Origin of the sequence: Roseisalinus antarcticus, from assembly GCF_900172355.1 — a bacterium.
In the GTDB taxonomy this organism is placed as follows: domain Bacteria; phylum Pseudomonadota; class Alphaproteobacteria; order Rhodobacterales; family Rhodobacteraceae; genus Oceanicola; species Oceanicola antarcticus_A.
This window is the reverse complement of sequence record NZ_FWFZ01000008.1, coordinates 53,793-108,820: the sequence shown is the minus strand read 5'-3', so window position 1 is coordinate 108,820 and position 55,028 is coordinate 53,793. Positions and strand designations below refer to the sequence as shown.

54 protein-coding genes and 1 pseudogene (2 of these 55 cut by a window edge) are annotated in these 55,028 nt (G+C 68.4%); 27 read left to right on the top strand and 28 right to left on the bottom strand.

What is annotated here, in order from left to right:
- Together ROA7023_RS09885 and ROA7023_RS09880 are read right to left on the bottom strand one after the other, a co-directional pair.
- Positions 1–382: the 5' portion of an ABC transporter ATP-binding protein gene (locus ROA7023_RS09885; protein ID WP_085878849.1), read on the bottom strand. 296 nt of this gene lie to the left of the window's left edge; 382 of the gene's 678 nt are visible here — the first part of the coding sequence; the start codon lies at positions 380–382; its stop codon lies off the left edge, out of view.
- Positions 375–1,700 (bottom strand): ABC transporter permease, encoded by a 1,326-nt coding sequence (locus ROA7023_RS09880; protein ID WP_085878848.1) that lies wholly within the window; start codon positions 1,698–1,700, stop codon positions 375–377. Before ROA7023_RS09880 ends, ROA7023_RS09885 begins: the two co-directional genes overlap by 8 nt.
- A 201-nt stretch (positions 1,701–1,901) precedes the next feature.
- Here ROA7023_RS09880 and ROA7023_RS09875 point away from each other — a divergent pair, with 201 nt between their 5' ends.
- Positions 1,902–3,509: an ABC transporter substrate-binding protein gene (locus ROA7023_RS09875; protein WP_085878965.1), complete on the top strand. Its 1,608-nt coding sequence runs from the start codon at positions 1,902–1,904 to the stop codon at positions 3,507–3,509.
- Positions 3,510–3,853: 344 nt separating this feature from the next.
- On the opposite strand, the gene ROA7023_RS09870 is transcribed toward ROA7023_RS09875, so the two are convergent.
- Entirely contained in the window at positions 3,854–4,858 is a 1,005-nt protein-coding gene (locus tag ROA7023_RS09870) for an alpha/beta fold hydrolase (RefSeq protein ID WP_085878847.1), read from the bottom strand.
- An 87-nt stretch (positions 4,859–4,945) separates the two neighbouring features.
- Between ROA7023_RS09870 and ROA7023_RS09865 the strand changes: the two genes are divergently transcribed.
- The gene (locus ROA7023_RS09865; protein ID WP_085878964.1) at positions 4,946–5,659 is read left to right on the top strand and encodes a helix-turn-helix transcriptional regulator; all 714 of its coding nucleotides are present in this window, start codon (positions 4,946–4,948) and stop codon (positions 5,657–5,659) included.
- A gap of 76 nt (positions 5,660–5,735) precedes the next feature.
- Here the strand turns inward: ROA7023_RS09865 and ROA7023_RS09860 are convergent, their stop codons facing one another.
- The 4 genes from ROA7023_RS09860 to ROA7023_RS09845 form a co-directional block, all read right to left on the bottom strand.
- Positions 5,736–6,455 carry a ThuA domain-containing protein gene (locus ROA7023_RS09860; protein ID WP_085878846.1) on the bottom strand — a complete coding sequence of 240 codons (720 nt, stop codon included), beginning with the start codon at positions 6,453–6,455 and terminating at the stop codon, positions 5,736–5,738.
- Positions 6,456–6,525: 70 nt separating this feature from the next.
- Positions 6,526–7,179 (bottom strand): DUF2937 family protein, encoded by a 654-nt coding sequence (locus ROA7023_RS09855; protein WP_085878845.1) that lies wholly within the window; start codon positions 7,177–7,179, stop codon positions 6,526–6,528.
- Between the two features lie 185 nt (positions 7,180–7,364).
- Entirely contained in the window at positions 7,365–8,720 is a 1,356-nt protein-coding gene (gene proS, locus ROA7023_RS09850; protein WP_085878844.1) for a proline--tRNA ligase, read from the bottom strand.
- Between the two features lie 374 nt (positions 8,721–9,094).
- Complete coding sequence (locus tag ROA7023_RS09845; protein ID WP_234992126.1) at positions 9,095–9,952, bottom strand: helix-turn-helix transcriptional regulator; 858 nt, start codon at positions 9,950–9,952, stop codon at positions 9,095–9,097.
- An 85-nt stretch (positions 9,953–10,037) separates the two neighbouring features.
- Here ROA7023_RS09845 and ROA7023_RS09840 point away from each other — a divergent pair, with 85 nt between their 5' ends.
- From ROA7023_RS09840 to ROA7023_RS09820, 5 genes are all read left to right on the top strand, one after another.
- Positions 10,038–11,279, top strand: coding sequence for an AI-2E family transporter (locus ROA7023_RS09840; RefSeq protein WP_085878843.1), 1,242 nt, complete (start codon positions 10,038–10,040; stop codon positions 11,277–11,279).
- 1 nt (position 11,280) lies between these two features.
- Positions 11,281–11,952, top strand: a complete 672-nt coding sequence (locus tag ROA7023_RS09835; RefSeq protein ID WP_085878842.1) for a P-loop NTPase family protein — start codon at positions 11,281–11,283, stop codon at positions 11,950–11,952.
- Positions 11,953–11,982: 30 nt separating this feature from the next.
- Complete coding sequence (locus ROA7023_RS09830) at positions 11,983–14,169, top strand: RNA degradosome polyphosphate kinase (protein ID WP_085878841.1); 2,187 nt, start codon at positions 11,983–11,985, stop codon at positions 14,167–14,169.
- A gap of 245 nt (positions 14,170–14,414) precedes the next feature.
- On the top strand, positions 14,415–15,977 hold the full coding sequence (locus tag ROA7023_RS09825) for a Ppx/GppA family phosphatase (RefSeq protein WP_085878840.1): 1,563 nt from the start codon (positions 14,415–14,417) through the stop codon (positions 15,975–15,977).
- A gap of 85 nt (positions 15,978–16,062) precedes the next feature.
- A complete protein-coding gene (locus ROA7023_RS09820; RefSeq protein ID WP_159458475.1) occupies positions 16,063–16,734 on the top strand; it encodes a substrate-binding domain-containing protein in 672 nt (223 codons plus the stop codon).
- Here ROA7023_RS09820 and ROA7023_RS09815 read toward each other — a convergent pair.
- The 6 genes from ROA7023_RS09815 to scpA all read right to left on the bottom strand — a co-directional run bounded on the left by ROA7023_RS09815 (position 16,731) and on the right by scpA (position 22,275).
- On the bottom strand, positions 16,731–17,132 hold the full coding sequence (locus tag ROA7023_RS09815) for a hypothetical protein (protein ID WP_234992124.1): 402 nt from the start codon (positions 17,130–17,132) through the stop codon (positions 16,731–16,733). The genes ROA7023_RS09820 and ROA7023_RS09815 overlap by 4 nt on opposite strands.
- Before the next feature lie 25 nt (positions 17,133–17,157).
- A complete protein-coding gene (locus ROA7023_RS09810) occupies positions 17,158–18,174 on the bottom strand; it encodes an endonuclease/exonuclease/phosphatase family protein (protein WP_085878837.1) in 1,017 nt (338 codons plus the stop codon).
- Positions 18,171–18,854: a molecular chaperone DjiA gene (locus ROA7023_RS09805; protein ID WP_085878836.1), complete on the bottom strand. Its 684-nt coding sequence runs from the start codon at positions 18,852–18,854 to the stop codon at positions 18,171–18,173. Before ROA7023_RS09805 ends, ROA7023_RS09810 begins: the two co-directional genes overlap by 4 nt.
- A 31-nt stretch (positions 18,855–18,885) precedes the next feature.
- Positions 18,886–19,356, bottom strand: a complete 471-nt coding sequence (locus tag ROA7023_RS09800) for a GNAT family N-acetyltransferase (protein WP_085878835.1) — start codon at positions 19,354–19,356, stop codon at positions 18,886–18,888.
- On the bottom strand, positions 19,353–19,955 hold the full coding sequence (locus ROA7023_RS09795) for a VOC family protein (RefSeq protein WP_085878834.1): 603 nt from the start codon (positions 19,953–19,955) through the stop codon (positions 19,353–19,355). Before ROA7023_RS09795 ends, ROA7023_RS09800 begins: the two co-directional genes overlap by 4 nt.
- Positions 19,956–20,139: 184 nt before the next feature.
- Complete coding sequence (gene scpA, locus ROA7023_RS09790; protein WP_085878833.1) at positions 20,140–22,275, bottom strand: methylmalonyl-CoA mutase; 2,136 nt, start codon at positions 22,273–22,275, stop codon at positions 20,140–20,142.
- 442 nt (positions 22,276–22,717) lie between these two features.
- Here scpA and ROA7023_RS09785 point away from each other — a divergent pair, with 442 nt between their 5' ends.
- The gene (locus tag ROA7023_RS09785) at positions 22,718–23,224 is read left to right on the top strand and encodes a DUF4174 domain-containing protein (RefSeq protein WP_085878832.1); all 507 of its coding nucleotides are present in this window, start codon (positions 22,718–22,720) and stop codon (positions 23,222–23,224) included.
- 76 nt (positions 23,225–23,300) lie between these two features.
- On the opposite strand, the gene ROA7023_RS09780 is transcribed toward ROA7023_RS09785, so the two are convergent.
- The 8 genes from ROA7023_RS09780 to ROA7023_RS09745 all read right to left on the bottom strand — a co-directional run bounded on the left by ROA7023_RS09780 (position 23,301) and on the right by ROA7023_RS09745 (position 29,687).
- Entirely contained in the window at positions 23,301–23,798 is a 498-nt protein-coding gene (locus ROA7023_RS09780) for a hypothetical protein (protein ID WP_085878831.1), read from the bottom strand.
- A 107-nt stretch (positions 23,799–23,905) separates the two neighbouring features.
- A complete protein-coding gene (locus tag ROA7023_RS09775) occupies positions 23,906–25,906 on the bottom strand; it encodes an acetyl-CoA carboxylase biotin carboxylase subunit (protein ID WP_085878830.1) in 2,001 nt (666 codons plus the stop codon).
- Between the two features lie 99 nt (positions 25,907–26,005).
- The gene (locus tag ROA7023_RS09770) at positions 26,006–26,227 is read right to left on the bottom strand and encodes a hypothetical protein (RefSeq protein ID WP_085878829.1); all 222 of its coding nucleotides are present in this window, start codon (positions 26,225–26,227) and stop codon (positions 26,006–26,008) included.
- A gap of 307 nt (positions 26,228–26,534) precedes the next feature.
- Positions 26,535–26,894, bottom strand: coding sequence for a hypothetical protein (locus ROA7023_RS09765; protein ID WP_143535509.1), 360 nt, complete (start codon positions 26,892–26,894; stop codon positions 26,535–26,537).
- Entirely contained in the window at positions 26,894–27,304 is a 411-nt protein-coding gene (locus ROA7023_RS09760) for a DUF6497 family protein (protein WP_085878828.1), read from the bottom strand. The genes ROA7023_RS09765 and ROA7023_RS09760 overlap by 1 nt, the downstream gene beginning before the upstream one ends.
- Positions 27,301–27,708 carry a RidA family protein gene (locus tag ROA7023_RS09755; protein ID WP_234992123.1) on the bottom strand — a complete coding sequence of 136 codons (408 nt, stop codon included), beginning with the start codon at positions 27,706–27,708 and terminating at the stop codon, positions 27,301–27,303. Before ROA7023_RS09755 ends, ROA7023_RS09760 begins: the two co-directional genes overlap by 4 nt.
- Positions 27,705–28,073 carry a hypothetical protein gene (locus ROA7023_RS09750; RefSeq protein WP_085878827.1) on the bottom strand — a complete coding sequence of 123 codons (369 nt, stop codon included), beginning with the start codon at positions 28,071–28,073 and terminating at the stop codon, positions 27,705–27,707. The genes ROA7023_RS09755 and ROA7023_RS09750 overlap by 4 nt, the downstream gene beginning before the upstream one ends.
- An 81-nt stretch (positions 28,074–28,154) precedes the next feature.
- Positions 28,155–29,687, bottom strand: a complete 1,533-nt coding sequence (locus tag ROA7023_RS09745; RefSeq protein ID WP_085878826.1) for an acyl-CoA carboxylase subunit beta — start codon at positions 29,685–29,687, stop codon at positions 28,155–28,157.
- A 190-nt stretch (positions 29,688–29,877) separates the two neighbouring features.
- Here ROA7023_RS09745 and ROA7023_RS09740 point away from each other — a divergent pair, with 190 nt between their 5' ends.
- The 3 genes from ROA7023_RS09740 to ROA7023_RS09730 all read left to right on the top strand — a co-directional run bounded on the left by ROA7023_RS09740 (position 29,878) and on the right by ROA7023_RS09730 (position 33,095).
- Entirely contained in the window at positions 29,878–31,101 is a 1,224-nt protein-coding gene (locus tag ROA7023_RS09740) for a multidrug effflux MFS transporter (protein WP_085878825.1), read from the top strand.
- Positions 31,102–31,177: 76 nt separating this feature from the next.
- Positions 31,178–32,581, top strand: a complete 1,404-nt coding sequence (locus ROA7023_RS09735; protein ID WP_085878824.1) for a helix-turn-helix domain-containing protein — start codon at positions 31,178–31,180, stop codon at positions 32,579–32,581.
- A gap of 61 nt (positions 32,582–32,642) precedes the next feature.
- Complete coding sequence (locus ROA7023_RS09730; protein WP_085878823.1) at positions 32,643–33,095, top strand: SRPBCC family protein; 453 nt, start codon at positions 32,643–32,645, stop codon at positions 33,093–33,095.
- A gap of 67 nt (positions 33,096–33,162) precedes the next feature.
- Here the strand turns inward: ROA7023_RS09730 and ROA7023_RS09725 are convergent, their stop codons facing one another.
- The 3 genes and pseudogenes from ROA7023_RS09725 to ROA7023_RS09715 all read right to left on the bottom strand — a co-directional run bounded on the left by ROA7023_RS09725 (position 33,163) and on the right by ROA7023_RS09715 (position 35,097).
- On the bottom strand, positions 33,163–33,402 hold the full coding sequence (locus ROA7023_RS09725) for an HP1242/YdcH family protein (protein WP_085878822.1): 240 nt from the start codon (positions 33,400–33,402) through the stop codon (positions 33,163–33,165).
- Between the two features lie 73 nt (positions 33,403–33,475).
- Positions 33,476–34,372, bottom strand: a pseudogene (locus ROA7023_RS09720) (DMT family transporter).
- Complete coding sequence (locus ROA7023_RS09715) at positions 34,369–35,097, bottom strand: glutamine amidotransferase (protein WP_085878821.1); 729 nt, start codon at positions 35,095–35,097, stop codon at positions 34,369–34,371. Before ROA7023_RS09715 ends, ROA7023_RS09720 begins: the two are co-directional and overlap by 4 nt.
- Before the next feature lie 248 nt (positions 35,098–35,345).
- Here ROA7023_RS09715 and ROA7023_RS09710 point away from each other — a divergent pair, with 248 nt between their 5' ends.
- Positions 35,346–36,095 (top strand): YebC/PmpR family DNA-binding transcriptional regulator, encoded by a 750-nt coding sequence (locus tag ROA7023_RS09710; RefSeq protein ID WP_085878820.1) that lies wholly within the window; start codon positions 35,346–35,348, stop codon positions 36,093–36,095.
- A gap of 96 nt (positions 36,096–36,191) precedes the next feature.
- On the opposite strand, the gene ROA7023_RS09705 is transcribed toward ROA7023_RS09710, so the two are convergent.
- Positions 36,192–37,145, bottom strand: a complete 954-nt coding sequence (locus ROA7023_RS09705) for a zinc ABC transporter substrate-binding protein (protein ID WP_234992121.1) — start codon at positions 37,143–37,145, stop codon at positions 36,192–36,194.
- 216 nt (positions 37,146–37,361) lie between these two features.
- Between ROA7023_RS09705 and ROA7023_RS09700 the strand changes: the two genes are divergently transcribed.
- The 12 genes from ROA7023_RS09700 to ribD all read left to right on the top strand — a co-directional run bounded on the left by ROA7023_RS09700 (position 37,362) and on the right by ribD (position 50,119).
- The gene (locus ROA7023_RS09700) at positions 37,362–37,940 is read left to right on the top strand and encodes a Fur family transcriptional regulator (protein WP_234992119.1); all 579 of its coding nucleotides are present in this window, start codon (positions 37,362–37,364) and stop codon (positions 37,938–37,940) included.
- Positions 37,937–38,788: an ATP-binding cassette domain-containing protein gene (locus ROA7023_RS09695; protein WP_085878818.1), complete on the top strand. Its 852-nt coding sequence runs from the start codon at positions 37,937–37,939 to the stop codon at positions 38,786–38,788. Before ROA7023_RS09700 ends, ROA7023_RS09695 begins: the two co-directional genes overlap by 4 nt.
- Positions 38,785–39,585, top strand: a complete 801-nt coding sequence (locus ROA7023_RS09690; RefSeq protein WP_085878817.1) for a metal ABC transporter permease — start codon at positions 38,785–38,787, stop codon at positions 39,583–39,585. The genes ROA7023_RS09695 and ROA7023_RS09690 overlap by 4 nt, the downstream gene beginning before the upstream one ends.
- A 211-nt stretch (positions 39,586–39,796) precedes the next feature.
- On the top strand, positions 39,797–40,612 hold the full coding sequence (locus ROA7023_RS09685) for a TIGR00282 family metallophosphoesterase (RefSeq protein WP_085878957.1): 816 nt from the start codon (positions 39,797–39,799) through the stop codon (positions 40,610–40,612).
- Positions 40,609–41,550, top strand: coding sequence for a DMT family transporter (locus ROA7023_RS09680; protein ID WP_085878816.1), 942 nt, complete (start codon positions 40,609–40,611; stop codon positions 41,548–41,550). Before ROA7023_RS09685 ends, ROA7023_RS09680 begins: the two co-directional genes overlap by 4 nt.
- Positions 41,550–43,331 carry an SLC13 family permease gene (locus ROA7023_RS09675; RefSeq protein WP_085878815.1) on the top strand — a complete coding sequence of 594 codons (1,782 nt, stop codon included), beginning with the start codon at positions 41,550–41,552 and terminating at the stop codon, positions 43,329–43,331. Before ROA7023_RS09680 ends, ROA7023_RS09675 begins: the two co-directional genes overlap by 1 nt.
- 99 nt (positions 43,332–43,430) lie before the next feature.
- Positions 43,431–45,365 (top strand): DNA primase, encoded by a 1,935-nt coding sequence (gene dnaG / locus ROA7023_RS09670; protein WP_085878814.1) that lies wholly within the window; start codon positions 43,431–43,433, stop codon positions 45,363–45,365.
- Positions 45,366–45,479: 114 nt separating this feature from the next.
- Entirely contained in the window at positions 45,480–47,462 is a 1,983-nt protein-coding gene (gene rpoD / locus ROA7023_RS09665) for an RNA polymerase sigma factor RpoD (RefSeq protein WP_085878813.1), read from the top strand.
- A gap of 193 nt (positions 47,463–47,655) precedes the next feature.
- Positions 47,656–47,931, top strand: coding sequence for a hypothetical protein (locus ROA7023_RS09660; RefSeq protein WP_085878812.1), 276 nt, complete (start codon positions 47,656–47,658; stop codon positions 47,929–47,931).
- 86 nt (positions 47,932–48,017) lie between these two features.
- Positions 48,018–48,431, top strand: coding sequence for a secondary thiamine-phosphate synthase enzyme YjbQ (locus tag ROA7023_RS09655; protein ID WP_085878811.1), 414 nt, complete (start codon positions 48,018–48,020; stop codon positions 48,429–48,431).
- 132 nt (positions 48,432–48,563) lie between these two features.
- A complete protein-coding gene (nrdR, locus tag ROA7023_RS09650) occupies positions 48,564–49,031 on the top strand; it encodes a transcriptional regulator NrdR (RefSeq protein WP_085878810.1) in 468 nt (155 codons plus the stop codon).
- 23 nt (positions 49,032–49,054) lie between these two features.
- Positions 49,055–50,119: a bifunctional diaminohydroxyphosphoribosylaminopyrimidine deaminase/5-amino-6-(5-phosphoribosylamino)uracil reductase RibD gene (gene ribD, locus ROA7023_RS09645; protein ID WP_085878955.1), complete on the top strand. Its 1,065-nt coding sequence runs from the start codon at positions 49,055–49,057 to the stop codon at positions 50,117–50,119.
- An 88-nt stretch (positions 50,120–50,207) separates the two neighbouring features.
- On the opposite strand, the gene ROA7023_RS09640 is transcribed toward ribD, so the two are convergent.
- Positions 50,208–50,945 (bottom strand): Bax inhibitor-1/YccA family protein, encoded by a 738-nt coding sequence (locus tag ROA7023_RS09640; protein ID WP_085878809.1) that lies wholly within the window; start codon positions 50,943–50,945, stop codon positions 50,208–50,210.
- 202 nt (positions 50,946–51,147) lie between these two features.
- The gene (locus ROA7023_RS09635) at positions 51,148–51,372 is read right to left on the bottom strand and encodes a DUF1127 domain-containing protein (RefSeq protein ID WP_085878808.1); all 225 of its coding nucleotides are present in this window, start codon (positions 51,370–51,372) and stop codon (positions 51,148–51,150) included.
- Positions 51,373–51,621: 249 nt separating this feature from the next.
- Here ROA7023_RS09635 and ROA7023_RS09630 point away from each other — a divergent pair, with 249 nt between their 5' ends.
- From ROA7023_RS09630 to ROA7023_RS09620, 3 genes are all read left to right on the top strand, one after another.
- Positions 51,622–52,476, top strand: coding sequence for a LysR family transcriptional regulator (locus tag ROA7023_RS09630; protein ID WP_085878807.1), 855 nt, complete (start codon positions 51,622–51,624; stop codon positions 52,474–52,476).
- An 81-nt stretch (positions 52,477–52,557) separates the two neighbouring features.
- A complete protein-coding gene (locus ROA7023_RS09625) occupies positions 52,558–53,673 on the top strand; it encodes a pyridoxal phosphate-dependent aminotransferase (protein ID WP_085878806.1) in 1,116 nt (371 codons plus the stop codon).
- Positions 53,674–53,832: 159 nt separating this feature from the next.
- Positions 53,833–54,048 (top strand): hypothetical protein, encoded by a 216-nt coding sequence (locus tag ROA7023_RS09620; protein WP_085878805.1) that lies wholly within the window; start codon positions 53,833–53,835, stop codon positions 54,046–54,048.
- Between the two features lie 4 nt (positions 54,049–54,052).
- Here ROA7023_RS09620 and ROA7023_RS09615 read toward each other — a convergent pair whose 3' ends face one another.
- Positions 54,053–55,028, bottom strand: the 3' portion of a protein-coding gene (locus ROA7023_RS09615; RefSeq protein WP_085878804.1) for a pyridoxal-phosphate-dependent aminotransferase family protein. 230 nt of this gene lie beyond the right edge of the window; only the last 976 of its 1,206 coding nucleotides appear in the window; the start codon falls outside the window, past its right edge — the gene reads right to left on this strand; it ends in the stop codon at positions 54,053–54,055.

Sequence of the window (55,028 nt, the reverse complement as noted above, 5' to 3'; positions counted from 1 at the left end):
CCCGGGCGCGGTCGCGGGCAGCGGCCCGGGACACGCCGTTCGCCAACTGCGGCAGCACGATGTTTTCCTCGGCCGTGAATTCCGGCAGCAGGTGGTGGAACTGGTAGATGAACCCGACCTCGCGCCTGCGCGCCGCCGTGCGACGCTTGTCCGACAAGGCGGTCATGTCGGTCTCGCCCAGCCAGACGCGGCCCGCGTCGGGCGTATCGAGCAGGCCCGCGATATGCAGAAGCGTGGATTTGCCCGCGCCCGAGGGCGCCACGAGGGCCACCACCTCGCCCGCGCCGACCCGCAGGTCGACGCCCTGAAGCACGGTCACCTCGTTGGGCTTGGCGTGGTTGTAGCCTTTGGTGACCCCCTCCAGCCGCAGCTCGTCACTCATAGCGCAGCGCCTCCACCGGGTTCATCCGCGCGGCGCGGCGGGCGGGAAAGATCGTGACGACCCAGGACAGGAACAGCGACAGCGACACCGCCGACAGCACATCGTCCCATTCCAGCTTGGCCGGCAGCGCGTAGATCCCGCGGATCGACGGGTCCCACACGCCGCCGCCCGAGACGTAGTTCACCAGGCTGAAGATCTGGTCCACGTAGATCGCGAAGAGGCACCCCAGCAGCACCCCCAGCAGCGTGCCCACCGTGCCGATGCCGGCCCCGCAGATGAAGAACACCCGCAGCACAGACCCCTGGCTCAACCCCATGGTGCGCAGGATGCCGATGTCGCGGCCCTTGTTCTTGACCAGCATGATCAGCCCCGAGATGATGTTCATCGAGGCGATCAGCACCAGGATCGACAGGATCACGAACATCACGTTGTCCTCGACCGTCAGAGCCCGCAGATAGGCGCCCTCGTTGTCCTTCCAGGAATAGAGCAGCGAGCCCGGCGGCAGGCTGCGGTAGACCGGCTCGATCCAGTCCTCCACCGCGTCGGGATCCGCCACGAAGACCTGGATCTGGTCGACGACGCCGGCGCGGTTGAAGAAATCCTGCGCCTTGTCCAGCGGCATGTAGATCCGGGTGCTGTCGGTGATGTAGCGGCCGGTCTGGAAGATGTAGACCACGTCGAAGCTCGCCCGCCGTGGCGAGCGGCCCACGGCGGTCTGCGCACCGCCCGCGGTGGTCAGGCTGATCCGGTCGCCCACCGTCACCCCCAGCGCGTTGGCCACGCCGGAGCCCAGCGCCACGCCATCCTCCGTCGCACCGAAATCGGACAGCTCACCAAGGCTGTCCTGCGGGTCGCGGATCAGGGGGATGTCGGCGAATTCGGTCGGGGCCAGGCCATAGACCTGCACGAAGGTCCCCTCTTCGCCGCGACTGGCCAGGCCCTCGCCGTAGACCACCGGGTTCGCCCGGGTGACCCCCTCCTGTGCCATCAGCGCGGCCGAGATCGCGTCGTAGCCCTCGATGGTCCGCACGAAGCGCGAGACGTCGACCGACTGGTCGCCCTGGGTGACGGTGACCACCTCCTGGCGCTGCTGGCGCACGGTCAGGTGCGCGTTGGCGCCCACGATCGTGTCGACGAAATCCGCGCGGAACCCCGAGCGCACGGCCAGGGTCGCCACCAGGGCGAACACCGCCAAAGTGACCCCGACCAGGCTGATCCAGGTCATCACCGACACGCCACCCTCGGCGCGGCGGGCGCGGATGTAGCGCCAGGCGATTGTCCACTCGAAGGCGGCAAAGGGGCGGGGGGCCTGGGCCATGGCATATCCTTGATAGACTGCCGACTACCTCACCCCTCTCGGATGTGAGGTCAAGCGGGTCGCGAAAAGGTTGGACTGCCCGGATCGCTGCCCTAAGGTGTGGGTTGAGGGAGCCCTGCTCTGGGGTCGCCCGCAGACAAACAGCCGGAGACGACCGTGACTGAATATTTCAACAGGGACAAGATTCACCCCGCCGTGCACATGCACGTCGAAGAGGTGGCCAAGGGACAACTGGACCGGCGCGAATTCCTCGTGCGGGCGACCTCGCTTGGTGTGACCGCGACGATGGCCTATGGCCTCATCGGCATGCCGACGCCGGCGCAGGCGGCGGCCCATATCCAGCCGGGCGGGACCATCCGCATCCAGCAGGACGTGCGCCCGCTTAAGGATCCGCCGACCTACAACTGGCCGCAGCTTGGCAATATCTCGCGCGGCTGGCTGGAATACCTGGTCCAGTACAACGCCGACGGCACCTTCGAGGGCCGCCTGCTGGAAAGCTGGGAGGTCAACGAGGACGCGACCGAATACCTGCTGCACATCCGCCCGGGGGTGAACTGGAACGACGGACGCGGCACCCTGACAGCCGCTGACGTGGCCTACAACTTCGCCCGCTGGGCCGATGGCACGATGGAGGGCAACTCCATGGCCTCGCGCGTGAGCTCGATCCAGAACGAGGCCGGCGACGGCCCGGCCGAGGGCGCGATCGAGATCGTCGACGACCTGACGCTCAAGCTGAATCTGACGCGGCCCGACATCTCGATCATCCCGGCGGTGACGGAATACCCCGCGGCGATCGTGCCAGAGGGCTTCTCGGGCAGCCCCGCCGACGACCGTGTCGGCACCGGCCCCTACCGCCTGACCGACTACGAGATCGGCGTGCGCGCGGTGCTGGAGAAGAACACCGACCACGAATGGTGGGGCGAAGGCGCCTATCTCGACCGGATCGAGTTCATCGACTACGGCACCGACGGCGCCCAGCACCTGGCGGCGGCAGAGGCCGGCGAGATCGACATGACCTACGAGACCGTGGGCGAATATGTCGACATCTTCCAGGCGATCGGCTGGAACCAGAGCGAGTCGGTCTCGGCCAACACGCTGGTTCTGCGGACCAACCGCCTGACCGAGGTGGACGGGATGCGGCCCTACGACGACGTGCGCGTCCGCCGGGCGCTGGCCATGGCCAGTGACAACTCGGTGCTGCTGGAGCTTGGCTATGCCGGGCGCGGCTCGCTGGCCGAGAACCACCACGTCTGCCCGATCCATCCCGAATATGCCGACATCGGCCCGCCGGTCTTCGATCCCGAGGGCGCGATGGCGCTGATGGAAGAGGCCGGGATGGCCGATTACGAGCACGAGCTGATATCGATCGACGACGACTGGCGGCGCAATACCTCCGACGCGCTGGCCGCCCAGCTGCGCGACGCGGGCATGAAGGTGAAGCGGACGGTCTATCCCGGCTCCACATTCTGGAACGACTGGAACAACTTCGCGTTCTCGTCGACCGACTGGGGTCACCGGCCGCTGGGCGTGCAGGTGCTGGCGCTGGCCTACAAGAGCGGCGTGGCCTGGAACGAGACCGGACTTGCCTCCGACGAGTTCGACACGATGCTGGACGAGGCCTCGGCCATCGCCGACGCCGACGCCCGGCGCGAGATCATGGCCCGGCTGGAGCAGTTTATCCGCGACGACGGCCTGGTCATCCAGCCCTACTGGCGCTCGCTCTTCCGCCACTCGCGGCCCGGCATCGTCGGTGCGGAAAGCCACCCGACCAACGAGATCCACGTGCACAAGCTGGGTCTGGAGGCCTGATGGCCTGACCGGGTTTCCCGGGCCTTTCGGCCCGCGATCCGTGCCGGCCCCTCGCGGGGCCGGCGGTGGGGAGAGCCTTCGGGCCCTCCCCTTTTCGTTCGGGGCATCGGTATCGCGCCAACCGGTGACGTCCTCGGGGCCGTGTCGCCAGCCGCCGGCCTCCAGGAGATGCGGTTTAAAACAGCCTTTGGTGCGGCCGTCGTATCCCGTTCTGCGGTCGGGGCGGACCGCATTTCCGTGGCCGCCCTATTTCCGTGGCCGCCCCATTTCCGTGGCCGACCTGTGCCGGCCGGCGCAGCCCCCCCCCTGGTCCGCTGGGCGACAGGATCGACCGCCAGGCTCGTTCAAGCCTTCTCGCCCACCGGTCCCGACAGCGCTCGGCGGCCCGTCGATCCGGCGGGCTGTGGGGCGGCCCCCCGTTCCGATAGCCAGGCCAGGATCGCGGCGGTTGTCTGCTCCGGCAATTCCTGCTGGATCCAGTGGCCGCATTCGAGGCCGAGGACCTCCACACCGGGCACAAAGGTGCCCAGCGTGTCGGGGATCGGGATCGGGTCCTGCGTCCCGTGGATCATCAGCGCGGGTTTGCGGATCACTGGATCGACCTCCGCCAGGATCCGCCAGTTGCGGTCGAGGTTCCGGTACCAGTTGATCCCGCCCGTGAACCCGGTCGCCTCGAATGCGGCGGTAAAAACGGCCAGGTCCTCGTCGCTCATCACCGGCGCCCCCATCGGACTCTCTGCAAGGGCGAGGTCGATCATCACCATGCCCGGCGCGGGCGGGCCCGGCGGGCCGGTCTTCCGGAAGAGATTGCGCAGGAACCGCGCGGCGTTTGCATCCAGGATCGCATCGGCCACGCCGGGCTGGCGATTGAAGTGCACCATGTAATTGTCGGGGCCGAGGACTGCCTCGAGGAAGGCGGTCCAGGGAACCTCCGTGCGCAGCTGGTAGGGCAAGGCCAGGTTGACGATCCGCGTGACCCTGCCCGGATGCAGCAGCGCCATGCTCCAGACGGCATTCGCGCCCCAGTCATGGCCCATGAATGTGGCCTCGGCATAGCCGAAGTGATCCAGCAGGGCCGCTAGATCGCCCGTCAGGCAGGTGATGTCATAGTCGGTGACGGCCGCCGGACGGGAGGACTTGCCGAAGCCGCGCTGGTTCGGCGCGATCACGTGGAACCCGGCGGCGGCCAGGGCCGGCATCTGGTGGCGCCACGAATAGGCGAGCTCTGGCCAGCCGTGGCACAGCACGATGGGATTTCCGGCATTCTCCCGGCCAAGTTCGAAGACCTCGAGAACCGCGCCGTTGACCGGCACGCGGGTGGGGGCGGGAAGATCGGGGGGTGTTGGCATGGTCCAAACTCCTTGCTGATGACCGTGCCACCTGACTAGGATGCAATGGTGCCAGAATGTGGCACCTTTCTTTGCCAGGCTGCCGACATGACCCTTCGCCTTCGACAGGACGCCATCGTGCGCAGCCTGCGCCGCAACGCAAGCGCGACCATCGACGCCCTGGCGCAGGATGTCGGCGCCTCGCGTCGCACGGTTCTGCGCGACATCGCCGCCCTGCGGGACCAGGGCTTTGTCATCCACTCGGAACCCGGGCGGGGCGGCGGGCTGTCCCTCGACCCGACGTCCGTCCAGACGACGCCGCGATTGTCTGTGCCCGAGGTCTTTGCCCTGCTGATCAGCGTGGCGAGCATGCGGGCCGCCGGAACCTTGCCGTTCGCGGGGCTGGCCGATTCGGGGCTGGCAAAGATCGAGAAGGCCCTGCCGACGGACAAGCTGCGCGACCTTCGCCGGATCCTGGATTGCCTCTGGATCGGGCCGCTGGCGCCCGGGGTCGACCTGTCGGACATGGGCGCCCTCGACCCCGCCCTGCTGCCGGCCTTCGAGACCGCGTTCCTGGACCGCCGGCCGCTGTGCTTTGGCTACCGTGACAGGACGGGCGCCGAGACCGTGCGCCAAGTGGAGCCGCAGGCGATGCTGATCCTGCCGCCGCTGTGGTATCTGGTCGCCTGGGATCCCTCGCGCGGGGATTTCCGGCATTTCCGCATGGACCGGATCGGCGCGCCCGCCTGCGTGGAGGGACCGACGTTCAGCCGGCGCCACGTGCCCTTCGCCGAAGGCGTGCGCCCCGTCCGCTACGCCTAAGGAGTCCTATGGCCCCGGCGCCGGTCGTCCGGGTCTCGCGCAGCCCGGTCTCTCGGCCCCGTCCGCGCAGCGCCGGTCAGAAGTGTTTGCCGGCGCTCGCATAATCCTCGTAGGCTTCCCCGGTGTCCCGGGCCGCGGCGCGGCCCTGCGCGGCCCAGAGCAGCCCGTTGCGCAGCAGGTCATGGGCCGGCCCCGAGGCGATGATCGCGGCCTTGTGGCCCAGCGCGGAGTAGAAGACCCGCCCGAGGCCCCAGCGCCTTGTCCAGACCTGCGGCACGTCCACCGGGCCGTTCGGGCTGTGATACCAGGTCGTGACCGGAAATCGGGTCGTGGCCAGCACCCGGTTCGCGGGATCGGTCTGAAGGTAGTATTGCTCGGTCGCGACCTCGAAATCGGCGATGCCCTCGGTGATGGGATGATCGGGATCGGTGATCGTGATGGTATGGACAACGCCGTCGCCGCCCGGATGCGCCACCCAGTTGGCGCCGGTCATGAATTGCCACAGCACATTGGCGCGAAAGGCGTCGCACATGCCGCCGTGGCAGCCGGCAAGCCCGGTGCCGCGGGCCACCGCCTCGCTGACCGCCTCGGCCTGGTGGGGCTCGATGGTCGACATCGTCCAGACCGGCACGATCAGGTCATGGGTCGCGACCTCTGCCGCGTCGTCGAAACAGGAAAGCGTGTCGTGGACGCTCACCGTCATCCCGGCCTCTGTCAGGATATCCGCGCAGATCGCGGCGACCTTGTCGGGCTCGTGCCCGTCCCAGCCGCCCCAGGTGATAAGTGCCTTTGCCATCCCGCTCTCCCTCGCTGTTTGCGCCCAAGCCTAGTGGCGCAGGCGGCGCTGTGCCAGCCTTGCCGTGCGCCTATTCCGCCGGGCCCAGACGCCGGCGCAGGGGCGGCTCGTCGCGCGGGGCGCGGTGCAGCGGCGGTTCGGGCGGCAGGTCGCGCGACACGGGCCGCGCCGAGCGCAGGGGGCGGAGCGTGACCTCGGCGTGCTCGTCCTCCTCCGGCGCGTCGTCCTCCCGGCGGCCGAAAAGGCGGCGGAAGGGCCAGGCGATCAGCCACAGCAGACCGCCGACGGCCAGCCAGCCGCCCAGATAGCCCGCCGAGGCCGCCACCGCCCCCGGCACCGACAGGGGCAGCGCGGGGATGAAATCGGACCAGGTGCCGGCGAAGGTCTCGGGGTCGCTCATCCGGTGCGGCAGCAACAGCCGTTCAAGAGGGGTCGCGGTCTCCAGCATCCGCTGGCTGCGGCCGAGGCTTTCATAGCGCCCGATTGTCCGGGTCATGTCGGTGCGGCGGTCATCGAGGAAGGGCGTGCCCGTCATCTGCGCGAGCGCCGCGTCCCGGCTGAGCCCCGAGCGGCCGGCGGTGGCGTCGAAATCGGCCACGACGGTTTCCAGCGCGGTCACCTGACCGGCCAGCCTCTGGGTGTATTGCTGTGCGAATTCGGGGTATTGCGACAGCCCCGCCGCCCCCGCGAGCCCGCCGGCCATGGCAAGCATCCGGATGATCATCTCTGCCTCACTCAGGCCTGCTCGGGCCTCTGCCGCGCACCGTTTTCCGGCACCTTTGGCGCAAGACTACCAGCAACGGGGCCGTCGGCAAAGCCCCCTTGCCCGAGGGTCAGGAAAGCACGGCAGAGCGGGGGGCCTTCCGGCCCCCGCACCACGGCCGCCCCGCCCCCGCCCGGCTCGGCCGCTCAGGCCCGCGCGGCGCCCAGATGGGGGGCGTAGATGTCGGCGAGCTTCCGGATCGCGGCCTCGGGGGCAAGTTCCTCGCTCTCGCCGGTCCGGCGGGACGTCAACTCCACCACGCCGTTCTTGAGCCCGCGCGGGCCGACCGTGATCCGCCAGGGCAGTCCGATCAGGTCCATGGTGGCGAATTTGGCGCCCGCCCGCTCGTCGCGGTCGTCATAAAGCGCCTCGAGCCCGATGGCCGCCAACGCCCCATAGAGCTGTTCGCAGGCGGCGTCTGCCGCGTCGTCGCCCTGGCGAAGGTTCACGATGCCGCAGGCGAACGGAGTGACGCCCTCGGGCCAGATGATGCCCTTGTCGTCGTGCGAGGCCTCGATGATCGCACCCACCAGCCGCGACACGCCGATCCCGTGCGAGCCCATGTGGACCGGCACCGGCTTGCCGTCGGGGCCCTGGACCGTCGCGCCCATGGCCTCGGAATACTTGGTGCCGAAGTAGAAGATCTGCCCGACCTCGATGCCGCGCGCGACGCGCTGCCGCTCGGCCGGGACCTTGTCGAAAAGCGCCGGGTCGTGGGTCTCGTCGGTCCGGGCATAGCGCGAGGTGAACTCCTCCAGCACCGCGCGGCACTGATCCACGCTGTCGTAGTCGATGGCACGGTCGCCGAACTTCAGGTCGGTGATCTCGGCATCGTAGAAGACCTCCGACTCGCCGGTCTCGGCCAGCACGAGGAATTCGTGCGTGTCGTCGCCGCCGATCGGGCCGCTGTCGGCGCGCATGGGGATCGCCTGCAGGCCCAGCCGCTCGTAGGTGCGCAGGTAGGTGACCAGGTGGCGATTGTAGGCGTGCAGCGCGTCCTCTTTCGTCAGGTCGAAATTGTAGCCGTCCTTCATCAGGAACTCGCGCCCGCGCATGACACCGAACCGGGGCCGGACCTCGTCGCGGAACTTCCACTGGATGTGGTAGAGCGTCAGCGGCAGCGCCTTGTAAGAGCTGACGTAGGACCGGAAGATGTCGGTGATCATCTCTTCGTTGGTCGGCCCGTAAAGCATGTCGCGGTCATGCCGGTCACGGATCCGCAGCAGCTCGTCGCCGTAGGCATCGTAGCGCCCCGATTCCTGCCACAGGTCGGCGGATTGCAGCGTGGGCATCAGCACCGGGATGTGACCGGCGCGCTGCTGCTCTTCGTGGACCACCTGTTCGATCCGCTTCAGGACGCGGTAGCCCAGCGGCAACCAGGAATAGATGCCCGCGCTGGCCTGCTTGATCATGCCGGCGCGCAGCATCAGCCGGTGGCTGACGATCTGCGCCTCTGCGGGCGTCTCCTTCAGGACGGGAAGAAAGTAGCGGCTGAGGCGCATGTGTCGGGACCTTCGGATAACCTGTGCGTCAGCGCGGTGTAGTGTGCCGTCGCCGGCCATTCAAGCGCAGAGCGTCCGGGCCGGCGCGGCGCGGCCGCTGCCCCGGCGCCCCGCGGGGCGGCGTGTCGGCGGCCGGGGCGGGATGCGAGTGCTGCCCCGGTTCCGGCACCAGCAGGATCTTGGGGGATCTCGCCGGTGCCGTCACGACCGCCCCAAGCGCCAGGAAAAGGTGCGCCGAGGCGGTCAGACCCGACATCGGGAGAGCGTGCCGCGCACCGGAACCCCGGGTTTTCGCCGCACCTCCCCGGATGGAAATCGCCGGGTTGCGGGACGATCATGCCGCGGTGTGCGCCACGGCTCAAATGAGGGATTCCTTACCTCACAGGCGCGTCCGGGCTCCGGTCGCGGCCGGGCCGCGCCTGCCCTGCCCGACTCCCGCCGGTCACGAAGAGCTGGTTGAGGAAGGCCATCTTGGCCACCGCCTGGGCCGTCGTCTCGACCCCAAGGTCGTCGCGGGCGCGGCGCAGGTGCTTTTCGACCGCCGAGCGCGACAGGCCGGTCAGCAGGCAGACATCCTGCAGGGTCTTGCCGTCGGCCACCCATTCGAGCACCTCGCGTTGCCGCGGACCGAGCGTCAGCGATTTCACCGCCAGCGGCATCTGGCTGAGCTTGAAATGCGCCATCTGGCACAGCGCCAGGACCGCGACGCCGTGGTCGGCCCAGTGGGCATCGACCTCGGCCTGGGGCACGCCGCGTTCGGCGGCCAGGCCCATGGCGCCCTTCGATCGCGGCATGCCTTCCGGAAACGAGATGGTGTAGCCCGCCCGCGCCCGCGCGGTGCCCCGCGCGTCAAGCGCGTCCATTGCGGCGCATTCCGCGGCGCTCAGCCGGCCCGCGGCGCGTTCCCGCGCGGCCCAGCCCCAGTCGCAGGCCCCCACGTTCTGATTGACCCAGCGGTACTCGACGGAGCGCAGGTAGTGCCCGCTCTCGTGCCACCATTTCACCCCGGCCAGGTTGTGGGTCGACAGGAAGAAGGCGTCGTCGGGGTCGCCGATTCCGCGCCCGGTGTGAAAGCGGGTGAAGCCGTAGTTCACCCTGACGAAGCCGTGCGGCCGCAGCGCCGTCACGATCCGCTGCCACACGTCCTCGACGGTCGCGGCCTCGGCGATCTCGCAGATCCGGTGCAATGTCATGCGGTCCGGCATCCCGGCCGCCCCGTCGCGCTCGATCATTTTGCCCCGCTTGCCCGCTCTTTCGCGCCTTTGCCTTGCGCAATCTTCGCGCACACACGAAATAGAGGCAACCGAAGGAGGGATCATGGCGCTACCGGTCCGAGAACAGGCTATCCACTGGGGGATCGCGATGGCGGTCTTCCTGCTGGCGATGTGGTACCTCGGCGACGTGCTGACCCCCTTCGTGCTCGGCGGCGCCTTTGCCTATATCCTCGACCCCGTGGCCGACCGCCTCGAACGCCTGGGGCTGAGCCGGACGCTCTCGGTCGCGGCGATCGGGCTCGTCGCGCTGATGCTCTTCGTGCTGATGGCGCTGCTCGTGGTGCCACTGATGATCCAGCAGGCCGCGCAATTCGTGAACACCGTGCCAGAGCTCTTCGGGCAGCTGCGGGACTGGCTCGCCACGCGCTTTCCCGACGTGATGACCGAAGGCTCGACCATCCGGACCCAGCTTCAGACCATCGGCGAGGCGCTGCAATCCTCGGGCGGCAAGCTGCTGAATTCGGCTCTGTCCTCGGCGCTCGGCGTCATCAACATCCTGTTTTTGCTGTTCATCGTGCCGGTGGTGACCTTCTACCTCCTGCTCGACTGGGACCGGATGGTCGCAAAGGTCGACGACCTGCTGCCCCGCGACCACGCCCCCACGATCCGCCTGATCGCCAGCGACATCGACGCGACGCTGTCCTCGTTCATCCGGGGCCAGGGTCTGGTGATGGCCATCCAGGGGACATTCTACGCCATCGGCCTGATGGCGGTCGGGCTGCAGTTCGGCCTGTTCGTCGGGGCGCTGTCGGGGCTGATCTCTTTCATTCCCTATGTCGGGGCGATCGTGGGCGGCAGCCTGGCGGTCGGGCTGGCGCTGTTCCAGTTCTGGGGCGATTGGTGGATGGTGGTCGCTGTGGCCGCGATCTTCTTCGGCGGACAGTTCCTGGAGGGCAACATCCTGACCCCCAAGCTCGTCGGCGACAGCGTGGGCCTACACCCGGTCTGGCTGATCCTGGCGCTGTCGGTCTTCGGCACGCTCTTCGGATTCATCGGGTTGTTGCTGGCGGTGCCGGTCTCGGCTGCACTGGGGGTCGTCGCGCGGTTCTTCATCGCCCAGTACAAGCACGGACTGCTTTATCGCGGGCTAGAGCGCCCATCCTCAGGTGACGACGACGGGACGGGCCCGGGCGCCGTCGCGATCCGCCCGGGCCGGACCGGCGGCGACGGCCAGGGCGCGGTGCCCGACCCCGCGGGCCGCAGGGGCGCCGCGGGCGGCGAAAGCACAAGCGGCGCCGCAGGCAGCGAAAGCACTAGCGGCGCCGCAGGCAGCGGCGACACCTGACATGAGCGATCAGCTCGCCTTCGACTGGCCACCCCGGGTGACCTTCGGGGCCGAGGCCTATTTCGTCTCGGAGGCGAACGCCGCGGCCTATGCCATGGTCACAGCCCCCAAGGGCTGGCCCGACGGCAAGCTCGTCGTCACCGGCCCGACAGGGTCTGGCAAGACGCACCTCGCCCGGCTTTTCGCCGACAATGCGGGGGCGGTGATCCTGGACGCGCCGCGGATCTCGGGCGCGGCCCCCCTGCCCGATGCAAGCAACGTGGTGGTCGAGGATGCCGACCGGCTGCCGCCCCAGGCCGAGGAATACCTCTTTCACCTGCACAACCGGCTGCGCGCCGAAGGGGGCCGGTTGCTGCTGACGGCCGCGCGGCCGCCCTCGCGCTGGCCGCTGACCCTGCCCGATCTCGCCAGCCGCCTGCAGGCCGCCACGGTCGTCACCATCGGCGACCCGGACGACCGGCTGCTCTCGGCGGTGCTGATGAAGCTGATGCAGGACCGGCAGCTGTCGCCCGACCCGCGCCTGGTCCCCTGGCTGATCAAGCGGATGGACCGGTCGTTTGCCGCCGCCGCCGCGATCATCGCCCGGCTCGATCTGGAGGCGCTTGGCGCCAAACGCCGGATCACCGCGCGCTTTGCGGGCGAGATTCTGGACTTCGACACCGACGACAGCTAACCCGGAGCGAGATCAGTGAAAGCAGCCGCCTTGCCCAGAACGCCCCCGAAGTCCCTGGCCGATTTTCTCGCAGCGCCCTTCCCCGCGCCGACCTCCCTGGATGTCGACCTGGACGGTCCGGCGCGTTTCGTGAACCGCGAGCTGAGCTGGCTCGGCTTCAACTGGCGCGTCCTCGAAGAGGCCGAGAACCCGGCGGTGCCGCTGCTGGAGCGGCTACGCTTCCTGTCGATCTCGGCCACCAACCTGGACGAGTTCTACACGGTCCGCGTGGCGGGCCTGCGCGAGCTGGCGCTGTCGGGCAACACCACGCCCGCCGCCGACGGGCTGTCGCCCGCCGAACAGCTGCGGCTGATCGATGCAGACGCCCGAGAATTGATGGCAAGACAGCAGGAGGTGCTGGTCGCCCTGCGCACCGATCTGGAGGCCGCGGATTTCGCCATAGTCTCGCGTTCCGACCTGTCGGACACCGATTGCGCCTTTCTGCGCGAGACCTTCCTGAACCAGGTCTTTCCGATCCTGACGCCGCTGGCGATCGACCCCGCGCACCCTTTCCCGTTCATCCCGAACGAGGGCTTTGCCCTGGCGCTGGAGCTGCACCGCCGGCGCGATGGCAAACTCCTGCGCGCCCTGCTGCCGGTGCCGCACCAGATCGACCGCTTCGTCGCGCTGCCCACCGAGTCCGGCAACCGCTTCCTGCCGCTCGAGGACCTGCTGCTGCTCAACATCGACAGCCTCTTTCCCGGCCACCAGCTGCACGGCCATTGCGCCTTTCGCGTGCTGCGCGACAGTGACCTGGAAGTCGAGGAAGAGGCCGAGGACCTCGTGCGCGAATTCGAGGTCGCGCTGAAGCGGCGCCGCCGGGGCGAGGTGATCCGTCTGAAACTGAGCGAGGACGCGCCGGCGGGCCTGCGCGCGGTGATCATGGAAGAGCTGCCGGTCCGCGAGGAAGAGGTGATCGAGGTCAACGGGATCGTCGGCATCGGGGCGCTGGCGGAACTGGTGATCGACAGCCGCCCCGACCTTCTGTGGCCGCCCTTCACCCCGCGCGTCCCCGAGCGGGTGCAGGACCACGAGGGCGACATGTTCGCGGCGATCCGCCAGAAGGACATGCTGCTGCACCACCCCTACGAGACCTTCGACATGGTCGTCCGCTTCTTGCGGCAGGCGGCGCGGGACCCCGACGTGGTGGCGATCAAACAGACGCTTTACCGCACGTCCAAACAGTCGCCCATCGTCGAGGCCCTGTGCGAGGCCGCCGAGGACGGCAAGTCGGTCACGGCGCTTGTCGAGCTCAAGGCGCGGTTCGACGAGGCCGCCAACATCCGCCAGTCCCGGCGGCTGGAGCGGTCCGGTGCGCATGTCATCTATGGTTTCATCAACTACAAGACCCACGCCAAGGTCAGCACCGTGGTCCGGCGCGAGGGCGAGCGGCTGGTGACCTACACCCATTACGGCACCGGAAACTACCACCCGATCACGGCGCGGTTCTATACCGACCTGAGCTTTTTCACCTGCGACGCGGCGCTGGGGCGGGATGCCACGAAGGTGTTCAACTACGTGGGCGGCTATGCCGAGCCAGCGGGGATGGAAAACCTGCACCTGTCCCCCGCCGGCATGAAGCCCTTCCTGCTGGAGCGTATCGCCGCCGAGACCGAACACGCCAGCGCGGGCCGGCCCGCCGCGATCTGGGCCAAGCTGAACTCGCTGATCGAGCCCGACATGATCGACGCGCTCTACGCGGCCTCGCAGGCGGGGGTGGAGATCAGCCTGGTGGTGCGCGGCATCTGCGGGCTGCGGCCGGGCGTGAAGGGGCTGTCCGAGACGATCCGGGTCAAGTCGGTGATCGGGCGCTTCCTGGAGCATTCCCGGATCGTCTGTTTCGGCAACGGCCACGGGCTGCCGTCGCGCGGGGCGCGGGTGTTCTTCTCGTCGGCCGACTGGATGGGACGCAACCTCAACCGGCGGGTGGAGACCCTGGTCGAAGCCCTGAACCCGACCGTGAAGGCGCAGATCACCGAGCAGATCATGGCCGCGAACATGGCCGACACCGCGCAAAGCTGGGTCATGGGACCGGACGGGCATTTCCGCCGCGCCCCGCTGCCCGAAGGCGCATTTGCCTTTTCCTGCCACAAGTTCTTCATGGAGAACCCGTCGCTGTCGGGTCGCGGCTCGGCCGGGGCCGCGGATGTGCCGCAGCTCACGCACAAGGACGACTGACCCGCCCTGATCCAATTGAGCGCCTTCGGCACGCTTTCCGGTCTCGGCCCCGGCCCTTGCGGGCCGGCGCCTCGGGCGGGCGCCTGTTGCCCCGCCGCCCCTCCGTGACCATGCGGCGGGACAAATGGCGGCAGCCGCGGCGGTAGGGATGCTTTCTCTATTGGTGTCAATGATTTGCCCCGTCAGATCGGCTGCGGGGGCTGGTTTGGCTTGCGAAACGGCATCCCGTCGGGCAACCCTTTCATATGGACAATGCGACCAGCCAGGACGGCACGGAATGGGGCGAGCACAGCACGCCCATGTATGACATGGCCGAAGTCGAGGGCCTCAGCCGGGTCGGGGTTGTTGACGTCGGATCGAACTCCGTCCGTCTGGTCATCTTCGACGGCGCGGCCCGGAGCCCGGCCTATTTCTATAACGAGAAGGTCATGGCCGGTCTTGGCGCGGGCCTTGGCGAGACCGGCCATCTGAGCCCAGAGGGCAAGCTGCGCGCCATCTCGGCGATCCGCCGCTTTGCCGCGCTGGCCGACCGGCTGGGCATCTCGCCGCTGACCACCGTGGCCACCGCCGCCATGCGCGACGCCAGCGACGGCCCGGCTTTCGCCGAAGAGATCGAGCGGGAGACCGGCGTCAAGCTGATGGTGGTGGACGGCGCGGAAGAGGCGCGGCTTTCGGCGCAGGGGGTGCTGCTGGGCTGGCCCGGAAGCTATGGGCTGGTCTGCGACATCGGCGGGTCCTCGATGGAACTGGCGGTGCTGGCCGATGGCGAGGTGGGCCGGCGCATGACCTCGGCGCTGGGGCCGCTGAAGCTCAAGGGCCTGCCGGGCGGGCGCAAGGGGCTCGAGGCCCATGTGAAGGGCGTCGTCCAGTCGCTGTTCGAAGAGATGGGAGAGCCCGCCGGCCAGCGGCTGTTCCTTGTCGGCGGCTCGTGGCGGGCGATCGCCCGGGTCGACATGGAGCGCAAGGGCTATCCGCTGCACGTCCTGCACGAATACCGCATGAAGCCCGGCGACATCGGCAAGACCGCAGAGTTCATCCGCAAGGCCGACCTGCAGGAATTGCGGGCCCAATGCCGCATCTCCGACGCACGGATGAGCCTTGTGCCGCTGGCTTCGGTGGTGCTGACCGAGGTGATCCGCAGGTTCAAGCCGAAGGACGTCACGATCTCGTCCTACGGCATCCGCGAGGGCATGCTCTACGAGCAGATGTCGCCGGAGCTGCGGGCCCGCGATCCGCTGATCGAATCGGCCCGGTTCGCCGAATCCAAGGATGCGCGCCTGCCCGGGTTCGGCCGGGTGCTCTACGATTTCATCCTGCCGCTCTTTCCCCGGGCGGACTGGCAGAAGAAACGGATCATCCGGGCGGCCTGCCTGCTGCATGACGTCAGCTGGCGGGCGCATCCCGATTACCGGGCCGAGGTGACCTTCGACAACGCGACGCGGGCCAACCTCGGCGGGCTGAAGCATGCGGAACGGATCTATCTCGGGCTCGCCCTGCTGCACCGCTATACCTCCAAGCGCGAGGGAACGGTCTATGAGCCGCTGATCCAGATGCTGCCCCCCGAGGACCAGAAGGAGGCCGAGGTGCTCGGCCGGGCCATGCGCTTTGGCGCGATGCTGTGGATCCAGGGCGACGAGCCCCCCGGCAAGCTGGAATGGCAGCCGAAGAAGAAGGTGCTGTCGCTGCACCTGGCCGAGGCCGCGCGGCCGCTGTTCGGCGAAGTCTCGGAGGCGCGGCTCAAGGGGCTGTCGACCGCGCTGGGCGGCACCTACCAGGTCAAGATCGGCAAGGGCGGGCGCCCGTCGTGAGGACCGGGGCCCGCCACGCGCAGGGGCGGATTGGCCGCGCCACCCCGGACGTCGCGCCGGGATGCGCCCGGACCGGGGGCGGAACGTGACAGACGTCCAGGTGATTGCGCCGGTGGCGATCCGCGTCCTTCTGACCGAGCTGGTGGAGGGGATCGGGCGCGAGACCGGCCTTGATGTAGGCCTGACCTTCGACCTCAACCCGGCCGTGGCCCGCAGGATCACCGCCGGAGAGGCCTTCGACCTTGCGATCACCAATCCCTGGCACGTGGCCGAGCTTGTGGCCGCCGGCCTCGCCCGTGCCGACAGCGAGACGGCCTTCTGGACCATACCGCTCGCCATCGCCGCCCGCGAGATGCGCGAGGCGGCGGCGCCGGAGGACATTCTTCGGCAGGCCACCTCGGTCGCCTATACCGCCGAAGGCACCAGCGGGCAGACATTCCTGCGGGTGGCCGAGAAGCTGGGGGTCCTGAATGCGATCCGCCCCAGGCTGATGCCGATGGGCGCCGGAGAGCCGGTGCGCGCCGTCGCGGCTGGCGAGGCGGAGATCGCGATCGCCCCGCTCACCACGATCCTGGCCGCGCCGGGCGTCGTGGGCCTGGCGGAGTTCGACCGGAGCCTGGGGGCGAGCATCGACCTGTCCATGGTGCTGTGCGGTGACGCGCCCGCCCTCGGGGCGGAGGCACTGCTGGCCGCACTGGCGGACCCGGCGCTGGACGCAGCCCTCGCCGCCGGTGGCATGGCGCGCGGGCCGCGTTAGAGGTCGACCGAGTCTCCGGGCGCGGGCTCCTCCGGCGCGGGGGCCTCATATGGCGGCGCGTCGGGCTTGCGCCGCAGGATGATGTCGCCGTTGTCGAGGATTTCCGGCGCCTCATAGTAGCGGATCTCGTCGATCATCCGCATCACTTCCATGATCGCCGGCCCGGCCTCGGAGGCCAGCGCCTCGATCGCGGTGCGCATTTCGTCGGGCAGGTCTTCGAGATCCTCCAGCGCGGGGCCGAGCTCCTCCATCAGCCCGCGCAGGATCAGGCGACCGCCCTCCTCCATCAGGCTGAAGCCGTCATCCTCCTCCTGGGCGGTGACGGGCGCGGGAACATTGACCGCAAGCGCGGCGATGAGGGCGAGGGGTATGACAGCAGGTTTCATACCTTGGAACATAGGCACTCCTTCGCCCGATCCCAAGTCAGATGTCGATGTCGAGCGACACCGGGAAGTGATCCGAGGCCGTCAGCAGCGCCCGGCGCAATCGGTCGTCGGCAAAGCAATCGGGGTCCTCGAACGGATGCCAGATCAGCCAGCGCGGTGCGCGCTCCAGCAGATCGGCCGAGACCATCACGTAATCCAGCAGCGCGCTGAGGTAGCGCCCCTCGGGCGGAATGCGGAACCGGGCCGAGGTCGGGCGGGCGCCCAGACGCTGGGTCAGCGCCGCGCGGGCGTGCGGGTCATGGAGCCGGGCGCCGTCCCCCTCGCCCATCACGATCTCGATCCCCGAGCGGCCGAAGAGCTTTTCGTATTCGTCGAGCCCGGGGCCGTCGTTGAAATCCCCCAGCACGATCAGGCTGTCACCGGCCTCCAGATGGGTCTCGATCCGGTGGCGCAGCCAGATGCATTGCGCCAGCTGCTTGCGCCGGTTGGCGATGGAGACGGCCATGACCTCATGCGCGGTGCGCGCACCGTGCGGCGCCTTGGATTTCGCGTGGACCCCGATCATCCGCAGGGTGATGCCCGCGGCGGTGGTCACCGCCAGTTCCAGCGGCGGCTTGGACCAATGTATGGTTTCGGGGGCCCGGTCGATATCGAGGTCGAAGCGAAAGCCCTGGTCGAAGCGCGGCGCCCAGGCGTCCCCCGAGATGGCGCCCTTGGGATCGTGCCGGACCGTCATCGCGTCGGGATCGTAGAGCAGCGCGATCTCTTGCTGGGTCTGGTTCACGAATCCCAACAGCGCCGCGCGCGTGCGCAGGCCGAACCGTGCCGCGAAGGACAGCAGGGCGGCCACGCCATCGCGGCGGGCGTGGCTGTCGGGCGCCTCGATGACCATCACCGCGTCCGCGTCCATCGCCGAAAAGACCTCCGCCAGCGCGGCGGCCTGCTGGCCGCGAGTCACGTCGCGGCGGCCGGACCAGCCGCCCGCGGGCAGGAAATCGCCCCGGTCGTCGAACAGATGCGTGAACCATTCGACGTTGTAGGTGGCGATCCTCATCGGGCGCGGGCCTCGCTGATCTCCTCCCAGGCGCGGTTGACGGCGATCAGCCGCTTCTCGGCGAGCTTCACCGCCTCCTCGGGCACGCCGCGGGCGATCATCACGTCAGGGTGGCTGGAGCGGACGAGCTTGCGCCAGGCCTGCCGTACCTCGGCCAGGCTCGCGTCGGGCGCGACGGCCAGGATGTCATAGGGGTCGCGTTCGGCATCGGGCACGAATTGCGCCCGCAGCCGGGCGAACCGGGTCCGGTCGAAGCCGAAGATCTCGGCCACGCGGTACAGGAAGGCATCCTCGTTCGGATGATAGGTCCCGTCGGCAAGGGCGATGTGAAACAGCCCCTCCATCAGGTCGCAGAGGGTCTCGCGCCGATCCTCGAACATGGCGGCGATCCGGGTCGCGTATTCCTCGAAGCCGGCCACGTCGGTCCGCGCCATGTTGAACAGCCGGGCCGCGTTCTTTTCCTGGTCGGGCGGGATGTGGAACACCTCGCGGAAGGCGGTCACCTCGTCGCGGGTCACGAGGCCATCCGCCTTGGCCATCTTCGCCCCAAGCGCGATCACCGCGATGGCGAAGGCCGCGCGGCGCTCTGGCGGGCTGCGCAGGGTGTCGAAAACGGTCGACAGCCCCTCGCCGGCGCGAAGGGCCGAGAGCGCGTCGGCGATGCGGGACCAGATGGACATGGGGGGAGCTTAACGGTCCTGCGGCCGGTTGTCAGAGACGTTTTTGCATGAGCACCAGGTCGAGCCAGCGATCGAACTTGCGGCCCACCTCGTTGAGCCGCACGGCGTCGGTGTAGCCCAGACGCTCGTGAAAGGCGATGCCCGCGGCGTTCTCGGCGCTGATCGCGGCCCAGATCGTATGGATGCCCGCCGCCGCGGCGTGGGCCTCGACCTCGGCCATCAAGGCGCGGCCGGTGCCCCGGCGGGCGGTGTCGGGGCGCAGGTAGACCGTGTGCTCGGCCGTGTGGCGATAGCCGTCGGCCCCGCGAAACGGGCCCCAATGGGCAAAGCCGGAGATGTTGCCCGCCTGATCCGCCACGAAGATCGGACGGCTTTCCAGAAGCATTGCGATGTCCGCCTCTGTCTTCTCGATCGAGGCGAAGGTGTTCGTGGAGACCCGGATGTAATGGTTCCAGATCTCGGCGATGGCGAGGGCATCGGCGGGGGTGGCGGTGCGGATCATGGCAGCGCCCTCGGGCCATTGGGTGTGTCGAGCTCGGCCGAGAGCGCGGGGGCGCCGTTCTCGAACGCGACGCGCGGATCGGCCAGGGCGAGGCTCTCTGCGAGTTCCTCCGCACGGGGGTGGCGGATCGTGAGCCGGCGGAGGCGGCAGCCGCTGTCGGGCAGGCGGCTGGCCGGATGGCGGGTGCCCGGCGCCCATTCGAGCAACGTGGGGAAGGCTCCGCCCGCGGGCAGACTGCCATCTTCGGGCACGGCGATGCGCCAGGAAAGGTCGCCCCGCGTCAGCGCCACGGGCCGGCCCGCCGGAACCGGTGCCGCGGCAAGGGCGGCCACCAGGTCGGGGACCGCGCAGAGCCAGTTGACCAGCCGCGGCGGGCCGGAAAAGCTGTCCAGCGCGAACCAGCGCGGCTCCTCGGGGTGTGCCTCGGGGTCCGGCGCGATGACCTCGAGGTAAAGCTCGCCCAGCCCCAGCAGGCGGTTGTGCGTACCGTAGCGGGCGTGCCGGCCGCCGGACCGCAGCGCCACGCCCAGGGCCTGCTCGACGGCGGCGACGCCGGCCCGGAGGTCGTCCGCCCCAATGGCAATGTGATCGAGCTGCACGCGGCGCCCCCTCGTTTCGTCAAGACCGGTTTCGTCGAACCTGCGCGAAGGTTCTCCGCCCGGGGACCGGATGCAAGGGGGCGCCGGCCGGGGGCGCCCGACGGTCCGCCGGTGGGGCCGTCGCGCCACGATCGGACCCCCGGGGCGCTGCCCCGGACCCCGGAGTTTTCGGCCAAGATGAAGATCAGGACCGGGCGGCGCGGATCAGGTGCAGGATATCCTTGGCCGCAGCCGGAATGTTCGTGCCGGGGCCGAAGATGGCCTTGACGCCCGCCTTGTAGAGAAAGTCGTAGTCCTGGTGCGGGATCACGCCGCCACAGATGACGAGGATGTCCTCGGCGCCCTGGTCCTTGAGGGCCTGGACCAGCTTGGGGGCGAGGGTCTTGTGGCCCGCGGCCTGCGACGAGATGCCGATGACATGGACGTCGTTGTCGATCGCGTCCTGGGCGGCCTCTTCGGGGGTCTGGAACAGCGGGCCCACGTCCACGTCGAAGCCGATGTCGGCAAAGGCCGTGGCAATCACCTTGGCACCGCGGTCATGCCCGTCCTGGCCCATCTTCACCACGAGCATCCGGGGCCGGCGGCCCTCGTCCTCGGCGAAATCCTCGACCGACTTCTGGATCTCGGCGAAGCCCGCGTCGCCCTCGTAGGCGGCGCCGTAGACCCCGGCGAGGGTTTTGACCTCGGCGCGGTGCCGACCGAAGATCTTTTCCATGGCCATGCTGATTTCTCCGACGGTGGCACGGTGGCGGGCGGCCTCGACGGCGGCTTCCAGAAGATTGCCGCCCTCGGCGGCGCGGCGGGTGAGTTCGGCCAGCGCCGAGTCGCAGGCGGGCTGGTCTCGCGAGGCGCGGATCCTGGCGAGGGCGGCGACCTGCCCCTCGCGCACCTTGTCGTTGTCGATCGACATGATGTCGATCGGGTCTTCCTTGTCCTTGCGGTATTTGTTGACCCCGACGATGACGTCGTTGCCGCGATCGATGTCGGCCTGGCGGCGCGCCGCGCTTTCCTCGATCCGGAGCTTGGGCATGCCGGAGGCGACCGCCTTGGTCATGCCGCCCATCTCCTCGACCTCCTCGATCAATTGCCAGGCGGCCTCGGCGAGATCGTGGGTCAGGGTCTCTACGTAGTAGCTGCCGGCCAGCGGGTCGACCACCTTGGTGACGCCGGTTTCCTCCTGCAGGATCAACTGGGTGTTGCGGGCGATGCGGGCGGAGAAATCCGTCGGCAGGGCGATGGCCTCGTCCAGCGCGTTGGTATGCAGCGACTGCGTGCCGCCGAGCACGGCCGACATCGCCTCGTACGCCGTGCGGACGACGTTGTTGTAGGGGTCCTGTTCCTGCAGGCTGACGCCGGAGGTCTGGCAATGGGTGCGCAGCATCGACGAGCGCTGATCCTTGGGCGCGAACTCGGACATGATGCGGTGCCAGAGCAGTCGCGCGGCGCGCAGCTTGGCGGCCTCCATGAAGAAGTTCATGCCGATGGCGAAGAAGAACGACAGGCGCGGCGCGAACCGGTCCACATCCATGCCGCGGGCGATGGCGGTCCGGACGTATTCGCGCCCGTCGGCAAGGGTGAAGGCCAGCTCTTGCACCAGGTTCGCACCGGCCTCCTGCATGTGGTAGCCGGAGATCGAAATGGAGTTGAACCGCGGCATCTCGTTCGAGGTGTATTCGATGATGTCCGCCACGATCCGCATCGAGGGTTCGGGCGGGTAGACATAGGTGTTGCGGACCATGAACTCCTTGAGGATGTCGTTCTGGATGGTGCCGGAGAGCAGCTTGCGGTCGTGGCCCTGCTCCTCCCCCGTCACGATGAAACTGGCCAGGATCGGGATCACCGCGCCGTTCATCGTCATCGAGACCGAGACCTTGTCGAGCGGGATGCCGTCGAACAGGATCTTCATGTCCTCGACGCTGTCGATGGCCACGCCGGCCTTGCCGACGTCGCCCTCCACCCTGGGGTGATCGCTGTCATAGCCACGGTGGGTGGCCAGGTCGAAGGCGACCGAGACGCCCTGCTGGCCTGCATCCAGTGCGCGGCGATAGAAGGCATTCGATTCCTCGGCCGTCGAAAAGCCGGCGTATTGGCGGATCGTCCAGGGGCGCCCGGCGTACATCGTGGCCTTCACCCCGCGGGTGAAGGGCGCGGCGCCGGGGATGCCTCCCATGTGCGGCAGCTCGGCCGTGTCGGCGGCGGTGTAGAGGGGCTTGACCGGAATGCCCTCGAGCGTCTCCCAGGTCAGCTCGTCGGGGTCACGGCCCTTGCGCTCGGCGCGGGCAATCTCGGCCCATTCAGCGTGCGGATTGTGCTGTTCCAAGGATGCGTCCTCCTGTCTGTGCGGGTGCGGGCCCGGGCCCGTCTTGCGCGTCGTTCCTGTCAGTCATGGCCCCGGTTCGCTCGGTGGTCCCGGTGCGGGCCGGGGTCGGTGCAGGGGGCGTTGGCCGGGCGCCCCGGGTCGGGGGCGCACCAGCGTTCGCCAGAGATGGCTTGCGCGACCCCGGTCGTGCGGCGCACCGCGACCGGGAGCGGTGCGCCCGGGCCTCGGCGCAGCCGGCGGGGCGCTCGACCGAATGGGCAGGGACGCGCTTTGAACGGCCGGAATCGGTGGAGCGTCGCCCTTTGACCCCGGGCGCGGGCCTGCAGACCTGGCCGGTCGGGTGAGGCGGCACGGCACGCACGGGACGCTTGTTTCTAAATTTGTCGTGCTTTGGACAGGTTGGCCCTGTGTCTCGGGGCCCGGCCGCCCTATATCTACAGACATGATCAGACTGACCCTTGCCGCCCTGATGTGCCTGACGACCCTGCCCGCCCTCGCGCAGGAGACCGCGTCGTCGGCGATTGTCGCCTCAGATGCCGATCCCGATGCCGACCTGAGCACGGTCGAGCGCTGGCTTGCCGCCCCCGATACCGTTTTCGACGGCGATGAGGTCCTGCTGGAGGATTTCCACTGGATCGCGCGGGCGGTCGTCGTCTTTGCCGACAGTCCGTTCGATCCGAATTTCCAACGACAGATGGCCCTGATCGAGGCGGGCATCGGCGATCTCGTGGACCGGGATATGCTGGTGGTGGCGGATTCGGACCCCGAGCGATCCAGTCCGATCCGGCAGCGGCTCCGGCCGCGCGGGTTCATGCTGGCTCTGGTGGGCAAGGATGGCGAGATCAAGCTGCGCAAGCTGCTGCCCTGGGATGTTCGTGAAATCACCCGGTCGATCGACAAGATGCCGCTGCGCCTGCAAGAGGTCGAGGACCGCCGCAGGGTCGATTGAGCGCCGCCCAGACCCGGGCCCCAGAATATTCGCGAATATTCTGGCACGGCCCGGGCGCGGGCGGACCGCGCCGGGATCAGACGTTTCCGCGCATGTAGACGGCCACCTCGCGCACCGGATCGACCAAGACCAGCACATCCGTGTTCGGATCGTAGATCGTGAACGCGTCCGGGCTCATCAGCACTGCATAGGTGCCGTTGGCGATGCGCATGGTCATGCAGTCCCGCGGTCCCGTAGCCGAAGACAACAGCCCAAGCCCGTGGGGCAGATCCATCGACATGATCGCCTGGGACAGGTCGTTGGGCGAGCCGTTCTCCAGCCGGATCGCCACTGCGTGTCCCTGCCGGACATGCCACAGGGCGCGTTCCGCGTCGGCCACCAGGTAGAGCGTGCTGCGCAGGTCCGGCCGCGTCAGCCGATAGACCCCGACGCTGCAATAGCGGGTCGCGTTGAAGTAGATCTCTTCGCCCGGATAGAGCCAGCCCGTGACCCGCGCCCGCGCCTGATCCGCCGAGTCCAGCGCACAGGCCGACAGGGAGAGGCACAGCAGGAACAGGATCGATACGCGCGACATGACACCTCGCAAGGCCCCCGCCCCGCCCCCGGGACAGGGCTACTTCTCCCACGACCCTCGCACAGAAGGCTTTCGGGATCGTTAAGGTGCCCATGGCCGGCATGACCTCACTCGAACTCCATGATCACATCGTCCACCGCCAGGCTGTCGCCGGCGACCGCGTTGACCCGCGCCACGACCCCGCGGCGCTCGGCCCGCAGGATGTTCTCCATCTTCATCGCCTCGACCGTGCAGAGCGTCTGCCCTTCCTGCACTTCCTGCCCCGCTTCCACGTCGATCTTCACGATCAGCCCCGGCATCGGGCAGAGCAGCAGGCGCGACGTGTCCGCCGGCACCTTTTCGGGCATCAGCGCGGCAAGCTCGGCCTGGCGCGGCGTGCGCACATGCACCTTGAGGTCCGCCCCCCGCGACCGGATCCGGAACCCGCCCGAGATCTTGCCGACCTTCAGGACCAGCGGTGCGCCATCCACCTGCAGCCGCGCCAGAGGTTGGCCCGGGGTCCAGTCGCTCTCGACCCGCAGCTCGCCGCCGTCCGCGAAAACCACGGTCGCCCCCCCCTTGTCAGCCGAAATCGACAGGCGGAAGGACTCTCCCTGCAGGTTGACCACCCAATCCGCGCCCACGTGACGCTCGTGATTGCCAAGCCGGCCCGAAACACGGGTCCGGCGGATCTCGGACACCCGGTGCATCGCCGCCGCCACGGCCGCCAGCCGGCGGAGGTCCTCGGCGGGCAGGGTCACGCCCTCGAAGCCGTCGGGATATTCCTCGGCGATGAACGCCGTGGTGATGTCGCCCGAGACGAACTTCGGGTGATCCATGACCGCCGACAGGAACGGCAGGTTGTGCCCGATGCCCTCGACCTCGAACCCGTCCAGCGCCCGCCGCATCTCGTCGATGGCCGCGGCGCGGGTCGGCGCCCAGGTGCAGAGCTTGGCGATCATCGGGTCGTAGAACATCGAGATCTCGCCGCCCTCGAAGACACCTGTGTCGTTGCGCACGGCCCGGGTCGCATCGGCCTCTTCGGCCGGGGGGCGATAGCGCGACAGCCGCCCGATCGAGGGCAGGAACCCCCGATAGGGATCCTCGGCATAAAGCCGCGATTCCATCGCCCAGCCGTTCAGCTTGATGTCGTCCTGCGTGATCGACAGCGGCTCGCCGTTGGCCACGCGGATCATCTGCTCGACCAGGTCGATGCCGGTGATCAGCTCGGTCACCGGATGTTCCACCTGCAGCCGCGTGTTCATCTCGAGGAAATAGAAGTTCCGCGCACCATCGACGATGAATTCCACCGTCCCGGCGCTGGCATAGCCGACCGCCTTGGCCAGGGTGCAGGCCTGCTCTCCCATCGCCTTGCGGGTCTCGGCGTCGAGGAACGGCGAGGGCGCCTCCTCGATGACCTTCTGGTTGCGCCGCTGGATCGAGCATTCCCGCTCGCCAAGATACACCGCGTTGCCGTGGGTGTCGCAGAGCACCTGGATCTCGATATGCCGGGGCTGGGTCACGAATTTCTCGATGAAGATCCGGTCGTCGCCGAAACTGTTGGCCGCCTCGTTCTTCGACGACTGGAACCCCTCGCGGACCTCGTCCTCTTTCCAGGCGATCCGCATCCCCTTGCCGCCGCCCCCCGCGCTGGCCTTGATCATCACCGGATAGCCGATCTCTCCCGATATCCGGATCGCCTCGTCGGCATCGGCGATCAGGCCCATGTAGCCGGGCACGGTCGAGACCCCGGCCTCCTGCGCGATCTTCTTCGAGGTGATCTTGTCGCCCATCGCCTCGATCGCCTTCACCGGTGGTCCGACGAAGGCCACGCCCTCGACCTGCAGCGCCTTGGCGAACTTGGGGTTCTCCGACAGAAAGCCATAGCCGGGATGCACCGCCTGCGCCCCGGTCTCGCGGATCGCCGCCATCACCTTGTCGATGACGATGTAGGACTGGTTCGCCGGGGGCGGGCCGATCCGGACCGCCTCGTCGGCCATCCGCACATGCAGCGCGTTGCGATCGGCGTCGGAATAGATCGCCACCGTGGCGATCCCCATCTTCCGCGCCGTCTTGATGACACGGCAGGCGATTTCGCCGCGGTTGGCGATCAGCAGTTTGGTGAACATTCTCTTCCCTCGTCGTGACGCGAAAAAGCCGTCGGAGGTTGCCCCCCGACGGCTCGTATTGGTCCGGGCCCCGAAGGCCCCGTCAGTGTGGCGCTGCGATCAGCAGGCGCCGACGTCGTCGCACAGGGCGCCGGCAGCGCCACCGGCAAGCGCCGCGCCCGCCGCATCGCGGTTGTCGCCACCGGTAAGCAGCGTGAGGCCGCCGGCCGCGGCGGCGCCGATCGCCGCGCGGTCCGCGTCAGTGGTGGTTTCGGTGCAGGCCGAAAGGCCGAGACCGGCAACGGCGAGAACGAGAACGGCCGGCTTGATGTAGGATTGCATGGTTTCCCTCCTGTGGATGCATTCTGCGAGATCCAAGGTGCCTGCCTGCATGGCAAGCTGCAAGCCTTGAAAAGGGGGCGGGACGGCCCGCTTTGGGAAGTGCGGGACCGTCCCGCAGGGGAAGGGATAGGGTTTGGACATTCTGCCGGCGAAGTCTTGCTGGAAACGCCGCCGACAATGCCAACTCTGCATGATCCGGCGCCCCCGGGAACGATTATTTCGCGCAGCGCGCCGGGCTTGGCCAATAACTGCCCAAGCGGCGCGAAGCTCGGCAAGGAAATGCCGACAAACGAAGGGGTCAAGTCGTTCACGGCGTCCATCCCGGCTCGAAGACCTGCGGAAAGCTCGCCTGCGCCCGCCGCATGTCGATCCGCAGCAGCGAATCATAATCCGCCGGGTCGAACGGGTCCTCGGCGGGCACCACTTCGCGCCCGAAAAGCCAGCTCAGCCGGCCGGCGTCGAGGTTGCCGCGCACGAAGGGCTCTTCGCCGAAATGCTCCTTCAACGCCCACATGAACCCCTCGTCGGCCCGCCGGTCGGCCGGGCGCCGGTCGGCAAAGCGTTCGCGGGCGATCAGCTTTGTCGGCCCCTCCTTGGCGGCGCGGCGGATGGTGAACTGGAAATCCGTGCCCGGCAGCCGGCCGGGAAACCCGCGGTGCTTTTCCATCAGAACCCCTCCCATGTGCAGCCGTCCTCGCCGAGGCTGAAGACCTCGAAGAATTGCGTCGCCTCCGGGTCGCTGACCCCGAAATCCACCTGGCGGTCGGACATCGAGATCACGACCTCCTCCGCCCCCCAGCCGTTCTCGCGCAGGGCCGGCACGATGACCTCATCGCAGAGCCAGGGAAAATCCGCCTGGACATCCGAATAGCTCGGCCCCGCATCCGCATCGAGCGTGATGCCGGGCGCAAGGAACAGGAACCGCGCGACGCCTGTCTCGGGCTCCAGCACCACGTCGTATAGCGTCAGCGACTGGCCCGTGGGGGTGGCCAGATCCGCCGCCATGGCCGCGGCCGCCGGCGTGAGGGCAAGGCCGAGGGACAGGAAAAGGGACCGGACAGGGCGGCGCAGGGTCATTCGGGCCTCCGCGCAATGCAATCGATCTCGACCAGCGCCCCGACGGCCAGGGCCGTCACCCCGACGGTGGTCCGCGCCGGGCGCCGGTCGGCCGGGAAATAGCTCTGGTAGGTGTCGTTGAACGCCGCATAGTCGCGCTCGAACGCGGTGAGGTAACAGCGGCACTGCACCACGTGGCCAAGATCGAGGCCCAACCCGCAGAGCACGATCCGCAGGTTCTCCATCACTGCCCGGGTCTGGGCCACGATGCCCTCGGGCAAAGGCGCATCGGGGGCCCGCGCGTCGGTCGGCATCTGGCCGGTCAGGATCACCCAGCCATCGGCCTCCACCGCGTGGCTGAACGGTGCGACCGGGCGCGGCCCGCCGGCCACCATGTGAAACAGCGGCCCGCCCGCGCCGCTCATGAGTGCCGCTCCGGCGCGGCCCGGGGCTCCCCGCGCCCCGCGTGGGCCACCCAGCGAGCGCGGTTGCCCCGATCGGCCAGCACCGCGGCGATCCGCGCCGATGCATCCGGCGGCACCCGGCCGGACACCTGTCCGCCAGCCACCACCCTCAGTTCGCCCCCCAGCCGCTGCACGTGAACCACCGGCGAAAACCCTCGCACCCGCCGCAGCGCCCGCCAGACATCCTGCCGGACCTGATGCGCCACCCGGCCGGGCCGGGCCGCGGGCAGAACCGTCTCGGCCAGCACGTCCAGCCGCCCGCGCCCCGTGCGCGACAGGGCCACACCGCCCTCGATCTCCGTCATATGCCAGTCGCGCCGCGCCATGATCTTCTTCTGGTTCCAAATATCCTCGGGGGGAGTCGGCCCCGGCCGACGGGGGGCAGACGCCCCCCTCCCCCGCTCGCCTCACAGCGGAATGTTGTCGTGTTTCTTCCAGGGGTTGGTCAACGTCTTGCCGCGCAGCGCCGCGAACGCCCGACACACCCGCCGCCGGGTCGAGCGCGGCTGGATCACCTCGTCGATGAACCCCTTCTCGGCCGCCACGAACGGGTTGGCGAAGCGGTCCTCGTATTCCGCCGTCCGCGCGGCGATCTTCTCGGGATTGCCCAGTTCCGAGCGGTAGAGGATCTCGGTCGCCCCCTTCGCCCCCATCACCGCGATCTCGGCGGTGGGCCAGGCATAGTTGAAATCCCCGCGCAGGTGTTTGGAGGACATCACGTCATAGGCCCCGCCATAGGCCTTGCGGGTGATCACCGTCACCTTCGGCACCGTCGCCTCGCCATAGGCGAAGAGCAGCTTCGCGCCGTGCTTGATGACGCCGCCCAGCTCCTGCCCGGTCCCGGGCAGGAACCCCGGCACGTCGACAAAGGTCAGGATCGGGATCTCGAACGCGTCGCAGAACCGCACGAAACGCGCCGCCTTGCGCGAGCTGTCGATGTCGAGGCAGCCAGCCAGCACCATCGGCTGGTTCGCCACCACGCCCACGCTCTGCCCTTCCAGCCGGATGAAGCCGGTGATGACGTTCTTGGCGAAATCCTCCTGGATCTCGTAGAAATCGCCCTCGTCGGCCACCTTGGTGATCAGCTCCTTCATGTCGTAGGGCGCGTTCGAATTGTCCGGGATCAACGTATCGAGGCTGCTGTCCACCCGGTCCACATCGTCGAAGAACGGCCGCACAGGCGGCTTTTCGCGGTTCGACAGCGGCAGGAAGTCGACCAGCCGCCGGACCTCGGCCATCGCCTCGACATCGTTCTCGAAGGCGCCGTCGGCCACTGAGGACTTGCGGGTATGGGTCAGTGCGCCGCCCAGCTCCTCGGCGGTCACATGCTCGTTGGTGACCGTCTTCACCACGTCCGGCCCGGTCACGAACATGTAGGAGCTGTCGCGCACCATGAAGATGAAATCCGTCATCGCCGGCGAATAGACCGCGCCGCCCGCGCAGGGGCCCATGATGACGCTGATCTGCGGCACCACGCCGCTGGCCATCACGTTGCGCTGGAACACCTCGGCATAGCCTGCGAGCGAGGCAACCCCCTCCTGGATCCGCGCGCCGCCCGAATCGTTCAGCCCGATCACCGGGGCGCCGTTCTGCATCGCCATATCCATGATCTTGCAGATCTTCTTGGCATGGGTTTCCGACAGCGACCCGCCGAAGACCGTGAAATCCTGGGAATAGAGATAGACCATCCGGCCGTTGATCGTCCCCCAGCCGGTGACCACGCCGTCCCCGGCCGGACGGCTGTCCTGCATCCCGAAATCGGTGCAGCGATGGGCCACGAACATGTCGAACTCCTCGAACGACCCCTCGTCCAGCAAAAGGTCGATCCGTTCGCGGGCGGTCAGCTTGCCCTTGGCATGCTGCGCGGCGATCCGTTTCTCGCCCCCGCCGATGCGCGCCTCGGCCCGGCGGTGTTCCAGTTCCTGCAGGATGTCTTGCATGGCGTCCTCCCCGGTGCACTTGGCCGGACCCTAGGACATCGCCGGCACGGTTTGAAGCGGGAAGGCGCATATTTGCAAACCCTATGGTTTGCCCTCTCGGATAATTGCAAACTTGCCAAGTCTCTCGCGCACAGACCACGGTGCGCCACAGCCCATGGACCTGCGGGGCGGGATCGCTAGATAGGGATCCATGACAACAGCCCCGATGGTCCGCTTTCTCGACCGGACGACTCCGCCCCATGTGCTGACGCTGATCCTCATCGCGGGGATCTCGGCGCTGAACATGTCGATCTTCCTGCCCTCGCTCAGCGGGATGGCCGATTACTTCGCCGTGGATTACGCGGTGATGCAGCTTGCGGTGTCGGGGTATCTCGCCACGACCGCCGCGCTGCAGATCGTGATCGGCCCGGTCTCCGACCGCTTCGGCCGTCGCCCGGTGATGATCGGCTCGCTCATCATCTTCATCCTGGCCACGATCGGCGCGGTCCTCGCCCCGACCGCGGGGGTCTTTCTGGCGTTCCGGATGGTCCAGGGCGCGATCGTCACCGGCATCGCGCTCAGCCGCGCCATCGTCCGCGACATGGTCCCGCAAGAGCAGGCCGCCTCGATGCTGGGCTACGTCACCATGGGGATGGCCCTGGTGCCGATGTTCGGCCCGATGATCGGAGGTTTCCTGGATCAGCTCTTCGACTGGCACGCCACGTTCATATTCCTCGCGCTTTGCGGCGCGGGGGTTCTGGCGCTCGTGATTTCGGATCAGGGAGAGACCGTCGCCGGAAACGGCGTGGGCTTCGCCGAGCAGGTCCGCACCTACCCCGAGTTGCTGCGCTCGCCGCGGTTCTGGGGCTACACCCTGTGCCTGGCCTTCTCGGCCGGGGCGTTCTTCGCCTTTCTGGGCGGCGCGTCGTTCGTGGCCGGGGACATCTTCGGCCTGTCGCCGCTGATGACCGGTATGGCACTCGGGGCACCGGCCATCGGCTATGCGATTGGCAACGGGCTGTCGGGCCGCTACTCGGTCCGGGCCGGCGTCAACAGGATGGTCCTGATCGGCGCGGTGCTGTCCGGTGCCGGTCTCGCGGTATCGCTGGTGCTGACACTGAACGGAATGACCAACGCGGTCATCTTCTTCGGCCTGTGCTCTTTCCTCGGCCTCGGCAACGGCATGACCATGCCCAATGCCACGGCCGGTCTGCTGTCCGTCCGGCCGCACCTGGCCGGCACCGCCAGCGGCCTCGGCGGGGCCTTCATGATCGGCGGCGGGGCGGTGCTCTCTGCGGCGACGGGCACGCTTCTCAACGTCGAGACCGGGGCCTGGCCGCTGTTGGCGATCATGCTCAGCTCGACCCTGATGTCCGGCCTGGCGATCCTCTTCGTCATCTGGCGGGCCCGTCAGATCGGCGTCACCGATACCTGAGATCCCGCGAACCTCGGGCCTTGAGCCATCGCTTTGCACCCGCTAAGCCGACCGGGCAAAGCTGCAAAGGCGCGAGATGGCGGTCCAGAAACTCTATGCGGGAACCAAGCTGCGTGAATTGCGCGGCCGGGTCGGGGTGACGCAGAAGGTCTTCGCCCGGAAACTGGGCGTATCGCTGCCCTATCTGAACCAGATGGAGAACAACAACCGCCCCGTCTCGACGGCGGTGGTCCTCGCGCTGGCGCAGGAATTCGGCTTCGACGTGACCGAGCTGACCTCGGGGGACGAAGCCCGCCTAGTGTCGGACATGCGCGAGGCCCTGGCCGATTCAGTGTTTTCCGGCCCTGCCCCGCCGCTGACGGACCTGCGGCTTGCGGCCTCCAACGCGCCGACCCTGCTGCGGGCCTTTCTGGACCTGCACAAGGCCTATCGCCAATCCCACGAACGCCTCGCCTCGCTGGACGCGGCGCTGGGGCGCGAGGAAGGCCGGCTGCAGCCCTCGCCCTGGGAAGAGGTGCGCGACTTCTTTCACTATTGCGACAATTACCTGGATGCCGTTGACCGCGCGGCCGAGCATCTGGCCCAGCGCGCCGCCGCCGCGGGCCGGACACCGGCAGAGGCCGCGGCCGCGCTGCTGGAGGATCGGGGCATCCGCGTGACCATGGCCGACAGCGGGCCGGTCCGCAGCTTCGACCCCGCCAGCCGGACCCTGACCCTCTCGCACCGCGCCCCCGTCGCGAGCCGCAATTTCCAGGTGCTGCTGCAGGTCGCGCTGACCATGCAGACTGACCTGATAGAGGCGACGCTGGATCTCGCCCGGTTCCAGACCTCCGAGAGCCGAGCCATCGCGCGGGTGGGGCTGGCGAATTATTTCGCGGGCGCCGCCCTCCTGCCCTACACGCGCTTTCTAGAGGCGGCACGGGACATGCGCCACGACATCGAGCGTCTGGCCGACCATTTCGGCGCCAGCTTCGAGCAGGTGGCCCATCGGCTGTCCACCCTCCAGCGGCCCGGCGCCAAGGGGCTGCCGGTGTTCTTCGTCCGCGTGGACCAGGCCGGCACGATCACCAAGCGGCACTCGGCGACATCGCTGCAATTCGCCCGGTTCGGCGGCGCCTGCCCACTGTGGAACGTGCACCGCGCCTTCGAGACGCCGGGCCAGTGGCTGCGCCAGCTGGCCGAGACGCCGGACGGGGCGCGGTATCTCTGCCTCGCGCGCGAGATCACCAAGCCGGGCGGCGCCTGGGGCGCACCGGTGCAGCGCTATGCGATCGGGCTGGGGTGCGAGGTGCGCCACGCCGGTGACCTGGTCTATGCCGACGATCTGGACACGGACCGCGCCGCAGCGTTCGAGCCCATCGGCATCTCCTGCCGGATCTGCGAGCGCAAGACCTGCCACCAGCGGTCGGTGCCGCCGCTGGAAAGGCGGCTGTCGGTGGATCCCGACCGGCGGGACATACTGCCCTACCGGGTTGAGTGAGACCCATTGCCCCTGCCGGACGGCTAAGAGATAAGAGGCCATATCCTGTCACGGAGGCGAAATGGAACTTTCAGGAACCCGCACCATCGCGGCCGACCGCGAGACGGTCTGGGCCCGGCTGAACGACCCCGAGACCCTCAAGGCCTGCATTCCCGGCTGCGAAGAGCTCACCGGATCGGCCGAAACCGGGTTCGAGGCGGTCGTCAAGCAGAAGGTCGGCCCGGTCAAGGCGACCTTCCGGGGCGCGGTGACGATCGAGGACGCCGACCCGCCAAAAAGCTACCGGCTGGTCGGCGAGGGCAAGGGCGGCGTGGCCGGCTTTGCCAAGGGCGCCGCTGCAGTGTCGCTGGTCGAGGTGGAGGGCGGCACGGAGCTGGCATACGAGGTAGATGCCCAGGTCGGCGGCAAGCTCGCGCAGCTGGGCAACAGGATCGTCGGCGGCTTCGCCCGCAAGATGGCCGACGAGTTCTTCGAGCGCTTCCAGACCCGTGTCGAGACCCCTCCAGAGGCGTGACATCGGCCCCCGGCGCCAGATTATTCGCGAATAATCTGGGCCCCCTTGCAAGCCGGACGCCCCCGGGTCAGGCCTCCGACAGAGCGGACGCGATCTCGTCCTTCAGCCGCATCCGCTGTTTGCGCAGATCGGTGATGCGGGCGTCCGAGGCCGGCTCCACATCCGTCTCGGCCCGGTGCACGGCACGGTTGACTTCATGGTAGCTGTCCACGAGGTGGGCGAAATGCGTGTCGCGCGACTTGAGCGCATGGATCGCCTCCGCCTGCCCCGGAAAATCCTCGGACAATTCGTGTGGTGTGTGAGACATCTGTTCCCCTCTCTCTGGCCTGTCCGGGTTCAGTCGCACCGGCACCGCCGCGCCGCCTTGACAGAGATCAAGGTCAGCCCTTCGTTTGCGGCACCGCCGGGGTTATCGACCGACGCGCCCGCGCCTCGCGCCACGAGATGAACGACACCGAGCCCAGGATGATCGCGCCCCCCAGCACCACCCAGCCGTCCAGCGGCTCGTCGAAGGCAACCGCGCCCAGCAGCACGGCTCAGACCAGTTGCAGGAACGTCACCGGCTGGGTCACCGTCAGCGGGGCCGCGGCGAAGGCCAGTGTCATCGTGTAATGCCCCGCCGTGGCGAATGTCGCCACCCCGAAGAGCCAGGCCAGATCCGTCAGCGACGGCGTCACCCAAACCGCCGCGGCAAACGGGGCAAGCCCGATCGTCACCGTGATCGAGAGCATCCCCACGACCGCCAGAGCCGGCACCTCGTCGGACATCATCTTGGCGATCAGGTATCCAGCGGCGAAAAAGATCGCCGTGCCGATCATCGCCAGGTGGCCGACGCCGACCTCGCGGATGCCGGGGCGCAGGATGATCAGCGCCCCCAGCAGGGCCAGCCCCACCGCCGCGAGCCTGCGGGGCGGCAGCGCCTCGCCCATCAACAGCGCCGCGGCGATCGTGACATAGACCGGGTTGAGGTAATTCATCGCCGTCACTTCGGCGATGGTGATCCGGGTCATCGCGAAGAACCACAGCATCACCCCGAGCGTATGCACCACCCCCCGCGCCGAGAACAGCCACAGCTGCCTCTTGGTCAGTTGTGCACTCAGGATCGGGCGCAGCATCGGGATCACGAAGACGAGCCCCAGCGCGTAGCGCAGAAAGGCCGATTGCGGCGCCGGGATGTCGCTGCCCACGTGTTTCACGATGGCGGTGACGGCAACGAAGTTCATCCCGGTCACCACCATCCAGAACGCGCCCGCCAATGGTTGCGACGGGCGCTTCATCCGTAGCGCTCCACGAAACGGGCGAGGATCCGCTCGGGCACGTCGACCTGCGCCTGCCGGCACATGGCGATCAGGTCGTCGGCCTGGTCGGGCGCGAAATAGCCCTTGTTGCGGTAGATCCGGATCCGCGTGGCAAAGCCCGCGGCATCGGCCTCGGGATGGAACTGGGTCGCATAGACGTTCCGGCCGGCCCGGATCATCTGGAACGGACAGGTGTCCGAGGCGAGCAGGCGCACCGCGCCCGCGGGCAGCGCCTGCACCGCCTCCTTGTGCCCGACGAAGGCCTCGAAGACCTCCGGCAAGCCGTCGGTCAGCGGGTCGGCCACCTCGGTCACCCGGCAGGTGGTGGTGCCCACCGGCTCTGCGTAGCGCCGTTTCGACACCTGCCCGCCCATGGCATGGGCCAGGATTCCGATCCCGTAGCAGCAGCCCATGAACGGAATGTCGCGGGCCAGGATCTCGGGCATCAGCCCCAGGCAGGTGGATTCGATCCGCGCCTCGACCGGGCTCTTGTCGTCGGGCGCATCGCTGACGCAGCCGGGCCCGCCGCCGACGATCACACCGGAATAATCGTCGAGGGACAGCCGCCCGGGCAGCTCTTCGCAATCGAGCCGCACCCGGCGCACGTCCTCCGGTCCCAGCCCGCTCTTGCGCAGGAGGGCCGCGAATTCGTCGTCCGAGGCCTCGGCCTCGGGGCGCAGCTGGAGGATCAGAAAGGGTTTCATCCCTGGCGGATTACCGCCCCGCCGCGCCAATGGCCAGAGCCCGGGCGAAGTTGCCGGGGCCCCGCCGTGCCGGGCCGGCCCCCCGGTGAGCGGGCAACAGGACGGCCCAGGCGCCCGCGACCGCGCCCGCCGGCACGTCCGGGCGGCCTCTTCGCGCCCCGCAGGCCCCGCACACGCGCCGAACGGTGTTGCAGCACCCCCGTCCTCTGCCCTATATGCCGCGCAATCAGACGAGGTGAGGATACCCCATGGCCGGCCATTCCAAGTGGGCGAACATTCAGCATCGCAAGGGACGCCAGGACGCGGCCCGCTCCAAGCTCTTCTCCAAGCTCGCCAAGGAGATCACCGTGGCCGCCAAGATGGGCGACCCGGACCCCGACAAGAACCCGCGCCTGCGGATGGCCGTGAAAGAGGCCAAGACCTCCTCCGTCCCCAAGGACGTGATCGACCGCGCCATCAAGAAGGCCATGGGCGGCGACGCCGAGAACTACGAGGAAATCCGCTATGAGGGCTACGGCCCGAACGGCGTGGCCGTGATCGTCGAGGCGATGACCGACAACCGCAACCGCACGGCCTCCACGGTGCGCTCGACTTTCGGCAAGAACGGCGGCAACCTGGGCGAGACCGGCTCTGTCGGGTTCATGTTCGAACGCAAGGGCCAGGTGATCTACCCGGCCAGCGTCGGTGACGCCGACGCGGTGATGATGGCCGCGATCGAGGCCGGGGCCGAGGATGTCGAGAGCTCGGAGGACGGCCATGTCGTCTGGTGCGCCGACACCGACCTCAACGAGGTGTCCACCGGGCTCGAGGAGCATTTGGGCGAATCGGAGACGACCAAGCTCGTGTGGCGGCCGACCACGACCTCCGAGGTCGATCTCGACGGGCTTGCCAAGCTGATGAAGCTGGTCGACGCGCTTGAGGACGACGACGATATCCAGAGCGTCACCACCAATTTCGAGGCCACCGACGAGGTGATGGACGCCTACGCCAACTCCTGACCGCGGCGGATCAGTCCGCCCCCCCCGCCGCACCGCGGAGGCGGGGCCGGTCTGGCCGCGGAGGCTGGAGCGGGGCACCCCGGCGCGGGGTCCGCATCACCGCGCCAGGCAGCCCGCCATCGAGGCCCCGACGTTCAGCAGGAACTCGGGATAGAAGGACGGCCCCGGCGGCACCGCCGAGCCCAGCGGGTCCAGGATCGCCGTGGGGACGTTGCCGTCGAAGATCGCCGTGGCGAGATCGGTGTTGAACTGCGGCTCGGTAAAGACGCAATCCACCTGCATGCCGTCGAGCGCGTCGCGGATCGCCACGATCCTGGCCGCGCCCGGATCCGCCGCGTCGCTGACGGCGAGCGCGGCGAGGGCCGGCATGTCGAAGGCGGCCTCGAAATAGCCGTAGGCATCGTGAAACACGACGAAGCCGCGGCCCCGGACCGGGGCGAGCATCGCCCGGACCTCGGCCACGGTATCGGCGATCTCCGCCTGTCCGGCCCTGGCATTGGCGCGGTAGGTCTCGGCGTTTTCGGGGTCGATCTCGGCCAGCGCCTCGGCGATTGCGCCGAGCCAGACCGCGGCATTCGCCGGGTCGAGCCAGCCATGCGGATCCTCGGGACCATGGTCATGGAGATCGCGGTCCCCCGTCACGGCATGCGCGTCATGCGCACCGTGATCGCCTTGGTCTTCGTGTGCGCCGTGGTCCTCCTGGTCCTCGTGCGCACCATGGGCGTCCTGCGCCGCCTGATCGCGGCCCGGGCCACCGGCCCCGGCGAACACCCCGTCGGCCCGGCTGGGCAGCACCCGGGTGCCCGGCACGGTCATCAGCGTCAGCAGCTGCGCCTCCGGCGCGAGGGTCGCGACCGTGTCGGCGAACCAGGGCGTCAGGCCGGCGCCCACCTCGACCACCAGGCGGGCGGGCTCCAGCGCCGCCGCCTCGGACGGGCGCATCGCATAGGCATGGGGCGAGGCACCCGGCGGCACGATCAGGGCCGGCGAGCCAAGATCGCCCATGACCCGCGCCACCAGGCCCTGCACCGGCGCGATGTCCGCAGCCACCTGGGGCACATCCGCAAGGGCTGACGCCGCAGAGGCCAGGACGCCGCCGCAAACAAGGAAAATGCGCATATCGAACCTGCCCGGTCGTAATGGATCGAGGGCTTGCTAGATGTAATACTATAACATATCAACCCCTCCGATGACATTCTTCCACAGATCAGCCGAGTCGGCAGGGCGGTGCGGCCCGCGCCTGGGCCCGGCCCCCGGGGACCGCCCATGAGCGACACAGCAGACGCCCTGACGACGATCGGCTTCGCCTCGCACGACCATGCCCGCTGCATCGACAGCGCCGTGGCCGCCGCGGACACCCATTGCCGCGCGGCCGGGCTTCACCTGACCCCGGGACGGCGCCGTGTGCTGGAAATCCTGCTGGCCGAGCATCGCGCCATGGGCGCCTACGAGATCCTGGACATCCTGCGGCGCGAGGGGCTCGGCTCGCAGCCGCCGGTGGCCTACCGGGCGCTGGATTTCCTGGTGACCCACGGCTTCGCCCACAAGATAGAGCGGTTGAACGCCTTCATCGCCTGCACCCAGCCGGGGGCGCGACACGCGCCCGCCTTCCTCATCTGCCGCGCTTGCGAGGCCGTGGCCGAGACCACGTCGAGCCCCTCCGCGGGCAGGCTTGGCCGCGCCGCCCGCGCCGCCGGGTTCGAGATCGAGGCCGCCGTGGTCGAGGCCACCGGCCTCTGCCCGAAATGCCGCGTCACCGGCCCGGCCACCGCAGACGGCTCCGCCTCTGCAAAGGGCCCCGCCCAAACCGGCGGCCCCGGCCAAACCGACGGCGCCGCGCGATGACCGCGGTCCGCCCCACCGCCCCTGCCGGCGCGGCCGCGCAGGGCGAGACGCTCGTCGATATCGACGGGCTGACGATCCGGCTGGGGCGCGAGGTGGTGCTGCGCGACGTGACCCTCGCCCTCAGGCGCGGCGAGATCGTGACCATCGTCGGCCCCAACGGATCGGGCAAGACGACGCTGCTGCGGGCCATCCTCGGCGCCATTCGGCCCAGCGCCGGCACGATTTCGCGGTTTCCCGGCCTGCGCATCGGCTACGTTCCGCAAAAGCTCCACGTGGACCGGACCCTGCCGCTGACGGTGCGGCGGTTCCTGTCGCTGCCCGTCCGGGTGAGCGATGCCGACGCCGCCCGCGCCCTGACCCGCGCCGGCGCGGCCGAGCTCTCGGGGCGGCAGATGTCGGGCCTCTCGGGCGGGCAGTTCCAGCGGGTGATGCTGGCCCGCGCCCTGCTGGTCGATCCCGACCTTCTGATCCTCGACGAAGCGACCCAGGGTCTGGATCAGCCCGGCTCCGCCGCCTTCTACCAGCGCATCGAGGAGGTCCGGCGCGAGATCGGCTGCGCCGTGGTCATGGTCAGCCACGAATTGCACGTGGTCATGGCGGCCTCGGACCGGGTGATCTGCCTCAACGGGCATGTCTGCTGCGAAGGGGCCCCGGAACACGTGGCCTCCGCCCCCGAATACCGGGCCCTCTTCGGCACCGGCACGCAAGGGGCGCTCGCGCTCTACCGGCACGAGCACGATCACGCCCATGATCATAAGGGCCATGGCCACGGGCACGACGGCCATGTGCATGGCCACGGCGATCACGGGCACGACCACGACGGCCACGACCACGGGTCCGCCACGTGAGCTGGCTCGATTCGTTTCTTGTCCGCGCGGCGCTGGCCGGGGTCGGGGTAGCACTTGCCGCCGCGCCGCTGGGCTGTTTCATCGTCTGGCGCCGGATGGCCTATTTCGGCGACGCGACCGCCCATGCCGCGATCCTCGGCGTGGCGCTGTCGCTGGCACTGTCCCTGCCGGTGCAGGTCGGCGTCCTGACTGTGGCGCTCGTCATGGCCGGCGCCCTGACCCTGCTGGAGCGGCGGGCCCTCGGGGTGGACGCCACGCTGGGGGTGCTGGCCTATTCGGCGCTTGCGTTGGGGCTGGTCGCGGTCTCGTTGACGGGCGGGCCGCGGATCGACCTGATGGCCTATCTCTTCGGCGACATCCTCGCGGTCAATCGTGGCGACCTCGCGCTGATCTGGGGCGGCGGGGCGCTGGTGCTGGCGCTGATCGGGTGGCGCTGGTCGGCGCTGCTGACCGCGACACTGAATGATGATCTCGCCCGCGCCGCCGGGATCAACCCGGCCCGCGAGCAGGCGGTGCTGACACTGGCCTCGGCGCTGGTGGTGGCGGTGTCGATCAAGGTGGTCGGCGTGCTGCTGATCGTGTCCCTGCTGATCATCCCGCCGGCCATCGCCCGCCCCTTCGCCACCACGCCCGAGCGCATGGCCCTGCTTGCCGCCCCCGTCGGGGCGGTCTGCGCGCTGGGCGGCCTGTGGATGTCCTGGCATCTCGACACGCCCACCGGGCCCTCGATCGTCACGGTGGCGGCGGCGCTTTTCGCGCTTTCCAGCCTCAGGGGGCTGTTCGGCGCCGGGCGCTAGGGGCGCGGGCCGCCCCGTCCCAGAGCCCAGCCCAAGGATCTGCCTTATTCTGCGGCATCGGCGCCCCGTGCTGCGCCGCGCCTTTCGCCCTGCGCCAAGGCGCGGCAAGGCGTTTTGCCAATGGAATCAACACCAGCCCCGGCGATCCCCGGCGATGCGCCCCGCGCGGTTTCGCTTTCCGCCGCCGTTTGCGCCTGCTATGGGCAAATCCATGCGCATCCTCTTTCTGGGCGACGTCATGGGCCGGGCCGGCCGCGCCGCCATAACCGAACATCTGCCCCGTTTGCGCGCCGACTGGCGGCTCGATTTCGTCGTGGTCAACGGCGAGAATGCGACCAACGGTGTGGGCCTCTCGGCCGACCACGCCCGCGCCATCCTGGCCGCCGGGGCCGACGCGATCACCCTGGGCGATCATGCCTTCGACCAGAAGGACATGCTGCAGTTCTGCGAGGCCGAGCCGCGCATCGTGCGGCCGCTGAATTTCTCCAGGGCCGCCCCGGGCAAGGGCGCACGGGTGTTTGAGGCCTCCCAGGGCCGCAAGGTGCTGGTGGCGCAGGTGCTGGGCCAGGTGTTCATGAAACGCGCCTTCGATGACCCGTTCTCGGCCATCGACACGACGCTGAAGGCGCATCCGCGGGGCGGAATGGTGCAGGCGGCGCTGGTGGATATCCATTGCGAGGCCACCTCCGAGAAGATGGCCATGGGGCACTTTTGCGCCGGCCGGGCGAGCGTCGTCGTCGGCACCCACACCCACGTGCCCACCGGCGACGCGATGGTGCTGCCGGGCGGCACGGCCTATCTGACCGATGCGGGCATGTGCGGCGATTACCATTCCGTCATCGGCATGGAAAAGGACGAGCCTCTGCGCCGCTTCATCACGGGCATGCCCAAGGGCCGGTTCGAGCCCGCCAAGGGCGCGGCCACCCTCGCCGGTCTCTATGTCGAGACCGACGACCGGACGGGCGAGGCCACCCGCGCCGTGCCGGTCCGTCAGGGCGGGCATCTGGCGGCCTCGGGGCCTTCATGAGCGAAAACGGACGGCTGGTGGTTGTGCTGGTGCTGCTGGGCATGGGCTGGGGGCTGTCGATGCCGCTGACCAAGATCGCGGTGCGCGACGGCTATGGCCATTTCGGCCTGGTGTTCTGGCAGCTCGCGATCGGCGCGGTGGTGCTGGGTGCGCTTCAGCTGATCCGGCGCCGGCCGCTGCCGATCACGCCGACGACGGTGATCTTTTGCACCTTCATCGCGGTGCTGGGCACGATCCTGCCCAATTCCGTCGGCTACAACGCGGCCTATCACCTGCCCGCCGGGATCATGTCCATCGCCGTGTCGACCGTGGCGATGTTCGCCTTTCCCGTGGCGCTGGCGCTCGGCAACGACAGGTTCTCGGTCCTGCGGCTTCTGGGCCTGGTGCTGGGCCTCGCGGGTGTTGCGCTGATCGCCCTGCCCGAGACCAGCCTGCCCGACCCCGCCATGGGGATCTGGATCCTGATCGCGCTGATCGCGCCCATGTGCTATGCGCTCGAGGGCAATATCGTCGCCAAATGGGGGACCCACGGGATGGGGCCGATCCAGACCCTGTTCGGCGCCTCGGTGATCGGCGCGGTGCTGGCCCTGCCGCTGGCACTGGGGAGCGGCCAGTTCATCGCGCCGCATTGGCCGCCGGCGCAGGCCGACCTCGCCCTCATCGCCCTCTCGACGATCCACGCGGTGGTCTATTCGACCTATGTCTGGCTCGTGGGGCGGGCCGGGTCGGTGTTCGCGGCCCAGGTCTCTTACCTGGTGATGGGCTTCGGCGTGCTGTGGTCCATGGCGCTCCTGGGCGAGCGTTATGCGCTGTGGATCTGGGCCGCCTTCGCATTGATGCTGACCGGGGTGGCGCTTGTGCAGCCCCGCGGCAAGGCGCCGCTTGCGCCGGCACCGGCCCCGGTCCAGACTGCCCGGCGGCCTGGGAACGAGACATGATGAGCGAGCTGCTGAACCTCTCCGGCACCGGCGAAGCGATCCTGACGCTGACCATCGTGGTGCTGATGTTCGTGGCCTTCCTGCGCGAGGCCTATCCGACCGAGGTGGTCGCCATTTCCGGCACCGCGCTGATGCTGATCGCGGGCGTGCTGCCCTACGACAACGCCCTGGCCGTGCTGGCCAACCCCGCGCCCTGGACCATCGCCGCGATGTTCATCGTCATGGGGGCGCTGGTGCGCACCGGCAGCCTGGACGCGCTGACCAGCTATGCCGACCGCTATGCCAAGAGCCATCCGCGGCGGGCCATTGCGGCGGTGCTGCTGTTCGTGGCGCTGGCCTCGGCCATCATGAACAACACGCCGGTGGTGGTGGTGATGATCCCGGTGATCGTGCAATTGTCCCGCACCCTGGGCAAGCCCGCCTCTAAGCTGCTGATTCCGCTGAGCTATGCGGCGATCATGGGCGGCACGTTGACGCTGATCGGGACCTCGACGAACCTGCTTGTGGACGGTGTGGGCCGCAGCCAGGGGCTGGAGCCCTTCACCATCTTCGAGATCACGCCGCTTGGGCTGATCGTGGTGACCTGGGGGATGATCTATCTGACCTTCATAGCACCGCGGCTGCTGCCCGAGCGCGACAGCATGGCGACGCTTCTGTCGGACCGCTCCAAGATGCGGTTCTTCACCGAGGCGGTGATCCCCCCCGACAGCGACATGATCGGGCGCGAGGTCACCGGGGTCCAGCTCTTTCGCCGCGAAGGGGTGCGGCTGATCGACGTGGTCCGGGGCGATCTGTCCCTGCGGCGCAACCTGAAGGGGGTCGAGCTGCAGGTCGGCGACCGGGTCGTGCTGCGCACCGCGATGACCGAACTTCTGAGCCTGCAGCGCAACAAGTCCCTGCGCCGGGTCGACCAGGTCAGCGCGGTCGAGACCCAGACCGTCGAGGTGCTGATCACGCCGGGCTGCAAGATGATCGGCCGGACGCTGGGGGCGATGCGCCTGCGCCGGCGGTTCGGCGTCTACGTGCTGGCCGTGCACCGGCGCAACCAGAACATCGGGCGGGCGATCGACGACCTGGTGGTCCGGGTGGGCGACACCCTGCTGCTGGAGGGCAGCCCCGAGGATATCCAGCGGCTGGCGCTGGAAATGGACATGGTCGACGTCTCGCAGCCGTCGGCGCGGGCGTTCCGCCGGTCCCATGCGCCGATCGCGGTTTCCGCCCTGTTCGGCATCGTCGGGCTGGCCGCCCTGGGCGTGGCGCCGATCCTGATGCTGGCGGTGATCGCGGTGGCCGTGGTGCTGGTGACAGGCTGCATCGACGCCGACGAGGCCTTCGAGTTCGTCGAGGGCCGGCTGCTGGCGCTGATCTTCGGGATGCTGGCCGTGGGTGCCGCGCTCGACCATTCCGGCGCCGTCGTGCTGATCGCGGACGGGCTCTCGCCATTCCTTGGGGACCTTCCGCCCTTCGTGCTGGTCTTCGCGGTCTACCTGCTGGCCACGACGTTGACCGAGGTCGTCTCCAACAACGCGGTCGCAGTGGTGATGACCCCGATCGCCATCGGCCTGGCCAATGCCCTTGGCGTGGACCCCCGGGCCCTGGTGGTGGCGGTCATGTTCGCCTCCTCCGCGGCCTTCGCCACGCCGATCGGGTACCAGACCAACACGCTGGTCTACGGGCCCGGGGGCTACAAGTTCTCGGACTTCATGCGGGTCGGCCTGCCGCTGAACATCAGCCTGGCCGTCGTCGTCTCCCTCGCAATCCCGTTCCTTTGGCCGCTCTGAGGGCGCCCGATTATTCGCGAATAATCGGACCGGATATTCGCGAATATCCGGGGCCCGGCCGGAATGGACTCTCGCCGCGTCTGACGCGATACTCGGACCATGAGCTTGCCCCCCGGTTTTCTGGATGAATTGCGCACCCGCCTGAGTCTGTCCCAGGTCGTCGGGCGCAAGGTCATGTGGGACAATCGCAAGTCGAACCAGGCCAAGGGCGACTTCTGGGCGCCCTGCCCGTTCCACCAGGAAAAGACCGCTTCTTTTCACGTCGATGACCGCAAGGCATTCTACTACTGCTTCGGCTGTCACGCCAAGGGCGACGCGATCTCCTTCGTTCGCGAGACCGAGAACGTGGAATTCATCGAGGCCGTCCGGATCCTGGCCGGCGAGGCCGGGCTGACCGTTCCGGACCGCGACCCCCAGGCGCAGCAGAAGGCAGATCGGCGCAGCCAGCTGATCGAGGTGATGGAGCAGGCCGTCCGCTTTTTTCGCCTCCAACTCCGGACCGGCGCCGCGGCCGACGCGCGAGCCTATCTCGAACGCCGCGGCCTCGGCGAAGACGCCTGCGCCCGCTGGGAGATCGGCTTTGCCCCGGCCGGCTGGCAGGCGCTGGGCGACCACCTGCGTGGCAAGGGCGTGCCGGACGACCTGATCCTCGGCGCGGGCCTTGCGCGGACCTCGGACAAGGGCCGCGCACCCTATGATGTCTTCCGCAACCGGATCATGTTCCCGATCCGCGACCCGCGCGGCCGCGCCATCGCCTTCGGCGGCCGGGCCATGGACCCGGACGACAACGCCAAGTATCTGAACTCTCCCGAAACCGAGCTTTTTGACAAGTCCCGCACGCTCTTCAACCACGCCCCCGCCCGCGAGGCCGCCGGCCAGGGTCGGCCGCTCATCGTGGCCGAGGGCTACATGGACGTGATCGCCCTCTCCGAACACGGCTTTCCGGCCGCCGTCGCCCCCCTGGGCACGGCGGTCACCGAATACCAGCTGGCCCATCTGTGGCGCATTGCCGACGAGCCGGTGATGGCGCTCGACGGCGACACCGCCGGCCAGCGGGCCGCGCAGCGGGTCGCGGGGCTTGCCCTGCCCCTGCTCGAGGCCGGCAAGTCCCTGCGCTTTGTCCTGCTGCCCGAAAAGCAGGACCCCGACGACCTGTTGCGGTCCAAGGGCCCCGCGGCGATGACCGCCCTGCTTGACGACGCGCTGCCACTCGTCTCGCTACTGTGGCAGCAAGTGACCGAGGGCCGTGACTTCGACAGCCCCGAACGCAAGGCCGCCCTGGAAAAGGCTCTCGACGACCGGGTCCGGACGATCCGCGACCCCTCGATCCGCAGTCACTATGGCCAGGAATTCAAGCGCCTGCGCTGGGAGCTGTTCCGCCCCGCCAGACGCGGCTCTTTCCGCAGCGCCCCGCCCGCCGTGGCCCGTGCGGGCACGCGGAGCTCGGCGCTCGCCACCGGCTCCTTGGGCGAGGAGCAGCTGCGCGAAGCCGTGATCCTGGCCACGCTGCTGTGCAACCCCGAGGTGATCCCCGATTTCGAAGGGGCGCTGGAATCGCTCGACTTCACCGGGCCGGATCACGCGGCGATCGTTTCGGCCCTGCTTCTGGAGGACCCCGGAGAGGACCTTCGCGCACGCATCGCCGACCGGGTCGGCGCGGCGCCCCTTGAAAAGCTGCTGACACATTCCCACGTCGCCTTGACGCCCGGAGTTCGGCGCCCGGGCGACCCCGAAGCGGCCCGGATCTGCGTGAGCGAGGAGATTGCCAAGCTCACCGCGCGCCGCGGTCAGTTGCGGGAGGTGTTCGAGGCCGAAGAGGAGATCGCCGAAGATGCCGCCGGGGAATACGTCACCGCCAGGCTGGCGCAATCGAGCGCCGCGATGGACCGGGCCGGACGGGCGCAGGGTGGCGAGGACCGGACCGAATTCGACACCGGCCCCAACGGGGCGCCGGTCAACCGGGACGAACGCGCCCGATTCGACGACCTTCTCGCAGCGATGCGTTTTGAAAAGGGACCGGGCAGCGCTAGCTGACCAAAGAGGCAACATGTAAGGGTTTTTCAGCCAGGGTAGTTGCGAATCACCTGATTCGCAGTTTGATTCGGGCAATGTCCGACGACCTGGCTGCCGCCACATCGAGGAGCGCACATGGCTGCGAAAGACACCGACGACCGCAAAGACGAAGATCAGGATGGCGATCTGTCTCTCGATATGAGCCAGACGGCGGTCAAGAAGATGATCGCCGAGGCGCGCGAGCGCGGCTACATCACCTACGACCAGCTGAATTCCGTCCTGCCTCCCGATCAGGTCTCCTCGGACCAGATCGAGGACGTGATGTCGATGCTGTCGGAAATGGGCATCCAGGTCACCGAGGAAGAGGAAAGCGAAGAGGTCGAGGACGACGGCAAGTCGACCGAGCTGGTCGCCAAGGGCGGCGGCGAGGTCACCGTCTCCGGCGCCGAGTCCGAAAAGCTCGACCGCACGGATGACCCCGTCCGCATGTATCTGCGCGAGATGGGGTCCGTCGAACTGCTCAGCCGCGAGGGCGAGATCGCCATCGCCAAGCGAATCGAGGCCGGCCGCAACACGATGATCCTGGGGCTCTGCGAAAGCCCGCTCACCTTCCAGGCGATTACCATCTGGCGGGACGAACTTCTCAACGAAGACATCCTGTTGCGCGACGTCATTGATCTGGAGGCCACGTTCGGCACCCAGATGGGCGAAGACGGCGAGGAAAGCGAGCCGGTCGTCGATACCGCCGCCACGACCGAGAGCCCGAAGCGCGAGGAAAGCCCCGAGCTTGACGCCGACGGCAACCCGATCGCCCGCGACGATGACGACGACGAGGATGACGTGGCCAGCATGTCGCTCGCCGCGATGGAGGCCGCGTTGAAGCCGCGGGTGCTGGAGACGCTGGACCGGATCGCGGGCGACTTCGCCGACCTTTCCGCGATGCAGGACGCGCGCATGTCCGCGACCCTGAACGAGGACGGGACCTTCACAGAGGTCGACGAGGCGACATACCAGAAGCTGCGCAGCGAGATCGTCGAGCTGGTGAACTCCATGCACCTGCACGGCAACCGGATCGAGGCGCTGATCGACCAGCTCTACGGCATCAACCGGCGGATCATGTCGATCGATTCCGCGATGGTGAAGCTGGCCGACCAAGCCCGCATCAACCGGCGTGAGTTCATCGACGCCTATCGCGGATACGAGCTCGACCCCGCATGGCTGGAGCGTATGGGCGAGAAGTCCGGCCGTGCCTGGCAATCCTTCATCGAGCGCTCCACCGGCAAGGTCGAGGATCTGCGCGCCGAGATGGCCCAGGTCGGTCAATATGTCGGCGTGGACATCTCCGAATTCCGCCGCATCGTCCAGCAGGTCCAGAAGGGCGAGAAAGAGGCCCGTCAGGCCAAGAAGGAGATGGTCGAGGCGAACCTGCGCCTGGTGATTTCCATTGCCAAGAAATACACGAACCGCGGCCTGCAATTCCTTGATCTCATTCAGGAAGGCAACATCGGCCTGATGAAGGCTGTCGACAAGTTCGAGTATCGCCGCGGCTACAAGTTCTCGACCTACGCGACCTGGTGGATCCGCCAGGCGATAACGCGCTCGATTGCCGACCAGGCCCGGACGATCCGTATCCCGGTCCACATGATAGAGACGATCAACAAGCTGGTGCGGACCGGCCGCCAGATGCTGCACGAGATCGGCCGCGAACCGACACCCGAGGAGCTGGCCGAAAAGCTCCAGATGCCGCTCGAGAAGGTCCGCAAGGTGATGAAGATCGCCAAAGAACCGATCTCTCTCGAGACGCCCATCGGCGACGAGGAAGACAGCCAGCTTGGCGATTTCATCGAGGACAAGAACGCCGTCCTGCCGCTCGACTCGGCCATTCAGGAGAACCTCAAGGAAACGACGACCCGGGTTCTGGCCTCCCTCACCCCGCGCGAGGAGCGTGTCCTGCGGATGCGCTTCGGCATCGGGATGAACACGGACCACACGCTCGAGGAGGTCGGCCAGCAATTTTCGGTCACGCGAGAGCGGATCCGGCAGATCGAGGCCAAGGCCCTGCGCAAGCTCAAGCACCCCTCGCGCTCGCGCAAGCTGCGGTCGTTCCTCGATCAATAATCCTGGTCGACTGGAATTCTGGTCGACAGGCCGCCCAAGCCTGTATCAGACCTGACATCAGGCCCGGCCAAACTGGTCGGGCCGTCACTTTTTTTACCTCTTGCCAATAACTTGTGGTATGGACCTCATGTGGGCGGCATGGTGCCGTCCGACGCGAAGTCTTTCGCGTAAATCCGCTAGAGGACATTGTCCCATGGAAATATCCAAGACCCCGCTCACAGAAGAGCAAATCGCGCGGCGCCGGGCTGGCCGCATTCTCGCACGGGCCATCTGGCGCCAGCGGGTCATCGCCGCGAACCCGGACTCGACCCAGAAGGATCGCAACCAGATCTGGAAGACCGAGGGCAAGGCAGAGACCCGCAAGGCCATGCAACTGATCAAACGCCTTGAGAAATCCGGCATTTCGTTTTCCTACACGCCGCCGGTGAAGGCCGACAAGGGCGCAGAGGGCGCGGAAACCGCCGCCTGACGGCACGGGCGGGGGCTGGACTCCGCCGGCCCCCGCCCTCCACCACCTCACGTCCCATCGCGCGGGCAGCCGCGCCCCTGTTTGCCATGCACGATACCTTTGAAGTCCAGACCCGTGGCCCTGGCCTCTACGAGTTCACCGACCAGGTCGCGGCCTGGGTTGCCCAAGGGCCGTCCGAGGGGCTCCTGACGCTCTTCGTGCGGCACACGTCCTGCTCTCTGCTGATCCAGGAGAATGCCGACCCGGATGTGCAGCGCGATCTGGCCGCCTGGCTGGAGCGGCTCGTGCCCGACGCCACGGCGCCCGAGATGAGCTATCTGACCCATGTCGCCGAGGGTCCGGACGACATGCCGGCCCATATCAAGGCAGCCCACCTGCCCGTCAGTTTGCAGATTCCCATCATGAATGGCCGCATGCGCCTTGGAACATGGCAGGGCATATACCTTTTCGAACATCGCCGGCGACCCCATCGCCGAGAGGTGGCCGCCTATCTCGGCTGAGTCCGATCGGCCACGCCCCGGCCCCACGATATTGCGTCCCGATTTGTCCTCTACCCAAATGCTCGGCGCCCCCCTATAGTTCTGCCCCAGAAGGGGACCAATCCCCCTAGAGGCAGAGAAGAGGGAACCACCATGCGCTGTCCGTTTTGCGGGAACGTGGACACTCAGGTGAAGGATTCGCGTCCAGCCGAGGATCATGTCGCCATCCGCCGCCGTCGCTTCTGCCCGGCCTGCGGCGGACGGTTCACCACATACGAAAGGGTCCAGCTGCGCGACCTGGTGGTGATAAAGTCGAACGGCCGGCGCGAGGATTTCGACCGGGACAAGCTTGAACGTTCGGTCCGGATCTCGATGCAGAAACGCCCGGTGGAGCCCGAACGCGTCGATCAGATGATCTCCGGCATCGTCCGGCGGCTTGAAAGCATGGGCGAAACCGACATCCCCTCAAAGGTCATCGGCGAGATCGTCATGGAAAGCCTGGCCCGGATAGACACGGTCGCCTATGTCCGTTTCGCAAGCGTTTACAAGAACTTCCAGGCCGCCGACGACTTCGACAAATTCGTGAGCGAACTGCGGCCCAACGCCTCACCCGATCCGTGACAGAGGTCGCCGACCGGCGCTTCATGTCGCTCGCCCTGTCGCTTGGTCGGCGGGGCCTGGGGCGCACCTGGCCCAACCCCTCGGTCGGCTGCGTCATCGTGCGCGACGGGCGCATCCTTGCACGGGCCAGAACCGCCGATGGCGGGCGCCCCCACGCCGAGGTGACTGCGCTCGCAGCCTGCGACGCCCGCGAGGCAACCGCCTATGTCACGCTCGAGCCCTGCGCCCATGTCGGCGAGACCCCCTCCTGTGCCGAGGAACTGGCCCGCGCCGGGATCGCCCGCGTGGTGATCGCCACGACGGACCCCGATCCGCGCACCGCAGGCCAAGGGATCGCCCGGCTGAAGGCCGCCGGCGTCGCGGTCGAGACCGGCCTGGGCGGCGACGAAGCCCGTGAGGATCTCGCCGGCTTCCTCACCCGCGTCACCGCCGGGCGCCCCACCGTGACGCTGAAGCTCGCGGCCAGCGTCGACGGCCGGATTGCCACCGCGACCGGGGAGAGCCAGTGGATCACGGGGCCCCTGGCCCGGCGCGATGTTCACGCCATGAGGGCGCGTCACGATGCGGTCCTGGTCGGGGCCGGCACCGCCCGTGCCGACGATCCGACGCTGACCATCCGCGACCTTGGCCAGGATCGCCAGCCGGTGCGCATCGTCTTTTCCCGGCGTCTCGACCTGCCCCTGCCCAGCCGCCTGTCGCAGAGCGTCGAGGCAGCGCCGCTGTGGATCTGCCACGGCACGGAGGCGCCGGCGGCCGCTGTCGCCCGCTGGGCCGAGGCCGGGGCGCGGCTCTTTCGCTGCCCGACAGAGGGCCGGCAGATCGCCCCCGCGGCGGCGCTGCAGGCGCTTGGCGCGGCGGGGCTGACGCGGATATTCTGCGAAGGCGGCGGCAGCCTTGGCGCATCGCTGCTCGGGGCCGACCTGGTCGAAGACCTGATCTGTTTCACCGCCGGCACGGCCCTGGGCGCCGAAGGGCTGCCGATGATCGGGGCGCTTGGCCTCGACGCGCTGGCCGATGCTCCGCGCTTCCGCCTGGCCGGGGTCCGCCCGATTGGGCCCGACATCCGTCACCACTGGCGCCGCCGCTGATCCCGCCGGGCAGCAAGGGCGCTCGGGACCGGGCACGAAAAAGGGGCCGCCCGAAGGCGGCCCCCAAGATCGTCGACTGGCCTGCCGTTTACTCGCGATTGCCGAGCAATTGCAGCAGGAACATGAACATGTTGATGAAGTCGAGGTAGAGGTTCAGCGCACCCATGATGGCGGCCTTGCCCAACCACTCCTGATCCGACTGCGCGGCATGCGCGATGTAGGTGTTCTTGATGTTCTGCGTGTCATAGGCCGTGAGGCCGGCAAAGATCAGAACGCCCAGCACCGAAATCGCGAAGGCGACCCCGCCGCTCTGCAGGAACATGTTGATGATCGACGCCACGATCAGGCCGATCACGCCCATGATCAGGAACGACCCCCAGGCCGAGATGTCCTTCTTCGTGGTATAGCCCCAGAGGGACAGACCCGCGAAGGAGATCGACGTCACCAGGAAGACCTGAGCGATCGAGAAATCGGTGAACGCCACGAAGATCCAGGACAGCGACAGGCCCATGAGCGCCGCGAAGGCGTAGAAGAACACCTGAGCGCCGGCCGCGGAGAGCCGGTTGATCATGGCGCCGAACGCGAAGACCATGATCAGGGGAGCGAACATGATGACCCAGCCGAGAATGTTCGGCTGCAGGGTGTTCGGGTCGCGGAAAACAGACAGCAGGGCCGGCGAGGTGCCGACGGCCCAGGCCACCGCAAATGTAATGAGCATGCCCACGGACATCGTTCCGTAGACCTTGTTCATATGATCGCGCAAACCGGCGTCGATGTCGGCGGAGCGGGTTCTGCCCGCACTCCGGATCGTCTGATATTCAGCCATCCATTCCCTCCAAGATGTCACTGTGGCCACGTCGAAAAATGGCCTCGACCCCGAATATTGGGGGTCGAGGCCAGTCTTTCAAGGAAATCCGGTCCGCAATCGAAAAATCTGACGCTTGTGCGCAGGATTGTGTACGCGATCGGGCGGATTTGCCGTTTTGCGCCGCTCCGGAGGGGGGGGGGGGGCGGCGGTCCGTCTGGGGTCAGCGGCCGGTGCGCGGCAGGTCCCAGAGCGGTCGGTTGGCTTCGGTCATCGCGTCGCGCCGGCTCAGGCCGATGTCGCGCAGGGCGGCGTCGTCGAGACGGGCCAGCGCACGGCGCTGGGTGTAGAGCCCGACGAGATCCAATAGCCGGGCGACAAGGCCGGTGTTGCGGAGGCCGGAGCGGACGGGGCGGGTGGTCGCGGCGGAGGTGTTCATGTAGGTCATCTCAGGTTTCCTTCTGGTTCGGGCTCCTCGGAGCTCGCGTGACAGGTGTCGATCGGTGGTGCCATCTGGCCCCGGGCGCCTTGTCTCCCGACCCGCCCCCCCTTCCCGCACGGCACGGGCGGCCTTGCTGGCCGGGGGCTCGGACGGTCAGTGGATGCGGCGCCCGCTGATCGACTTGCTTGATTTATATGCATTGCGGGAACATATTAAAAACGAATGATTGAGAAGTAAAACATCACGGATGTTGATATGCCAAGAAACCTTGACCTGACCGCCCTGCGCTCGTTCGTGGCGGTGGCCGAAGCGGGCGGCGTGACCCGCGCGGCGGGCCTGCTGAACGTCACCCAGTCAGCGGTCTCGATGCAGTTGAAACGGCTGGAGGAAAGCCTCGACACCCGGCTGCTGGAGCGGGCGGGCCGCGGCGTTGGCCTCACCGGCGCGGGCGAGCAATTGCTGTCCCACGCCCGCCGCCTGCTGGAGATCAACGACGATATCTACCGGCGTCTGACTTCGAAGGATTTCGAGGGCGAGATCACGCTGGGTGTGCCCCATGATGTGGTCTACCCGACGATCCCGGGTGTGCTGCGGCGGTTCGCGATCGAGTTTCCCAAGATGAAGGTGCATCTGCTGAGCTCCTTCACCAAGGGGCTGAAAGAGCAGTTCCGGCGCGGCGAGGCAGATGTGATCCTGACCACCGAGGATTCGCGCGAAGGGGGCGGCGAGACCCTTGCGCTCAAGCGGCTGGCCTGGGTCGGGGCGCCGGACGGCCAGGCCTGGCGGGCACGGCCCCTGCGCCTTGCGTTCGAGCGCAACTGCATCTTTCGCCCCGGGGTGCAGCGTCGGCTGGACGAGGCCGGCATCCCCTGGGAGATGGCGGTGGACAGCAATGCCAGCCGCTCGATCGACGCCACGGTCAGCGCCGATCTGGCGGTCAGTGCGCGGCTGGAGGGGACGGAAGCGGCCTATCTCGAGCGAATCGATCACGGCCGCTCGCTGCCCGAGCTCAAGGAGGTGCAGATCAACCTCTATGTCGCCGACCAGGGCCACGGCCCCGCCGCGGCGGGCCTTGCCGACATGATCCGAAGCGCCTTCGCCAGCTCCTGAGCGCCCCAGAATATTCGCGAATATTCTGGCACCCGATCCGGGCGATTGCGCTTAGGTGGCGGGGCGGGCAGTGTCCGGCGCATGACAGACGATCCACGCCTCACCCCGCTCGCCGCCAGCCTGCCGCCCACCGTGCCCTTCGTCGGGCCCGAAGAGCTCGAACGGCGGCGGGGCGCCCCGTTCCGTGCCCGGCTCGGCGCAAACGAGAGCGTCTTCGGCCCCTCCCCTCGCGCCGTCGCCGCCATGGCCGAGGCCGCCGCCGAGAGCTGGAAATATGGCGACAGCACATCGCACGACCTGCGCATGGCCCTGGCCGTCCATCACGGCGTGCCCCCCGACAGCATCATCGTGGGAGAGGGGATCGACGGGCTTCTGGGCACGCTCGTCCGCCTCGTCGTCGGGCCAGGCACCCCGGTCGTGACCTCCCGCGGGGCCTATCCCACGTTCAACTACCACGTCGCGGGGTTTGGCGGCGCGCTTCACGCGATCCCCTTTACCGCCGATCATGAAGACCCCGAACGCCTCGTGGCCAAGGCGCGGGAGGTCGATGCCCGGCTGGTCTATTTCTCCAACCCCGACAACCCGATGGGCACCTGGCACGACACCGCCACCATCGCCCGGATGCGCGACGCGCTGCCTCGGGGCAGCCTGCTGATCCTCGACGAGGCCTATGCCGACTTCGCCCCGTCCGAGGCCATTCCGCCGATGACGCCGGACGATACCCGCGTCATCCGGATGCGCACCTTCTCCAAGGCCTACGGGCTGGCCGGGGCCCGTGTCGGCTATGCGATCGGGCCCGCCCCGCTGATCGCGGCCTTCGAGCGTGTGCGCAACCATTTCGGCATGACCCGGGTCTCGCAGGTCGGCGCACAGGCGGCGCTGCAGGATCAGGACTGGCTCGCCTCGGTGACCGCCCAGGTCGCCGAGGGCCGGGCTCGGCTGGGCCGCATCGCCAGCGATCTCGGCCTGTCATCCATCCCGTCGGCCGCGAACTTCGTCGCCATCGACTGCGGCGGGGATGGCGCCCTGGCGCGGGCGGTGCTGGAGGAGCTGGGCGAGCGCGGCGTCTTCGTTCGGATGCCCGGGGTCAGCCCGCTGGACCGCTGCATCCGGGTCAGCTGCGGCACCCCGGCCGACCTGGATATCGTCGAGGAGACGCTGGGGCCCGCGCTCGCGGCCGCCGCCGCCAGACGCTAGGCGGCTGGCCCGCTGCGCCGCACGAGACGATCTTGACCGGGCCCGCACCCCACACTGCGGGAGGGCCAGACGAAGAAAAATCGGACCGCCCACTCGATAGAGGGGGCCGGTCGGACTATCATCTTTCTCAAAGGCAGATCATGCAGCGAGCCTCTTGCCATGTCTCACCGCCCGACGCCGGCCCCGAACTACACAAACGCCTTCCTGGTCACCAGCGCAGGCATCCTGTTCATGGCCTTCTTCACGCTGGCCGCGCTCGGCGGGATCCTCTGGGTCGCCATCGCGGCCGTTGCGGTGCACGCCGGCATACGCTGGCTCGACCGGCGCCGCGAGGCCAGGCACTGCCCGGCCCCGGCGGCCCCGCCCCGGCGCTGACGCCTTATTCCGCCGCCTGGCTGAGCGGACGGGTGGCCGAGGCGATGACCTCCGCCGCGGCACTCGTGGCGCCCTTGCCGTGGGCGATGCCCAGCGACAGCATCCCCGCCTCCAGCACACCCACCACGCCCAGCGCCATATGCGCGTTGATATGGCCCATGTGACCGATCCGGAAATAATCGTGCGGCGGGGTCCGGCCGAGGCCGATCCCCAGCGTCACGCCCAGGTTCTCCGAGCACCACAGCCGCAGCCGCTCGCCCTGGCCGTTCGGCAGCGCGACCGAGGTGATGGCCCGGCTGCGATGCGCCCGGTCGGGCACGTTCAGGCGCATCGACCCGCCGGCGCCGAAGGCGTCGATCGCCGCCCAATAGGAATTGGCGAGCGTATCGTGCCGGGCCCAGATCGCCTCCCTCCCCTCGGCCTTGATCATGTCGAGCGCCTTGCGCAGGCCGAACATGTGATGGGTCAGGGTCGTGCCGCCGAAATACTGATAGGGAAACTCCGGGTTGCCGCGGTCGGTCCAGTCCCAGTAGCGGCTGGTCTTCACCCCGCGGGCGACCTCGGCGGCGCGGTCGTTGAACCAGACCATCGCCATGCCGGGCGGCGTCATCAGGCCCTTCTGCGAGCCGGCGAGCGTCACATCCGCGCCCCAGGCATCCATCTCGTAGCGGTCACAGGCGAAAGAAGCGATGCAATCGACCATCAGCAGTGCCGGGTGGCCCGCCGCATCCATCGCCGTGCGCAGCCCCGCCACATCGTTGAGAACCCCGCTCGAGGTGTCGACGTGGCAGACGAGCACGGCCTTGATCCGCTTGTCGCCGTCGGCGCGCAGCGCCTCTTCCAGCCGGGCCGGATCGCTCGCCGCGGACATGCCGCAATCGAGGATCCGGGTCTCGATCCCCAGGCCTTGGGCCATTTCCGCCCAGCCCATGCCGAAGCGCCCGTTGGACAGCACCAGAACCATGTCACCGGGGGCCGCC

Excerpts from the sequence above, each read along its gene's own strand:
- ROA7023_RS09865 (WP_085878964.1), top strand. The coding sequence starts at position 4,946 with ATGACCCTTCGCCTTCGACAGGACGCCATCGTGCGCAGCCTGCGCCGC.
- ROA7023_RS09765 (WP_143535509.1), bottom strand. The coding sequence starts at position 26,894 with ATGGAAAAGCACCGCGGGTTTCCCGGCCGGCTGCCGGGCACGGATTTC.
- ROA7023_RS09735 (WP_085878824.1), top strand. The coding sequence starts at position 31,178 with ATGGCGGTCCAGAAACTCTATGCGGGAACCAAGCTGCGTGAATTGCGC.
- ROA7023_RS09730 (WP_085878823.1), top strand. The coding sequence starts at position 32,643 with ATGGAACTTTCAGGAACCCGCACCATCGCGGCCGACCGCGAGACGGTC.
- ROA7023_RS09680 (WP_085878816.1), top strand. The coding sequence starts at position 40,609 with ATGAGCGAAAACGGACGGCTGGTGGTTGTGCTGGTGCTGCTGGGCATG.
- ROA7023_RS09815 (WP_234992124.1), bottom strand. The coding sequence starts at position 17,132 with ATGTTCCAAGGTATGAAACCTGCTGTCATACCCCTCGCCCTCATCGCC.
- ROA7023_RS09875 (WP_085878965.1), top strand. The coding sequence starts at position 1,902 with ATGCACGTCGAAGAGGTGGCCAAGGGACAACTGGACCGGCGCGAATTC.
- ROA7023_RS09700 (WP_234992119.1), top strand. The coding sequence starts at position 37,362 with ATGAGCGACACAGCAGACGCCCTGACGACGATCGGCTTCGCCTCGCAC.
- ROA7023_RS09745 (WP_085878826.1), bottom strand. The coding sequence starts at position 29,687 with ATGCAAGACATCCTGCAGGAACTGGAACACCGCCGGGCCGAGGCGCGC.
- ROA7023_RS09840 (WP_085878843.1), top strand. The coding sequence starts at position 10,038 with ATGGCGCTACCGGTCCGAGAACAGGCTATCCACTGGGGGATCGCGATG.
- ROA7023_RS09825 (WP_085878840.1), top strand. The coding sequence starts at position 14,415 with ATGGACAATGCGACCAGCCAGGACGGCACGGAATGGGGCGAGCACAGC.
- ROA7023_RS09630 (WP_085878807.1), top strand. The coding sequence starts at position 51,622 with ATGCCAAGAAACCTTGACCTGACCGCCCTGCGCTCGTTCGTGGCGGTG.
- ROA7023_RS09740 (WP_085878825.1), top strand. The coding sequence starts at position 29,878 with ATGACAACAGCCCCGATGGTCCGCTTTCTCGACCGGACGACTCCGCCC.
- ROA7023_RS09710 (WP_085878820.1), top strand. The coding sequence starts at position 35,346 with ATGGCCGGCCATTCCAAGTGGGCGAACATTCAGCATCGCAAGGGACGC.
- ROA7023_RS09835 (WP_085878842.1), top strand. The coding sequence starts at position 11,281 with ATGAGCGATCAGCTCGCCTTCGACTGGCCACCCCGGGTGACCTTCGGG.
- ribD (WP_085878955.1), top strand. The coding sequence starts at position 49,055 with ATGTCGCTCGCCCTGTCGCTTGGTCGGCGGGGCCTGGGGCGCACCTGG.
- ROA7023_RS09675 (WP_085878815.1), top strand. The coding sequence starts at position 41,550 with ATGAGCGAGCTGCTGAACCTCTCCGGCACCGGCGAAGCGATCCTGACG.
- ROA7023_RS09855 (WP_085878845.1), bottom strand. The coding sequence starts at position 7,179 with ATGATCATCCGGATGCTTGCCATGGCCGGCGGGCTCGCGGGGGCGGCG.
- ROA7023_RS09880 (WP_085878848.1), bottom strand. The coding sequence starts at position 1,700 with ATGGCCCAGGCCCCCCGCCCCTTTGCCGCCTTCGAGTGGACAATCGCC.
- ROA7023_RS09800 (WP_085878835.1), bottom strand. The coding sequence starts at position 19,356 with ATGATCCGCACCGCCACCCCCGCCGATGCCCTCGCCATCGCCGAGATC.
- ROA7023_RS09805 (WP_085878836.1), bottom strand. The coding sequence starts at position 18,854 with ATGTCCATCTGGTCCCGCATCGCCGACGCGCTCTCGGCCCTTCGCGCC.
- ROA7023_RS09655 (WP_085878811.1), top strand. The coding sequence starts at position 48,018 with ATGCACGATACCTTTGAAGTCCAGACCCGTGGCCCTGGCCTCTACGAG.
- ROA7023_RS09845 (WP_234992126.1), bottom strand. The coding sequence starts at position 9,952 with ATGATCGAGCGCGACGGGGCGGCCGGGATGCCGGACCGCATGACATTG.
- ROA7023_RS09715 (WP_085878821.1), bottom strand. The coding sequence starts at position 35,097 with ATGAAACCCTTTCTGATCCTCCAGCTGCGCCCCGAGGCCGAGGCCTCG.
- dnaG (WP_085878814.1), top strand. The coding sequence starts at position 43,431 with ATGAGCTTGCCCCCCGGTTTTCTGGATGAATTGCGCACCCGCCTGAGT.
- ROA7023_RS09775 (WP_085878830.1), bottom strand. The coding sequence starts at position 25,906 with ATGTTCACCAAACTGCTGATCGCCAACCGCGGCGAAATCGCCTGCCGT.
- proS (WP_085878844.1), bottom strand. The coding sequence starts at position 8,720 with ATGCGCCTCAGCCGCTACTTTCTTCCCGTCCTGAAGGAGACGCCCGCA.
- ROA7023_RS09625 (WP_085878806.1), top strand. The coding sequence starts at position 52,558 with ATGACAGACGATCCACGCCTCACCCCGCTCGCCGCCAGCCTGCCGCCC.
- ROA7023_RS09620 (WP_085878805.1), top strand. The coding sequence starts at position 53,833 with ATGTCTCACCGCCCGACGCCGGCCCCGAACTACACAAACGCCTTCCTG.
- ROA7023_RS09640 (WP_085878809.1), bottom strand. The coding sequence starts at position 50,945 with ATGGCTGAATATCAGACGATCCGGAGTGCGGGCAGAACCCGCTCCGCC.
- ROA7023_RS09750 (WP_085878827.1), bottom strand. The coding sequence starts at position 28,073 with ATGGCGCGGCGCGACTGGCATATGACGGAGATCGAGGGCGGTGTGGCC.
- ROA7023_RS09780 (WP_085878831.1), bottom strand. The coding sequence starts at position 23,798 with ATGTCGCGCGTATCGATCCTGTTCCTGCTGTGCCTCTCCCTGTCGGCC.
- ROA7023_RS09860 (WP_085878846.1), bottom strand. The coding sequence starts at position 6,455 with ATGGCAAAGGCACTTATCACCTGGGGCGGCTGGGACGGGCACGAGCCC.
- ROA7023_RS09810 (WP_085878837.1), bottom strand. The coding sequence starts at position 18,174 with ATGAGGATCGCCACCTACAACGTCGAATGGTTCACGCATCTGTTCGAC.
- ROA7023_RS09785 (WP_085878832.1), top strand. The coding sequence starts at position 22,718 with ATGATCAGACTGACCCTTGCCGCCCTGATGTGCCTGACGACCCTGCCC.
- ROA7023_RS09770 (WP_085878829.1), bottom strand. The coding sequence starts at position 26,227 with ATGCAATCCTACATCAAGCCGGCCGTTCTCGTTCTCGCCGTTGCCGGT.
- ROA7023_RS09660 (WP_085878812.1), top strand. The coding sequence starts at position 47,656 with ATGGAAATATCCAAGACCCCGCTCACAGAAGAGCAAATCGCGCGGCGC.
- ROA7023_RS09635 (WP_085878808.1), bottom strand. The coding sequence starts at position 51,372 with ATGACCTACATGAACACCTCCGCCGCGACCACCCGCCCCGTCCGCTCC.
- ROA7023_RS09755 (WP_234992123.1), bottom strand. The coding sequence starts at position 27,708 with ATGAGCGGCGCGGGCGGGCCGCTGTTTCACATGGTGGCCGGCGGGCCG.
- ROA7023_RS09685 (WP_085878957.1), top strand. The coding sequence starts at position 39,797 with ATGCGCATCCTCTTTCTGGGCGACGTCATGGGCCGGGCCGGCCGCGCC.
- rpoD (WP_085878813.1), top strand. The coding sequence starts at position 45,480 with ATGGCTGCGAAAGACACCGACGACCGCAAAGACGAAGATCAGGATGGC.
- ROA7023_RS09760 (WP_085878828.1), bottom strand. The coding sequence starts at position 27,304 with ATGACCCTGCGCCGCCCTGTCCGGTCCCTTTTCCTGTCCCTCGGCCTT.
- ROA7023_RS09695 (WP_085878818.1), top strand. The coding sequence starts at position 37,937 with ATGACCGCGGTCCGCCCCACCGCCCCTGCCGGCGCGGCCGCGCAGGGC.
- nrdR (WP_085878810.1), top strand. The coding sequence starts at position 48,564 with ATGCGCTGTCCGTTTTGCGGGAACGTGGACACTCAGGTGAAGGATTCG.
- ROA7023_RS09725 (WP_085878822.1), bottom strand. The coding sequence starts at position 33,402 with ATGTCTCACACACCACACGAATTGTCCGAGGATTTTCCGGGGCAGGCG.
- ROA7023_RS09870 (WP_085878847.1), bottom strand. The coding sequence starts at position 4,858 with ATGCCAACACCCCCCGATCTTCCCGCCCCCACCCGCGTGCCGGTCAAC.